49 protein-coding genes and 1 pseudogene are annotated in these 53282 nt (G+C 57.0%); 20 read left to right on the top strand and 30 right to left on the bottom strand.

The genetic code is table 11. From position 1 onward, the window contains the following. From PMI16_RS03600 to PMI16_RS03560, 9 genes are all read right to left on the bottom strand, one after another. Positions 1–502, bottom strand: a 502-nt coding sequence (locus tag PMI16_RS03600) for a biotin/lipoyl-containing protein (RefSeq protein ID WP_007876496.1), incomplete at its 3' end; no start/stop codon positions are given. A gap of 76 nt (positions 503–578) precedes the next feature. Next, positions 579–3443 (bottom strand): 2-oxoglutarate dehydrogenase E1 component, encoded by a 2865-nt coding sequence (locus PMI16_RS03595; protein ID WP_007876495.1) that lies wholly within the window; start codon positions 3441–3443, stop codon positions 579–581. Between the two features lie 334 nt (positions 3444–3777). After that, complete coding sequence (gltA, locus tag PMI16_RS03590) at positions 3778–5079, bottom strand: citrate synthase (RefSeq protein ID WP_007876494.1); 1302 nt, start codon at positions 5077–5079, stop codon at positions 3778–3780. Between the two features lie 196 nt (positions 5080–5275). Next, a complete protein-coding gene (locus tag PMI16_RS03585) occupies positions 5276–5545 on the bottom strand; it encodes an FAD assembly factor SdhE (protein WP_007876493.1) in 270 nt (89 codons plus the stop codon). Between the two features lie 132 nt (positions 5546–5677). Continuing rightward, on the bottom strand, positions 5678–6388 hold the full coding sequence (locus PMI16_RS03580; RefSeq protein ID WP_007876492.1) for a succinate dehydrogenase iron-sulfur subunit: 711 nt from the start codon (positions 6386–6388) through the stop codon (positions 5678–5680). An 11-nt stretch (positions 6389–6399) separates the two neighbouring features. Continuing rightward, the gene (gene sdhA, locus PMI16_RS03575) at positions 6400–8178 is read right to left on the bottom strand and encodes a succinate dehydrogenase flavoprotein subunit (RefSeq protein ID WP_034379073.1); all 1779 of its coding nucleotides are present in this window, start codon (positions 8176–8178) and stop codon (positions 6400–6402) included. Between the two features lie 2 nt (positions 8179–8180). Continuing rightward, positions 8181–8546, bottom strand: a complete 366-nt coding sequence (gene sdhD / locus PMI16_RS03570; protein ID WP_007876489.1) for a succinate dehydrogenase, hydrophobic membrane anchor protein — start codon at positions 8544–8546, stop codon at positions 8181–8183. Between the two features lie 2 nt (positions 8547–8548). After that, complete coding sequence (gene sdhC, locus PMI16_RS03565) at positions 8549–8959, bottom strand: succinate dehydrogenase, cytochrome b556 subunit (protein ID WP_007876488.1); 411 nt, start codon at positions 8957–8959, stop codon at positions 8549–8551. Positions 8960–9101: 142 nt separating this feature from the next. Then, complete coding sequence (locus PMI16_RS03560) at positions 9102–9887, bottom strand: GntR family transcriptional regulator (protein ID WP_034379071.1); 786 nt, start codon at positions 9885–9887, stop codon at positions 9102–9104. Positions 9888–10312: 425 nt separating this feature from the next. On the opposite strand from PMI16_RS03560, the gene PMI16_RS03555 reads away from it, so the two are divergent. The 5 genes from PMI16_RS03555 to PMI16_RS03535 all read left to right on the top strand — a co-directional run bounded on the left by PMI16_RS03555 (position 10313) and on the right by PMI16_RS03535 (position 17191). Beyond that, positions 10313–11302: a malate dehydrogenase gene (locus PMI16_RS03555; RefSeq protein ID WP_007876481.1), complete on the top strand. Its 990-nt coding sequence runs from the start codon at positions 10313–10315 to the stop codon at positions 11300–11302. A gap of 68 nt (positions 11303–11370) precedes the next feature. Continuing rightward, positions 11371–12396: an HpcH/HpaI aldolase/citrate lyase family protein gene (locus PMI16_RS03550; protein WP_007876480.1), complete on the top strand. Its 1026-nt coding sequence runs from the start codon at positions 11371–11373 to the stop codon at positions 12394–12396. A gap of 17 nt (positions 12397–12413) precedes the next feature. Beyond that, entirely contained in the window at positions 12414–12920 is a 507-nt protein-coding gene (locus PMI16_RS03545; RefSeq protein ID WP_007876473.1) for a hypothetical protein, read from the top strand. Positions 12921–13054: 134 nt separating this feature from the next. Beyond that, a complete protein-coding gene (gene acnA, locus PMI16_RS03540; protein ID WP_007876471.1) occupies positions 13055–15748 on the top strand; it encodes an aconitate hydratase AcnA in 2694 nt (897 codons plus the stop codon). 216 nt (positions 15749–15964) lie between these two features. Continuing rightward, complete coding sequence (locus tag PMI16_RS03535) at positions 15965–17191, top strand: DUF2863 family protein (protein ID WP_007876469.1); 1227 nt, start codon at positions 15965–15967, stop codon at positions 17189–17191. A 182-nt stretch (positions 17192–17373) separates the two neighbouring features. Here PMI16_RS03535 and PMI16_RS03530 read toward each other — a convergent pair whose 3' ends face one another. The 9 genes from PMI16_RS03530 to flhD all read right to left on the bottom strand — a co-directional run bounded on the left by PMI16_RS03530 (position 17374) and on the right by flhD (position 25072). Further along, positions 17374–17868, bottom strand: a complete 495-nt coding sequence (locus PMI16_RS03530) for a chemotaxis protein CheW (protein WP_443134883.1) — start codon at positions 17866–17868, stop codon at positions 17374–17376. A 34-nt stretch (positions 17869–17902) separates the two neighbouring features. Beyond that, positions 17903–20032 carry a chemotaxis protein CheA gene (cheA, locus tag PMI16_RS03525; protein WP_007876464.1) on the bottom strand — a complete coding sequence of 710 codons (2130 nt, stop codon included), beginning with the start codon at positions 20030–20032 and terminating at the stop codon, positions 17903–17905. Positions 20033–20087: 55 nt separating this feature from the next. Then, positions 20088–20453 (bottom strand): response regulator, encoded by a 366-nt coding sequence (locus tag PMI16_RS03520; RefSeq protein WP_007876463.1) that lies wholly within the window; start codon positions 20451–20453, stop codon positions 20088–20090. Positions 20454–20605: 152 nt separating this feature from the next. Further along, entirely contained in the window at positions 20606–21160 is a 555-nt protein-coding gene (locus tag PMI16_RS03515; protein ID WP_007876462.1) for a hypothetical protein, read from the bottom strand. A 45-nt stretch (positions 21161–21205) separates the two neighbouring features. Then, positions 21206–22135 carry a flagellar motor protein MotB gene (gene motB / locus PMI16_RS03510; RefSeq protein WP_007876458.1) on the bottom strand — a complete coding sequence of 310 codons (930 nt, stop codon included), beginning with the start codon at positions 22133–22135 and terminating at the stop codon, positions 21206–21208. A 33-nt stretch (positions 22136–22168) separates the two neighbouring features. Then, positions 22169–23029: a flagellar motor stator protein MotA gene (gene motA / locus PMI16_RS03505; RefSeq protein WP_034379069.1), complete on the bottom strand. Its 861-nt coding sequence runs from the start codon at positions 23027–23029 to the stop codon at positions 22169–22171. Between the two features lie 175 nt (positions 23030–23204). After that, on the bottom strand, positions 23205–23981 hold the full coding sequence (locus PMI16_RS03500) for a class I SAM-dependent methyltransferase (RefSeq protein WP_007876451.1): 777 nt from the start codon (positions 23979–23981) through the stop codon (positions 23205–23207). Between the two features lie 61 nt (positions 23982–24042). Then, positions 24043–24627, bottom strand: a complete 585-nt coding sequence (gene flhC, locus PMI16_RS03495) for a flagellar transcriptional regulator FlhC (protein WP_007876450.1) — start codon at positions 24625–24627, stop codon at positions 24043–24045. 127 nt (positions 24628–24754) lie between these two features. Continuing rightward, positions 24755–25072 carry a flagellar transcriptional regulator FlhD gene (gene flhD, locus PMI16_RS03490; protein ID WP_007876449.1) on the bottom strand — a complete coding sequence of 106 codons (318 nt, stop codon included), beginning with the start codon at positions 25070–25072 and terminating at the stop codon, positions 24755–24757. Here flhD and PMI16_RS25690 point away from each other — a divergent pair, their 5' ends adjacent. Continuing rightward, entirely contained in the window at positions 25073–25372 is a 300-nt protein-coding gene (locus PMI16_RS25690) for a hypothetical protein (protein WP_157212512.1), read from the top strand. A 204-nt stretch (positions 25373–25576) separates the two neighbouring features. Here the strand turns inward: PMI16_RS25690 and PMI16_RS03485 are convergent, their stop codons facing one another. From PMI16_RS03485 to phaC, 6 genes are all read right to left on the bottom strand, one after another. Continuing rightward, on the bottom strand, positions 25577–26749 hold the full coding sequence (locus PMI16_RS03485) for a cystathionine beta-lyase (RefSeq protein ID WP_007876447.1): 1173 nt from the start codon (positions 26747–26749) through the stop codon (positions 25577–25579). Positions 26750–26814: 65 nt separating this feature from the next. Then, complete coding sequence (locus tag PMI16_RS03480) at positions 26815–27231, bottom strand: hypothetical protein (RefSeq protein WP_157212511.1); 417 nt, start codon at positions 27229–27231, stop codon at positions 26815–26817. 8 nt (positions 27232–27239) lie between these two features. After that, complete coding sequence (rimO, locus tag PMI16_RS03475; protein ID WP_007876445.1) at positions 27240–28616, bottom strand: 30S ribosomal protein S12 methylthiotransferase RimO; 1377 nt, start codon at positions 28614–28616, stop codon at positions 27240–27242. A gap of 98 nt (positions 28617–28714) precedes the next feature. Next, positions 28715–29272 carry a polyhydroxyalkanoate synthesis repressor PhaR gene (phaR, locus tag PMI16_RS03470; RefSeq protein WP_007876444.1) on the bottom strand — a complete coding sequence of 186 codons (558 nt, stop codon included), beginning with the start codon at positions 29270–29272 and terminating at the stop codon, positions 28715–28717. A gap of 186 nt (positions 29273–29458) precedes the next feature. Next, positions 29459–30199, bottom strand: a complete 741-nt coding sequence (locus PMI16_RS03465) for a 3-ketoacyl-ACP reductase (protein ID WP_007876442.1) — start codon at positions 30197–30199, stop codon at positions 29459–29461. A gap of 153 nt (positions 30200–30352) precedes the next feature. Further along, positions 30353–32098, bottom strand: coding sequence for a class I poly(R)-hydroxyalkanoic acid synthase (phaC, locus tag PMI16_RS03460; protein WP_007876440.1), 1746 nt, complete (start codon positions 32096–32098; stop codon positions 30353–30355). A gap of 66 nt (positions 32099–32164) precedes the next feature. On the opposite strand from phaC, the gene PMI16_RS03455 reads away from it, so the two are divergent. Continuing rightward, a complete protein-coding gene (locus PMI16_RS03455) occupies positions 32165–32410 on the top strand; it encodes a hypothetical protein (protein WP_007876438.1) in 246 nt (81 codons plus the stop codon). 178 nt (positions 32411–32588) lie between these two features. Here the strand turns inward: PMI16_RS03455 and PMI16_RS03450 are convergent, their stop codons facing one another. Beyond that, on the bottom strand, positions 32589–33356 hold the full coding sequence (locus PMI16_RS03450) for a sulfite exporter TauE/SafE family protein (protein WP_007876436.1): 768 nt from the start codon (positions 33354–33356) through the stop codon (positions 32589–32591). 130 nt (positions 33357–33486) lie between these two features. Between PMI16_RS03450 and PMI16_RS03445 the strand changes: the two genes are divergently transcribed. Next, positions 33487–34380 (top strand): LysR substrate-binding domain-containing protein, encoded by an 894-nt coding sequence (locus tag PMI16_RS03445; RefSeq protein WP_007876434.1) that lies wholly within the window; start codon positions 33487–33489, stop codon positions 34378–34380. Between the two features lie 10 nt (positions 34381–34390). Here PMI16_RS03445 and pgeF read toward each other — a convergent pair whose 3' ends face one another. Both pgeF and PMI16_RS03435 read right to left on the bottom strand, forming a co-directional pair. Continuing rightward, entirely contained in the window at positions 34391–35140 is a 750-nt protein-coding gene (pgeF, locus tag PMI16_RS03440; protein WP_007876432.1) for a peptidoglycan editing factor PgeF, read from the bottom strand. 4 nt (positions 35141–35144) lie between these two features. Beyond that, positions 35145–36203: an RluA family pseudouridine synthase gene (locus PMI16_RS03435; protein ID WP_007876430.1), complete on the bottom strand. Its 1059-nt coding sequence runs from the start codon at positions 36201–36203 to the stop codon at positions 35145–35147. Positions 36204–36266: 63 nt separating this feature from the next. Between PMI16_RS03435 and PMI16_RS03430 the strand changes: the two genes are divergently transcribed. The 3 genes from PMI16_RS03430 to PMI16_RS03425 all read left to right on the top strand — a co-directional run bounded on the left by PMI16_RS03430 (position 36267) and on the right by PMI16_RS03425 (position 39089). Further along, entirely contained in the window at positions 36267–37070 is an 804-nt protein-coding gene (locus PMI16_RS03430; RefSeq protein WP_007876429.1) for an outer membrane protein assembly factor BamD, read from the top strand. A gap of 45 nt (positions 37071–37115) precedes the next feature. Beyond that, positions 37116–37274, top strand: a complete 159-nt coding sequence (locus PMI16_RS25685; RefSeq protein ID WP_157212510.1) for a hypothetical protein — start codon at positions 37116–37118, stop codon at positions 37272–37274. Positions 37275–37433: 159 nt separating this feature from the next. Beyond that, positions 37434–39089 carry a methyl-accepting chemotaxis protein gene (locus PMI16_RS03425; RefSeq protein WP_007876427.1) on the top strand — a complete coding sequence of 552 codons (1656 nt, stop codon included), beginning with the start codon at positions 37434–37436 and terminating at the stop codon, positions 39087–39089. Positions 39090–39142: 53 nt separating this feature from the next. Here PMI16_RS03425 and yaaA read toward each other — a convergent pair whose 3' ends face one another. Further along, positions 39143–39919, bottom strand: coding sequence for a peroxide stress protein YaaA (yaaA, locus tag PMI16_RS03420; protein WP_007876426.1), 777 nt, complete (start codon positions 39917–39919; stop codon positions 39143–39145). 354 nt (positions 39920–40273) lie between these two features. Here yaaA and PMI16_RS03415 point away from each other — a divergent pair, with 354 nt between their 5' ends. From PMI16_RS03415 to PMI16_RS03375, 9 genes are all read left to right on the top strand, one after another. Then, positions 40274–40564, top strand: a complete 291-nt coding sequence (locus PMI16_RS03415) for a hypothetical protein (RefSeq protein WP_007876425.1) — start codon at positions 40274–40276, stop codon at positions 40562–40564. Beyond that, complete coding sequence (locus PMI16_RS03410; protein ID WP_007876423.1) at positions 40554–41087, top strand: putative toxin-antitoxin system toxin component, PIN family; 534 nt, start codon at positions 40554–40556, stop codon at positions 41085–41087. Before PMI16_RS03415 ends, PMI16_RS03410 begins: the two co-directional genes overlap by 11 nt. Before the next feature lie 128 nt (positions 41088–41215). Beyond that, a complete protein-coding gene (locus PMI16_RS03405) occupies positions 41216–42376 on the top strand; it encodes a pyridoxal phosphate-dependent aminotransferase (RefSeq protein WP_007876422.1) in 1161 nt (386 codons plus the stop codon). A 47-nt stretch (positions 42377–42423) separates the two neighbouring features. Then, complete coding sequence (locus PMI16_RS03400) at positions 42424–43140, top strand: enoyl-CoA hydratase-related protein (RefSeq protein WP_007876416.1); 717 nt, start codon at positions 42424–42426, stop codon at positions 43138–43140. Between the two features lie 436 nt (positions 43141–43576). Continuing rightward, on the top strand, positions 43577–49117 hold the full coding sequence (locus tag PMI16_RS03395) for a dermonecrotic toxin domain-containing protein (RefSeq protein WP_007876415.1): 5541 nt from the start codon (positions 43577–43579) through the stop codon (positions 49115–49117). Between the two features lie 19 nt (positions 49118–49136). Further along, on the top strand, positions 49137–49568 hold the full coding sequence (locus PMI16_RS03390) for an enoyl-CoA hydratase-related protein (protein WP_007876413.1): 432 nt from the start codon (positions 49137–49139) through the stop codon (positions 49566–49568). 90 nt (positions 49569–49658) lie between these two features. Continuing rightward, positions 49659–50816: a GNAT family N-acetyltransferase gene (locus PMI16_RS03385; RefSeq protein WP_007876412.1), complete on the top strand. Its 1158-nt coding sequence runs from the start codon at positions 49659–49661 to the stop codon at positions 50814–50816. 131 nt (positions 50817–50947) lie between these two features. Then, complete coding sequence (locus tag PMI16_RS03380; protein WP_007876411.1) at positions 50948–51640, top strand: glutathione binding-like protein; 693 nt, start codon at positions 50948–50950, stop codon at positions 51638–51640. A gap of 179 nt (positions 51641–51819) precedes the next feature. After that, complete coding sequence (locus tag PMI16_RS03375; RefSeq protein ID WP_007876410.1) at positions 51820–52575, top strand: NAD-dependent epimerase/dehydratase family protein; 756 nt, start codon at positions 51820–51822, stop codon at positions 52573–52575. Positions 52576–52644: 69 nt separating this feature from the next. Here the strand turns inward: PMI16_RS03375 and PMI16_RS03370 are convergent, their stop codons facing one another. Both PMI16_RS03370 and PMI16_RS25680 read right to left on the bottom strand, forming a co-directional pair. Further along, the gene (locus PMI16_RS03370) at positions 52645–53097 is read right to left on the bottom strand and encodes a MaoC family dehydratase (protein WP_007876408.1); all 453 of its coding nucleotides are present in this window, start codon (positions 53095–53097) and stop codon (positions 52645–52647) included. A gap of 87 nt (positions 53098–53184) precedes the next feature. Then, a pseudogene (locus tag PMI16_RS25680) lies at positions 53185–53282 on the bottom strand (succinyl-CoA--3-ketoacid-CoA transferase); the annotation flags it as partial.

The raw sequence follows: 53282 nt of genomic DNA, 5'->3' as shown, positions 1-53282 counted from the left end.
GCTTGGCGGCGCCAGCCGCTGGAGCAACAGCCTTCGGTGTCGCGAGGGATGCCAGGACATCACCCTTGGTGACGCGACCGTCTTTGCCGGTGCCCGACACTTGCGATATCGACATGTTGTTGTCCGCCAGGATCTTGGCAGCGGCCGGCATGGCGACGTCGGACTTGTTGGCCAGCTCGGGAGCGGCAACCGGAGTCGGTTCGTTGGTCGATTGCGGTGCAGGAGCAGCCTTGACTTCCAGCGGGCTCACTTGCGCAGATGCGTCGGTGTCCAGGATCGCGATGATTTCGCCGGCGACCACGGTCGAACCGTCGGCCTTGATGATTTGGGTGATGACGCCTGCTTCAGGGGCCGGCAATTCCAGCACGACCTTGTCGGTTTCGACGTCGATCAGGTTTTCGTCGCGTGCGACGGCTTCGCCCACTTTTTTATGCCATTGCAGCAGCGTCGCTTCTGCAACGGATTCTGATAATTGCGGGACTTTTACTTCAATTTGTGCCATGTAACTTCTCCGATTCGGGTTATTCAATAAACATCAGCGCGCATCGCCCTCGCGATGCGCGCCGTGCAAGATCTGATTACTTAGTCAGGACAAAGCCTTTGAGCTTCGAAAACGCGGTGTCGATCAGCGCCTTTTGCTGCGCATAGTGCTTGTCGTAGTAGCCGACCGCCGGCGATGCGCTGGCTGGACGACCTGCGTAAGCAAGCTTTTGACCGTCAGTCAGATTTTCAAAGATGTTGTGCTGGATTTGCAGCCATGCACCCTGATTTTGCGGTTCATCCTGAGTCCAGACCAATTCCTGGAAGTTCGGGAATTGCTTGAGCGCAGCGGCAAATGCCTTGTGCGGGAACGGATACAGCTGTTCGACGCGGATGATCGCCGTGTCGGACTGGCCGCGTTCCTTGCGGGCATTGACCAGATCGTAGTAGACCTTGCCGGAGCAAGCGATGACGCGCTTGACCTTCTTGGCGTCGAGCTTGTCGTCCAGTTCAGGGATGACGGTCTGGAACGAACCCTTGGCCAGATCGGACAGCGGCGAACCGGCATCCTTGTTACGCAGCAGCGACTTCGGCGTCAAGATGATCAGCGGCTTGCGGAACAGACGGATCATCTGACGGCGCAGCAGGTGGAAAATCTGCGCGGCAGTGGTCGGCTGAACGACTTGCATGTTGTTGTCGGCGCACAGCTGGAGGTAACGTTCCAGACGTGCCGACGAGTGTTCCGGCCCCTGGCCTTCGTAACCGTGCGGCAGCATTTGCACCAGACCGGAAGCACGCCCCCACTTCACTTCGCCGGAGCTGATGAATTGGTCCATGACGACCTGAGCACCGTTGGCGAAATCGCCGAACTGAGCCTCCCAGATGGTCAGTGTGTTTGGCTCGGCAGTCGAATAACCGTATTCAAAGCCCAGCACCGCTTCTTCCGACAGAACCGAGTCGATCACGGTATACGGAGCCTGGTTCTCTGCGACGTTTTGCAGAGGAATGTAGGTGCCTGCATCCCAACGTTCACGGTTTTGATCGTGCAAGACGGCGTGACGGTGAACGAAAGTACCGCGACCGGCATCCTGACCGGTCAGGCGCACGGCGTAACCGGACGCAACCAGCGAAGCGTAGGCCAGATGTTCGCCCATGCCCCAGTCCAGGTTCAGATCGCCGCGACCCATTGCAGCGCGGTCGTTGATGACCTTCTCGACCAGCGCGTGCGGCTTGAAGCCTTCCGGGATGGTGGTGATGCGTGTTGCCAGGCGCTTCAGTTCCGCCAGCGGCACTGCGGTGTCGGCAGCGTCGGTCCACTTGCGGTTCAGGAACGGCAGCCAGTCGACGGCGTACTTGCTCTTGAAGTTGGTGATGACCGGATCGACTGTGTGCTTGCCGGCGTCCATCGCGTCGCGATAGGCCTTGACCATGACGTCGCCGCCATCCGCAGGGATCGTGCCTTGCGCGGCGAGGCGTTCCGCGTACAGCTTGCGTGTGCCCGGATGTTGCGCGATCTTCTTGTACATCAGCGGCTGCGTCAGCGCCGGCGTATCTTGTTCGTTGTGACCCAGCTTGCGGAAGCAGATGATGTCGACGACGATGTCCTTCTTGAACTGCATGCGATAGTCGACCGCGATCTGCGTTGCGAACACGACGGCTTCAGGATCGTCGCCGTTGACGTGCAGCACGGGCGCTTCGATCATCTTGACCACGTCCGAGCAGTACAGCGTCGAACGGGAGTCGCGCGGATCGGAAGTCGTGAAACCGATCTGGTTGTTGATCACGATATGCACGGTGCCGCCGGTGCCGTAACCGCGCGTCTGCGCCAGGTTCAGCGTTTCCATCACAACGCCCTGACCTGCGAACGCGGCATCGCCGTGCACCAGGATAGGCAGTACTTGCGAGCCGTCCTTGTCGCCGCGGCGATCCATGCGCGCCTTGACGGAACCTTCAACCACAGGGTTGACGATTTCCAGGTGGGACGGGTTGAACGCCAGCGACAGGTGGACCGGGCCGCCCGGAGTGCTGATGTCGGACGAAAAACCCTGGTGGTACTTGACGTCGCCGGCCGGCAGGTCGTCGGCGTGATGACCTTCGAACTCGGAGAACAGCTCTTGCGGGGTCTTGCCCAGTGTGTTGACCAGAACGTTCAGGCGGCCGCGGTGGGCCATGCCGATAACGATTTCCTGAACACCCTTTTCACCGGCGCGCTGGATGGTTTCATCCAACGAAGCGATGAAGCTTTCGCCGCCTTCCAGCGAGAAACGCTTTTGACCGACGTATTTGGTGTGGAGGTAGCGCTCCAGGCCTTCGGCCGCGGTCAGGCGGTCGAGGATATGCTTTTTCTTTTCAGCGGAGAACTGCGGCAGCGCGCGTGTCGGCTCCAGGCGTTCCTGAATCCAGCGTACTTCGGCCGGGTCGCTGATGTAGGTGAATTCAGCACCGATCGAACGGCAGTACGTGTCGCGCAGCGACTGCAGCAGGTCGCGCAGGGACGCGGTTTCGCCGCCGAAGTAGGTATTGCTGATATTGAACACGATGTCCATATCGGAATCGCTGAAGCCGTAGAAGCTTGGCTCCAGTTCCGGAATCGTTGGACGCTCCTGGCGTTGCAGCGGGTCGAGGTTGGCGTAACGCGAACCCATGTCGCGATAGCCGGCGATCAGCTGTGTTGCAGCGACGCGCTTGCGACCCATTTCGGTATCGGAGGAAGCGACGACGGTGCGAATCGGACCTTGCTTGGCGCGCTCGGCAAACGAGGCGATCACCGGTGCATGGGCGACGTCAGGACGATTGGAGCCGTCAACTGCAGGCACGTGTTGCACCGCATCGAAATAAGCACGCCAATTGTCTGGTACGGATCCGGGATTATTGAGATACGCCTCGTACAGTTCTTCCAGGTACGGCGCATTTCCACCAAAGAGGTAGGAATTGAGATTGTATTGCTCGTAGAGCTGTGTCATATCTTGCTCACCTTTCTTCGCGTTTCGCGAGATTAGCGGGTTAATCTAACCTTCCGCGACACGGCCTGACCGATTAGCGGATTGCACATCAAGTTGTGGGGAAGGACCATGTCTACCTGAACTTTTTTGAGTTATCCAGCCAGCATAGCCCGAATTATATATCCTTATTTCCAATAAAAAAGCGAATCCTGAAGATTCGCTTTTTTATTTCTGTCATTTGTTGCAAGCGGCGGCATGACGCAGCCATGGCCGCCGGGCAACTAACAAAGATTTGATGACAGCCCGGTGACGGCCTGATGACAAGCCGTTCCGGGCCGGCCATCAGCCGCATCGATTAACGCTTGTCGATGGCAGGAACGTCGCGTTTTGCGGAGCCGACGAACAACTGACGCGGACGACCGATCTTTTGTTCCGGATCGGAGATCATTTCGTTCCATTGAGCGATCCAGCCGACGGTACGCGCCATCGCAAAGATGCAGGTGAACATCGACGTCGGAATACCCAGCGCGCGTTGAACGATGCCAGAGTAGAAGTCGACGTTCGGGTACAGCTTGCGCGACACGAAGTAGTCGTCTTCCAGCGCGATCTTTTCCAGCTCCATGGCCAGCTTGAACAATGGGTCGTCATGCAGGCCCAGTTCATTCAGGACTTCGTAGCAGGTTTCACGCATCAGCTTGGCGCGTGGATCGTAGTTCTTGTAGACACGGTGACCGAAGCCCATCAGCTTGACGCCGGAGTTCTTGTCCTTGACTTGCTTGATGAACTCAGGAATCTTGTCGACCGAACCGATGCTTTCCAGCATGGTCAGTGCAGCCTCGTTGGCGCCGCCGTGAGCAGGACCCCACAGGCAGGCGATACCGGCAGCGATACAGGCAAACGGATTGGCGCCCGACGAGCCGGCCAGACGCACGGTCGAAGTCGATGCATTTTGTTCGTGGTCGGCGTGCAGGATCAGGATACGGTCCAGCGCGCGCACCAGCACTTCATTGACCTTGTACTCTTCGCATGGGTTCGCGAACATCATGCGCATGAAGTTGGCGCTGTACGACAAGTCGTTGCGCGGATACACGAACGGTTGGCCGATGTTGTACTTGTATGCCATGGCGACCAGCGTCGGCAACTTGGCGATCATGCGAATCGCGGACACGTCGCGATGCACAGGATTGCTGATGTCCAGCGAGTCATGGTAGAACGCCGACAAGGCGCCGACCGAACCGGTCAACACTGCCATCGGGTGTGCATCGCGACGGAAGCCGCGGAAGAAGAAGTTCATTTGCTCGTGAACCATGGTGTGCTTGGTCACGGTCTCGACGAACTCGGACTTCTGGTCTGCCGTCGGCAGCTCGCCGTGCAGCAGCAGGTAGCAGGTCTCCAGGAAGTCGCAATTGACGGCCAGTTGCTCGATCGGATAACCGCGGTACAGCAGCTCGCCCTTGTCGCCGTCGATGTAGGTGATCGACGAATTACATGCCGCTGTCGACATGAAGCCCGGGTCGTAAGTGAACTTGCCGGTGGCGCCGTACAGTTTGCGGATGTCGATGACATCCGGACCGATCGTGCCCTTGTAGACGGGGAAATCCAGGGATGGCGTACCGTCGGAAAACGACAGGGTCGCTTTGATATCTGAGGTGGGCATAGTTCTTCCTTCAGCTGTGATGATGAATCGTTAATCAAAAATCGCAAATCAACCGCTTTAGAGCCTGTTGCAAAATAAACTTCCCACTGCCGGCACCCTGCGCCTCCCGATGCCCGCCAAATCACTTTGCAACAGCCTCTAATACAACGCCGGCCGCTTTTGAACCAATCAATATTGCCAGAACTCTTCGGAACGTTCAGGCGCTACGCAATTTTTTGAGCAAGGCGTGGACTTGGGGCAAGTCCACCGCTGCTTCAGGCTCCTTGCGCACAAGGAGCAAGTCCATCAGGTCGTTGTCCCCGAGGTCCATCAGACGGGAAAACGCATCGACCTCGTCATCGGTCATGCTCTCTTCGTTCGCGTCGAGATAACGCGTCAGGATGAGATCGTTTTCCAGCAATCCGCGACGGGCGCGCCAGCGCAGGCGTGCACGTTTGACGGGATCGTCTTGATGGCTTTGGGACATGGATTCAATTCACTTCTAAGTAGTACAACTGGTGCAACTGACACAACACAATGCTTGCGGTCAAACAATCGGACCGACACGAAAGCATAAGCAAAGGCGGGAGTTGCCCCCCGCCCTCTTACAACACACTTCTTATACTGCGCGGCGAACCATCAGTTCCTTGATCTTGCCGATGGCCTTGTTGGGGTTGAGACCCTTGGGGCAGACATCGACGCAGTTCATGATGGAACGGCAGCGGAACAAGCGGTACGGATCTTCCAGATCATCCAGGCGCTGGCCGGTCGCTTCGTCACGGCTGTCCGCAATGAAGCGGTAAGCCTGCAACAAACCTGCCGGGCCGACGAACTTGTCCGGATTCCACCAGAACGACGGGCACGATGTCGAGCAGCATGCGCACAGGATGCATTCATACACGCCGTCGAGTTCTTCACGCTGTTCAGGCGATTGCAGACGCTCTTTTTCAGGAGGAATGCTGTCGTTGATCAGGTATGGCTTGATCGAATCGTATTGCTTGAAGAAGTTGGTCATGTCCACGATCAGATCGCGGATCACCGGCAAACCCGGCAACGGCTTCAGAACGATAGGCTCCGACAGTTCGTTCAGGTTGGTGGTGCAGGCCAGACCGTTCTTGCCGTTGATGTTCATCGCGTCGGAACCGCACACGCCTTCACGGCAGGAGCGGCGCAGCGCCAGCGAATCATCGACGTCGGATTTGATGCGTTGCAAGGCATCCAGCAGCATCTTGTCGGTTGGCTTCAGCTCGACGGTCAGGTCTTGCATGTACGGCTTTTCGTCCTTGTCCGGATCGTAGCGATAGATCTTGAATTTCAGAGTACGTGTCATGTTCTGACCTTTTAGAAAGTACGTGCTTTAGGTTTAAATGTTTCGACTGTCAACGGTTGCATGTTGACTGGCTTGTAGTCGAGACGATTCCCCTCGGAAAACCACAGCGTATGCTTCAGCCATTCGACGTCGTCGCGCTTTTCATAGTCGCGATGAGCGTGCGCGCCGCGCGATTCTTTGCGGGCTGCGGCGGAAGTGATGGTCGCCTTGGCTGTTTCAATCAGATTGTCCAGCTCAAGCGCTTCGACGCGTGCGGTGTTGAAGACCTTGGACTTGTCCTTGAACGAGACGTGCTTGCGGCGCTCGTCCAGCTCCATGATCTTCTTGTAGCCTTCTTGCAGCAGTTCGTCGGTACGGAACACGCCGCAGTAGTGCTGCATCGTGGCGCGGATCGTGTTGGCGACGTCCTGGACGCGCTCGGAACCGGTGCTGCTTTCCAGACGCGCCAGGCGCTCCAGCGCGCGGTCGGCTGCGTCTGCCGGCAGGTCCTGATGGCTGCGGTCTTGCAGCTTGCTGTCGACAATATGATTGCCCGCAGCGCGACCGAAGACAACCAGATCCAGCAGCGAGTTGGTGCCCAGGCGGTTAGCGCCGTGGACGGACACGCAAGCGCATTCGCCGATGGCGTACATGCCCTGCACGACTTCCTTGTACGAACCGTTCTTCGGCACAACAACCTGACCATACACGTTGGTCGGGATACCGCCCATCTGATAGTGGATGGTCGGCACGACCGGGATCGGCTCCTTGGTCGCGTCGACGTTGGCGAACTTGTGCGCGATTTCCAGAATCGACGGCAGACGCTTTTGAATCGTGTCCGCGCCGATGTGACGCAAGTCCAGCAGCACGTGATCCTTGTGCTGACCGACGCCGCGGCCTTCTTTGATTTCCTGGTCCATCGAACGCGAAACGAAGTCGCGCGGCGCCAGGTCCTTCAGCGTCGGCGCATAGCGCTCCATGAAACGTTCGCCGTTGCTGTTGATCAGGATGCCGCCTTCGCCGCGCACGCCTTCGGTAATCAACACGCCCGCGCCGGCCACGCCGGTCGGGTGGAACTGCCAGAATTCCATGTCTTGCAGCGGCAGGCCTGCACGCGCCGCCATGCCCATACCATCGCCGGTATTGATGAAGGCGTTGGTCGATGCGGCCCAGATACGGCCTGCGCCGCCGGTGGCGAACAGCGTCGTCTTGGCTTGCAGCATCATGACTTCGCCGGTTTCCATTTCCAGCGCGACGACGCCGAGGACGGTGCCTTCCTGATCGCGAATGATGTCGATCGCCATCCACTCGACGAAGAAGTGGGTCTTGGCGCGCACGTTACGCTGATACAGCGTATGCAGCAGCGCGTGACCGGTACGATCGGCTGCGGCACAGGCGCGTTGCACCGGCTTTTCGCCGAAGTTTGCAGTGTGGCCGCCGAACGGACGCTGATAAATCGTGCCGTCCGGATTGCGGTCGAAAGGCATGCCGAAGTGTTCCAGCTCGTAGACCGCCTTCGGTGCTTCGCGGCACATGAATTCGATGGCGTCCTGGTCGCCCAGGTAGTCCGAGCCCTTGACGGTGTCAAACATGTGCCAGTACCAGTTGTCTTCCGACATATTGCCCAGCGATGCGCCGATGCCGCCTTGCGCAGCGACCGTGTGCGAGCGGGTCGGAAAAACCTTGGACAACACCGCGACGTTCAGACCGGCTTCAGCCAGTTGCAACGAAGCGCGCATGCCGGAGCCGCCGGCGCCGACGATAACCGCATCAAAGCGGCGTGTAGGGATTGTGGATTTGATAGCAGCCACGATTACATTCTCCACAAAATCTGCGCCGCCCATCCGGCACATACGATCAGCCACAGGATCGTGGCAACTTGCAAGACCAGGCGCACGGCGACCGGCTTGACGTAATCCATCCAGATATCACGCACGCCGATCCAGGCGTGGTAGAACAAGGCCATGAAGGCGGCAAACGTCGCCATCTTGAACCACTGATGCGAGAACATTGCCGCCCAGCCCTCGTAAGAGAAGCCGCTGGAAGTCAGAAAGCACGCCAGCAGGATGACGGTATACACAGCCATGACGACCGCGGTGGCGCGTTGCGCCAGCCAGTCGCGCATGCCGTAGTGCGCCCCCACGACGAGGCGCTTCGATCCGATATTATTGTTTGCCATTTTTAGAATGCTCCGAACAGTTTCAATGCCACCAGGATCACCAGCGCGATGCTGACGACCAGAACGCCAGTCGACGACTTGCGCGCGCTGTCCTTGTCCAGACCGATGTGATTATCCATGATCAGGTGGCGGATGCCGGCGCAGAAGTGATGGAGATAAGCCCAGGACAGGGCAAGAATGACCAGTTTGACGAACCAGTTGGAGGCAAAGCCTTTGAGGTACTCGAAGGTGCCCTCGGAGAGCAGGCTGTTATCCAGCAAGTGCAGGATGAACGGCAACATCAGGAACAAAAACAACCCGCTGACACGGTGCATGATCGACACCAGGGCAGCCAGCGGCATACGGTAACCAGCAATTTGGGTAATATTAATGTTACGAAATTGTGGCCGTGGTGGTTTAGCGGCTTCAGACATAACAAGGTTCTCCTCAGATTTAAAACAATCCTGCAATTTTCGCCGATTTCATGAACGTTCACCAACACTTATTCTGCTTCGCAGCAAATTAGGTATCCCACAGACAGCGGACGGATGCGAGCAAGGCAAAGCCCCTGCACGCTTAATTCAGTTCGCTCTGGTAATGATGATTCAACGTCAAATACAAGCCGCGCCGCATTTCGACAGGCTTGTCGCCATACGTATAAGAGGCGCGATCGACACTCAACAAAGGCGTTTGGGGCGGAACTCCCAGAAATTTCGCAGACTCCGGATCCGCCCCCACGGCACGAATCTGCTCTGCAGCGCGAATCATGCGCGTCCCGAATTCGGTTTCAAACAGGCCGTACAGCGGCCCTTTATATTCCATCAGACGTTCCGCGGTCAGCCCTTTGAAAATCAGACCGGGCAACCAGATATCTTCAAGTATGGTCGGGACGCCGTTGAAGGATTTTACCCGTTTGATGAAGATGACGGAGTCGCCCGATTTAATATCAAGCTGGCGCGCCACCTCAGCGGGCGCGCGCATGCGCTTGACCTCGATAATCTTGTTTTCCGCGCGCTGCGGCTCGTCCACATCCGCCGTCAGGCGCAAAAAACGAAATTGCGCATGCGTCTCATGATGCGTGGCAACAAATGTGCCCTTCCCCTGCCGGCGCACGACCAGATTTTCGGCCGCCAGCTCGTCGATCGCCTTGCGCACGGTTCCCTGGCTCACCTTGAAACGGCTGCCGAGTTCAACTTCGCTGGGAATCAATTCGCCCGGTTTCCACTCGCCCGATTCCAGGCGCTGCGTGATCAAAGCCTTGATTTGCTGATAGAGGGGACTAAAGGTAGGAGCTGCTCCGGCAACACTGGTGCCCACGCTTTGCGCGTCGCTGTTGTTCAGATTGGGCAGGCTGGAGCTCATAACCTCAAATTGGACCACAAAAACCCTACTCTCGTCCAGCAAAAACTATTCAATAAGATGTCTTATATAAGACATAAGATAGTGATTGACACACCACTCGGGCAAGCCTACACTCGCGGGCATATTCGGCGACGAGTACACCCCGAACAAACACATGCATCAACAGATCGCCCCGCACTTGCATTGACGCGCGCAACACCGGCGCGATTTGCATTGCCCGGCCTCTGCTGAAAATCGGCAAAACAAGCTGACCACGTGCGCTTTTCGACGGTATGATTACAGTCTCTATAAGAATACGAAGTAATTGCCGGCGTCTTCCGGGATGCCGACAAGAAGTCCTGAGATGGCCGCATTAAGAAGTTCGGCTCCGTTCAAGGCTTCATAGCAGCATTAAACGCTTTCTATCACCACTTTGGAGATTCAACATGGCTAAAGCCCCCAAGCGTGTTGCCGTTACCGGCGCCGCCGGTCAAATCGGTTACTCCCTTCTCTTCCGCATTGCCAACGGCGACCTGCTCGGCAAAGACCAGCCGGTGATCCTGCAATTGCTGGAAATCCCGGATGAAAAGGCGCAAAAGGCCCTCAAGGGCGTCATCATGGAAATCGATGACTGTGCATTCCCGTTGCTGGCCGGCGTGACCGCGCACAGCGACCCGATGACAGCATTCAAGGATGCCGACATCGCCCTGCTGGTTGGCGCCCGCCCACGCGGTCCAGGCATGGAACGCAAGGACCTGCTGGAAGCCAACGCACAAATCTTCACCGTGCAAGGCAAGGCGCTGGATGCAGTTGCTTCGCGCGACGTCAAGGTTCTGGTGGTCGGCAATCCAGCCAACACCAATGCTTACATCGCCATGAAGTCGGCGCCGAATCTGCCGGCCAAGAACTTCACCGCCATGCTGCGCCTGGACCACAACCGCGCGCTGTCGCAAGTTGCAGCCAAGATCGGCCAACCGGTTTCGGCCATCGAAAAGCTGTGCGTCTGGGGCAACCACTCGCCGACCATGTACGCCGACTACCGTTTCGCGACTGCAGACGGCAAGCCGGTCAAGGATCTGATCAACGATCAGGTCTGGAACAAGGACACCTTCCTGCCGACAGTCGGCAAGCGCGGCGCGGCGATCATCGAAGCACGCGGCCTGTCCTCGGCAGCTTCGGCAGCCAATGCAGCGATCGATCACGTGCATGACTGGATCCTCGGCACCAACGGCAAGTGGACCACCATGGGCGTTCCATCGGACGGTTCCTACGGCATCCCTGAAGGCACCATGTTCGGCTTCCCGGTCACCACCGAGAACGGCGAATACAAGATCGTCCAAGGCCTCGAAATCGACGAATTCTCCCAAGAGCGCATCAACATCACGCTCAAGGAATTGTCGGAAGAGCGTGAAGGCGTCAAACACCTGGTCGGCTAATTGACCAGCACGCGGCGGGCTCATGCAGCCGCCGCGTAAATTTTGCATACATTCGGAATTCAGCAGCAATGCATCCCACCCAGGTCTTGTTCCCAGGCACCCGACAACCGGTCTCGATACCGGTCTGCGATCATTACGCCGGCTCTGAAAAGCTGATGCGCAAGTCGATTGCCCTGCAACAAGAGCTCGGCCCGATTTTTGATATCACCCTCGACTGCGAAGACGGCGCCAGCGCCGGCAACGAAGCCGGGCACGCGCAACTGGTGGGCGCCCTGATCGCCGGCGACGACAATCGCTTCGACCGCATCGGCGCCCGCGTGCATGACGTCACCAGCCCCTTTTTCGAACAAGATGTCGCGACGATCTGCGCTAGCGCTGCGTCGCGACTGGCTTACCTGATGCTGCCCAAGGCGGACGGTCTGGCCGACGTGCAACGTGCCATCGCCACCATTTCCCGCCACACCGGCGAAGCCGGCCGCCGTACGCCGCCGCTGCATGTGCTGATCGAGACCCACGGCGCCCTGGAAGACGTGCACCGGATCGCAGCGCTGCCGCAAGTCGAGTCGCTGTCCTTCGGCGTGATGGATTTCGTGTCGGCGCACTACGGTGCGATCCCGAGCGCGGCGATGCGCTCGCCCGGCCAGTTCACGCACCCGCTGGTGGCGCGCGCCAAACTGGAAATTTCCGCCGCCTGCCATGCACACGGCAAAGTGCCGTCGCATAACGTCACCACCGACATCAAGGATGCCGCCGTGGTCACGAACGACGCCGGCCGTGCGGCGCACGAATTCGGTTACACCCGGATGTGGAGCATCCATCCGAACCAGATCAAGGCGATCGTGCAAACCCTGTCCCCGGCCGACGATGAAATCGGCGAAGCGGCACAAATCCTGCTTAAAGCCAGGGACGTGCAATGGGGACCGATTCAACACGACGGCACACTGCACGACCGCGCAAGTTATCGTTATTACTGGAGCATCCTGCAGCGCGGTCATGCCGGCGGCGCTGCCTTACCCGCGGCAGTTGCGGACTGGTTTGCAGAGACCAGAACAGCGGCAACGACCACTCCGATTTCAACCACCCTGCAACATTGAACATTGATCGACGCACGATGAAAAAATACCTGACCGCCCTGACACTCGCAAGCGCCCTCTTCGCCGTCGGCATGCCGCAAGCATTCGCCGAAACAGCAACGACCACGACAAAAGAAAAAAAGACCGTCAAGAAGAAAACACCTGCCAAGGCTGCTGCCGCACCTGTTGAAAAAATGCCGTTGTCCTCCGATATGGACGACGATGAAAACGAACCGGAAATCGGCGGCACCAAGTCGGCTGATTTCAGCTGCGAAATGGGCAACAAGCTGACCATCTACAAGAACGACGATGACGACAAGCACATCGCCATTCGCTGGAACAAGCGCATCAACCGCCTGACCCGCGTCGTGACCACCACCGGCGCCAACCGTTTTGAAAACCGCAAGGTCGGCCTGGTCTGGATCGGCATCCCTGCCAAGGGCATCCTGCTGGACTCCAAAAAGGGTCAGCAACTGGCGAACGAATGCAAGAACGTAGAACTGCCGACGGCTCAGGCGCCGGCAGCAGCGGCACCGAAGAGCTAAGCAGCAAACAGGTATCAGGATTCAGCACGAATCCATTTAGTAAAGCAGTCCCGTATTAGCTGCGCAACCTGGTTTCGCTGGTTTCGCAGCACAAGCAAACACTTATACCATCCGTAATCTAAGGAGAAGAGGCCATGTCCCGCAACACATTGAACACCCTAAAGGAATTCAAGATTTCTGGTTCCAAGAAAGGCAAGTTCTACTCCCTGCCCGCCCTGGAAAAGAAACTCGGGATCAACATCTCCCGTCTGCCAGTGTCGATCCGTATCGTGCTGGAATCCGTCCTGCGCAACTGCGACGGTCAGAAGGTGACCGAAGAGCACGTCAAGCAATTGGCGAGCTGGGGCGCCAAGGCTGCCCGCGTCGATGAAATCCCGTTCGTGGTTGCACGCGTGGTGCTGCAAGACTTTACCGGCGTTCCATTGCTGGCCGACCTGGCCGCGATGCGTAACGTCGCCAGCAAGCTGGGCAAGAACCCGAAGAACATCGAACCGCTGGTTCCGGTAGACCTGGTTGTCGACCACTCGGTGCAGATCGACCACTTCCGCGAAAAGAAAGCGCTGGACCTGAACATGAAACTGGAATTCGAGCGCAACAACGAGCGCTACCAGTTCATGAAATGGGGCATGCAGGCATTCGACACCTTCGGCGTCGTGCCGCCGGGCTTCGGCATCGTCCACCAGGTCAACCTGGAATACCTGGCGCGCGGCGTACACAACAAGACCGGCGTCTACTACCCTGACACCCTGGTCGGCACTGACTCGCACACCACCATGATCAACGGCATCGGCGTGGTCGGCTGGGGTGTCGGCGGCATCGAAGCGGAAGCCGGCATGCTGGGCCAACCGGTCTACTTCCTGACACCGGACGTCGTCGGCGTGCACCTGACCGGCGCCCTGCGCGAAGGTTGTACGGCAACCGATCTGGTGTTGACCATCACCGAACTGCTGCGCAAGACCAAGGTCGTGGGCAAGTTTGTCGAATTCTTCGGCGAAGGCACCAAGTCGCTGTCGCTGACCGACCGCGCCACCATCGCCAACATGGCGCCGGAATACGGCGCGACCATGGGCTTCTTCCCGGTTGATGAAGCAACTATCGACTACTTCAAGGGCACCGGCCGCACCAAGGCGGAAATCGACGCGTTCGAATCCTACTTCAAGGCACAGAACCTGTTCGGCATTCCAAAGGCAGGCGACATCGACTACACCAGCGAAGTGTCGCTGGATCTGAGCACCGTTGCACCGTCGCTGGCTGGTCCCAAGCGTCCGCAAGACCGTATCGAAATCGGCAACGTCAAGTCGACCTTCGCCGACCTGTTCGTCAAGCCTGTTGCTGAAAACGGCTTCAACAAGAAGATCGAAGATCTGCCGAAGGCATACACCAACGCCGACGGCGTCGATGTCAAGAACGGCGACGTGCTGATCGCTGCGATCACGTCGTGCACCAACACATCGAATCCAAGCGTGCTGCTGGCCGCCGGCTTGCTGGCCAAGAAGGCTGTGGAAGCCGGCCTGAAGGTTGCTCCGCACATCAAGACGTCGCTGGCGCCAGGATCGCGCGTCGTGACCAAATACCTGGAAGCAGCCGGCCTGCTGGGCTACCTGGAAAAACTGGGCTTTGGCGTGACTGCTTACGGTTGCACCACTTGCATCGGCAACGCCGGCGACCTGACGCCGGCAATGAACGAAGCCATCGTCAAGAACGACATCGTGGCTTCCGCCGTGCTGTCGGGCAACCGCAACTTCGAAGCGCGTATTCACCCGAACATCCGCTCGAACTTCCTGGCCTCGCCTCCGCTGGTCGTGGCTTACGCCATCGCCGGCAACGTCAACGTCGACCTGATGACGCAACCGGTCGGCAAGGGCAAGGGCGGCAAGGAAATCTTCCTGGGCGACATCTGGCCGACTTCGCAAGAAATCGAAAAGCTGCTGAAGTTTGCGATGAACGCCAAGGTGTTCAAAGAGAACTACGCCGACGTCAAGGGCGCGCCAGGCAAGCTGTGGGAAGCCATCAAGGGCGTCGCCAAGGGCGAAGTCTACAACTGGCCGACATCGACTTACATCGCTGAACCACCATTCTTCGAATCCTTCACCGAAGTGCCGAAGGCTGCTGCGACCGGCATCACCGGCGCACGCGCCCTGGGCGTATTCGGCGACTCGATCACCACCGACCACATCTCCCCGGCCGGTTCGATCAAGGACTCCAGCCCAGCCGGCAAGTGGCTGCAAGCCAACGGCGTGTTGAAGGCGGACTTCAACTCCTACGGCTCGCGCCGCGGCAACCACGAAATCATGATGCGCGGCACCTTCGCCAACGTGCGCATCAAGAACCTGATGGTGCCAGGCGTTGAAGGCGGCGTGACTGTTCACCAGCCAAGCGGCGAACAAATGGCGATCTATGATGCAGCCATGAAGTACGTCAACGACGGCGTGCCGACCATGGTGTTCGGCGGCGAAGAGTACGGTACGGGCTCCTCGCGCGACTGGGCTGCCAAGGGCACGCAACTGCTGGGCGTGAAGGCTGTGATCACCCGCTCCTTCGAACGCATCCACCGCTCGAACCTGGTCGGCATGGGCGTGTTGCCGCTGCAGTTCATCGGCAACGACAGTGTCCAGACGCTGGGCATCACGGGAGAAGAAACTTTCGACCTGAAAGGCCTGGAAGGCGAGATCAAGCCACAGCAGGAAGCAACCCTGGTGATCCATCGCAAGAACGGTGAGACCAAGGAAGTCAAACTGCTGTTGCGCATCGATACGCCGATCGAAGTGGACTACTACAAGCACGGCGGCATTCTGCCATTCGTGTTGCGTCAACTGCTGGCTGCTTAAGAGGCCGCCAGCAAGCTACCAGCAAAATCGCCCCGCCTCGCGCGGGGTGTGCAGGAAACAAAAAACGCCGGTTTCGACCGGCGTTTTTCATTGTCCGAACACATTGAGCAGCCTCTTCCCGAGGTTGGAAAAAGTACATGCCGGACGGCAATCCCCGAGGCGATGTCGAATCAACTACAATAGGGATTCCTACCATTTGATTGTCGATATTTCATCATGCGCCGCCCCGCCAAACGTTCCTCCTCCAGGTTGTCCGCTGAAAGTCAGCGCCTGGTCAATTCATCACAAGCGGTCGCCGGCTCCACCAGTCGCCTGGAAGAAAGAGCTTGGGAGCGATCCCTCGATCTGCTGCTGCACAAACAACTGAAAAGCGCGCATCAAGGCATGATCGATGCCGCGCTGGACCATCTGTTCAAATCCGACCTGGAAGCCTACGACGTGCTGGTCGAGGCTGTTGAAGCCAACAGCGAAGCATGCGCGCTCGAATATGATGGCAAACTCTATAGCGTGCAATTGCTGGCGCTGCCGGCACTGGCCTGGACGCGCTTCAGTATCGCCTCCGGCAACCTGCCGGCCGATGTGCGCAACGGCCTGTTCGCACACCTGCATGCCCACGTTCTGGCGGACAACGTCCATCTGGCACTGGCGCCGACCTTGTATGCCATCGAGCAATTGCCGCGCCATCACGCCGACGTCTTCGCGCTGACCCAGCGCATGGGCCAGGCCGCCCTCAAGCAAAGCCAGCCCCAGCTCGCGCTGGAACAAACGCCGACCGCCCCCTTCCTGGCCGATACCCGCTACATGATTGCTGCAGTGGCCGTGCCGACCGGCGCCCCGCTGTTCCGCTGGCAGATGGACGAGCAAGCTTCGGTCATCCACGAGAAAGCCGCTGCGCTCAAAGCCTGGACGACTCAGGCAACGCCGCTGCTGACGCGCTTTCTGCCAGGCTGCAATGTGGAGTTGTTGCTGCCTCAACCTTATTATTTCGCCTGCCGCGAAGCCGACAAACGCATCCGCCCTGCCGCGATCCGCGCCGCCGATCACTACCTCACCCAGACACTGGGCGTCGCCTCGTCGGAGCTGCATGCCAACATCGGCAGCTTCTGCGAAAACATCAATGGCCAGATCGATGAGTATCGCATCGGATTCAACCTTGGCGACGACGACGGTATCGTCTACGGCATTGTATGGCCGCTGTACGAGCAGGAAGACGGCGACGAAGTGCGCGACTTATCCGCTCCGGATAGCGCCAAAACGCCGATAGAAGAGATTCTGGAGGTCTTGCGCGAGTGCGGCATCGTCCACATCAAGCTGCATGCGGAACGCTACACAATGGAGTTCTGCGATGATTGCGGCACGCCCTTGTTCCCGGCGCCCGATGGCGATCTGGTGCACGCGGAAATGCCGGAAGATGCGCCTGCGTCGACAGAACACTTCCATTAAATCCATCTGCTTCATTCGACCGATATGCGTCATCCATTGCGCATGTCGGCCGTTAGCCTGAAACCTCGCCCTTCGTCAGAGCTCCCGGAGCCCGCCATTCCCGCTCCACAAAAAAATACGGGCACACACCGCAGAGCCATGCGGCATGTGCCCGTATTTCTGAGCCGTACGTTGGCTGGTGCTTAGGCTGCCAGCTTCTCGATCAGGCCCATATCGGCGCTGGACATCAGCTTGTCGATATCGACCAGGATCAGCATGCGCTCATCCAGTGTGCCCAGACCGATCAGGTAGTCGGAGTCAAATGTGGTGCCCATCTCAGGCGCCGGCTTGATTTGCTCAGGCGACAGGGTGATCACGTCGGAAACGCTGTCCACCACCATGCCGACCACGCGGCCGGAGATGTTCAGGATGATCACGACGGTGAATTGGTCGTAAGTCGGTTCGCCCAACTGGAACTTGATGCGCATGTCGACGATAGGAACAATGATGCCGCGCAGATTGACGACACCCTTGATGAAATCCGGCGAGTTGGCAATGCGGGTCACGGCCTCGTAACCACGAATTTCCTGAACCTTCAGGATATCAATACCGTATTCTTCCTTGCCCAAGGTAAAGGCGAGGAATTCATTTCCTGCGCTGTCGGCTTTTTCGCCAAAGCCGGAAATTGTTTTCGACATGTTGTCTGACATGATAAATGGCCCTTATAAAAAATCAGGAAAATACGGATTCATCGCTCAGCTGCCGACTGGATCGTAGCAAAGCGGCAACATCTATGATTAAGGCTACACCGCCGTCACCCAGAATAGTAGCACCAGAAATCCCTGCTACCTTACGATAATTGGATTCCAGGTTCTTGACAACAATTTGCTGCTGGCCAATCAAATCATCGACGAATAATGCAGCTTTCTTGCCATCGGATTCCAGAATGACCACCAAACCCTGGGATGGGTCGGTAAAAGTCGATTCAATATTGAAAATCTGATACAGCGGCAGCAGTGGCAAATACTCGCCACGGACTTTGATGACTTTGCCCTGCCCGCTGATTTCCTTGACGTCTTGCGTTGCCGGCTGCAACGACTCGACCACATAGCCAAGCGGCAAGATATAAATTTCGTGACCGATGCGAATCGACATGCCGTCCAGAATCGCCAGGGTCAACGGCAGGGAAATCGAAATTGTCGTACCGAACCCCTTGCTGGAACGAATATCGACAGCGCCGCCCATGGCCAGAATATTGCGCTTGACCACATCCATGCCGACGCCGCGACCGGAAACATCCGTCACCTGCTCGGCAGTCGAAAAACCAGGCTCAAAAATCAATTGCCAGACGTCGCTGTCGCTGAGATTGTCCGACACAGCCATACCCTGCTGTTTGGCCTTGGCCAGAATCCGCTCGCGGTTCAAACCGCCGCCGTCATCGGTGACTTCGATGATGATGTTTCCCCCCTGATGCTCGGCCGACAACGATAGCGTTCCGTAATCCGACTTGCCGGCCGCAAGACGCGTCTCAGGAATTTCGATACCGTGATCGATGCTGTTGCGCACCAAGTGGGTCAAAGGATCAACAATCCGCTCAATCAGTCCCTTATCCAATTCGGTTGCCGCACCGTGAGTAACGAACTCGACGCGCTTGTTCAGCTTTGCTGCCAGATCGCGCACCATGCGCGGGAAGCGCGAGAACACATAATCCATCGGCATCATGCGAATCGACATGACGGATTCCTGCAGATCGCGGGTATTGCGCGTGAGCTGGCTGACGCTGTTGAGCAGATGTTCGTGCAGCATCGGATCGAGCGTTCCGGTGCGTTGCTCAATCATCGCCTGCGTAATCACCAGTTCGCCGACGAGATTGATGAGCTGATCGACCTTCTCAATACCGACACGAATGGACGACGATTCATGGACTGCGGGCTTCTCGCCCTTGGCCTTCTTTTCGCCGGCATGTTCCGTCACGGCCAATGCGGGCGGTTCGTCATGATCGGCTGCCGCAGCTTCAGCCGCCTGCTTGGCCTGCTCGATATCGCCCTGCGGTACGAATGGCTCGAAGAAACCGTAACCACGCTCCTTGTCGGTCGCGTTTACCGGCACGAACGGCGCGAAGAAACCATAACCGCGCTCTTCATCGGTTGCATCCTGCGGCACGAACGGCGCAAAGAATCCGTATCCCTGCTCTTCTTCCTTGGAGCGGGCGGCAACGGCCTGAGAAATCTTCAGGTCATCGGCGCTCACGAGGAAGGAGCAAATTTCATGGATGCTGTCAGCGCCTTTGGCGGTATCCAGGATGAAGACGCAACGCCCTTCTTCTGCATCTGCTTTCTCGATTTTCCCGAGCAAGCCCAGCTCTTGCTGCAACGCTTCGAGTTCGCGCTCGGCCAACTGCGGCAGTTCAATGCGATAACGGCTCACGCCACCCGGGCCGACCAGCGCCTGCGGTGCAGCAGCTTTTTTACCGGCGCCCTCGGACAAGGATTGCAACAGCATCCGGACATCGGCGACAGCGTCCAAATCAACGGTCGCACCATGGCGGTGACCGTCAAGCATGGATTTCAGAATATCTTTTGCCGCCAGAAAAGCGTCGACATGCTGGCTGGTCAACGCCATCTGCCCCTGGCGAATGCGATCCAGCAAGGATTCGAGTACGTGTGTAACTTCGGTAATGTCGGTCAGGCCAAACGTAGCCGATCCACCCTTGATCGAATGGGCCGCACGAAAGATCGCATTCAGATCTTCGTCGTCGGGATCCGACACATTAACGGCCAGCAAAAGCTTTTCCATTTCGGCAAGACCTTCCTCGGCCTCGTCGAAAAACACCTGGAAAAACTGGCTCATATCAATGGTCATGATTGGGCTCCGTCATAGATGCTTTAGGTGTATTTTTTATCGTTGATTATTGACACTAGCCGATGACTTTTTTAACCACTTCCGTCAAACGCTGCGGATCGAAAGGCTTCACCAGCCAACCATTGGCGCCGGCAGCCTTGCCCTTGGCTTTCATTTCGTCGCTGAACTCCGTGGTCAGCATGAGGATGGGCACGCGTTGATAACTGGTCAGCGCGCGCAAGGAACGAATCAGCGTCAGGCCATCCATGCGCGGCATATTCTGATCGGTCAACACCAGATCGAATGTCTGCAGCTTCGCTTTGTCCAGCGCATCTTGCCCGTCTACCGCTTCGGTAACCTGATAACCGGCTGCCTTCAGGCTGAACACCACCATCTGGCGCAATGATCCCGAGTCGTCTACCGCAAGAATTGTTTTAGACATTTTTACTCCCTGTTCTTTGTTTACGGGTCTGAGTTTGTCCAACTCATTATGCCGCATCCATTATCAAAAATTACTATCACACGTGTAAATTCAGCTTGCTTCCCAGATCACCAGTGGACCTTGCCGAATCTGCAGATTGAGGCGGCGTCGCATCAGAACAATTCGATATCGCCGCTCTCCATCCGTGTTTGCCGTACTGTTTTCCACAAGCCGTTTTCAAGGGCGGTGAGCCGCTCTTCCATGGACTCGACGGTATTCTTCAGCAGGCCCTCCAGGTCCTCGATCGATTGCGAACCATCCGGAGTGATTTCAAAGCTGTTGGCGCTCAATACGCCCAGGGCATCGCGCAAACCGATGACCCGACGCACGATCCGCTCCAGCAGTTGGCTGGTCATGTCCTGGAATTGCAGGCCGGTGACTGCCGCGTTGACATGCGCGGTAATCTCGTCCTGCATCACCTTGAGGCGGCCGACATCGTCAGCGGACAAGCTACCCTTGCCGGCCATGATGACTTCGAGTTCTTTTTGTTGCGCGAGTACGGCGGTGTGCAATTCCATGAAGCTGGATCCCAGCTTTTCGATGGCTTCGCCGAGCAAGATGTTGGTCTGTACCAGATCCGTCTCGACTTCCGTCAATTGCCTGCTTCCGCCGCTTGCCGTGTCGAGCAACAAGCGCTTGAGTTCTTGCCGCATTTTAGGTGTCGACATGCAAAGCCCTCCTTATTCATATTGGGCCTGGTGTTTAAAATCCAGTTAATTCTTAGCCGGATCGCTCAGACCGTCTTTCACGTCCGTATCAGACGATACATCCAGCGACGATGATCCGCCATTTTGCACCAGTTCTTCCGCTTTCTTGTTCATGACGATGATACTGATACGGCGGTTGATCGGATTGAAAGGATCTTCCTTGTCCAACAGCACCGCAGAAGACAATCCCACCACACGCAGCACCTTCGACTCATCCATGCCGCCCGAAATCAGTTCTCGGCGCGAGGCGTTGGCCCGATCGGCCGACAACTCCCAGTTGCTGTATCCCTTTTCGCCACTGGAATACGGGGTCGCATCAGTATGACCGGAGAGACTGATCTTGTTAGGGACATCATTCAGTGTTTTGCCGATTTCACGCAAAATCTCTCGCGTGTACGGTTGCAACTGCGCGCTGGCCAGCGCGAACATCGGACGGTTCTTCTCGTCCACGATCTGGATGCGCAAACCCTCCGAGGTGATATCGATCAGCAGCTGATTTTTGAATTGCTTCAGCGTCGGGCTGTTGTCGATCGCCGTTTCGATACGCTTCTTCAATTCTTCCAAACGCGAGCGCTCGGCCTTTTCCAATTCGGCTTGAGCTGCGCGCACGCTGCGTTTGCTGACAACGTCATTCTCCCCCTTGCGCAGCTGGCCTTCCTGCCGCGTCAGGTCCTTACCGCCGCCGGGCAACACGGTATTGGCGTCGCCGCTACCGGAGCCGCCGGCCATCGCCACTTTGAGAGGTGTTTTGAAATATTCAGCGATACCGTTAAGGTCCCCCTTCGCGGTCGAGCCGAGCAGCCACATCAGCAGGAAGAACGCCATCATCGCCGTCACAAAGTCGGCGTAGGCGATCTTCCAGGCGCCGCCGTGATGACCGCCGCCGCCCTTCTTGATGCGCTTAACAATAATGGGACGTAGCCCTTCGTCGGCCATGCCTTACTCCTGCTGATTACGAGTCATGTCGGATTACTTGCTTTTTGCCTGTTTGACGTGCTCTTCCAACTCGAGGAAGGAAGGACGCTCTGTCGAGAACAGGACCTTACGACCGAATTCGATCGACAAGGCGGGAGCATAACCGTTCAGGCTGGCGAGCAAAGTGACTTTGACGCATTGATAGATCTTGGTCGACTCATGAAGCTTTTGCTCCAGTACGCTCGACAGCGGCCCCACGAAGCCGTATGCAAGCAGAATACCGAGGAAGGTACCAACCAATGCATGCGCAATCAGCATACCCAGCTCGGATGGCGGGATACCCACCGATTCCATCGTGTGCACCACGCCCATCACCGCCGCCACGATACCGAACGCCGGCATGCCGTCGCCGAGCTTGGCAATACAATGGACCGGGATTTCGCCTTCGTGATGGTGCGTTTCGATTTCATTGTCCATCAGATTTTCGATCTGGAACGCATCCATGTTCCCCGACACCATCAGACGCAGATAGTCGGTCATGAATTCGATCAGGTGATGATCGGCCAGAACGCCGGGATACTTGCTGAAAATCGGACTGGCCTCCGGCTCCTCGATATCGCCTTCGATCGACATCAGCCCTTCTTTACGCGACTTGGTCAGAATTTCGAACAGCAATGACATCAGCTCCATGTATAGAGCTTTCGTGTAAGTCGACCCCTTGAAAACCGTGGGCAGCGCTTTGAGCGTCGCCCTGATGGCCTTGCTGTTGTTACCGACAAGAAAAGCACCGCCCGCCGCACCGCCGATCATCAGCAGTTCGATCGGTTGCAAGAGCGCCCCCAGATGCCCCCCGGCCATTGCAAATCCGCCGAAGACGGACGCCATGACGACCACATATCCAATTATGACTAACAAGTGCCTGCTCCCGTCCCAGTGGCGTTCAGTGTTTTTTACCTGCTATCAGGTTACATGCAATCTTCTCAAGCAAATGATGGAATACATGACCGAAAGAGGGCTTTCATTTTCAATTACGACACCAAAGATAAAAACTTGATAACGTGAGAAGAATGTAACACAGCTCTTTTTTGTTTCACATACGCCAGCCGTATAAAACAGGGCCGCCTTCTTTCGGCTGCACGGCGATGTCCGGCTGAACGCCTTCGATGATGAACTCGTAACTCAGCAACACCGTTCCGGAACGCATTTCCGCCCGCGCTTTGCTCCATAAGGCCGTCATGGCCGCTGGCGACAGGTACGCAAAAATTACGTCATAACCGGCAAAATCGAGCAAGGTATAGTCACCACGAATGAAACCGCCACGACTCCCTGTCAGCAACGCCCGCACATGACTCACCAACCAAGGCAATGGCGCCAGCTCGATACCGACGAACCTGCTGTCTTGCCTGACGCGCGACAAATAAAGAACGGCTCCGCCCAGGCCACTGCCGATGTCGATGACCTTGAGCGGCCTGTCGGCCGGCAGCAGCCCTGCCACAGCATCCCAGACAGGGCGCCCGGACGGATAGAACGGCACCTGGCTACGGAACGTCGACCAGAACAACAACAGCAAAAACAGGAAGATGATCAGAAAGAGCACCGGCGGCAATTGCAGCGAATTGACCAGAACGGCAGCGGGAGGAAAAAAGAAAAGGATCGGCATCCACCAGGATGCCATGCGGCGAAGGTACGCGATCCCTGCGGCCAATCCGCCATGCAGAACCGCAAAAGGAACGGGAGATACGTCAATCCCGAAGACATGCTCGCAAGCCTGTCGGACAAGCAGCGCCAGAAGCAAGGCTACGCATAAGACGATTAAAGCTTGTACAGCGGGTGCCTGCAGCAGGGATCTGCGCTGCCCCGACTCCATATCGGCCTCCAAACCCTCATTAAAGCCGACTATTTTACGACGATAAAACCGGAATTCGAACTCAGGCGAGCGCGGCGACCATCGGCAATGCTTCGACCATCATCGGTGCAGCAATCGCATCCTTGGCCTTTTTGGTCTTGCCGGCGCGCGATGGCATATGGCATAGCCCGCAGAGATAATCCTGATGCAAATCCAGACGATGCACGACGAAATGACCACCGCACTTGCTGCAAGGCGTAGTCGTCAACATCTTGCTTTCAAAGAACCTCACCAGCGTCCAGGCGCGCGTCAACGACAAGACGGATTCATCGCCCTCGGCAACCTGCCCGGCTTGCTCCAGATAGAGCTTGTAGGCCTTCATGACTGCTTCGATACCGGAAATTTTGGCGTACCCGACGAGGTACTTATGGATGTTGATGAACAGCGAGGAGTGGATATTCGGCTGCCACGTGATGAACCAGTCTGTTGAAAAAGGCAACATGCCCTTCGGCGGCGATACTCCCTTTAGCTCCTTGTAGAGCTTGAGAAGACGCTCACGCGACAAGGAGGTTTCAGACTCCAGCAATTGAAGACGCGCTCCGAGATTAATCAGCTCGATTGCCAATTGAATCTCTTGCGCCTCTGTTATCACGCTCTTCTTAGCCATGAATACCCCCGATATTTTTTCATTACAACCTGATCAACCTACCAATTCGACTTTGAACAATCAACGCCGAGTCATTCTCCCGGGTTGACCATGCAACCCCAACATACCACGAAGAATGGAAATAGCGTCAGGAAATTTGTTCGACTGGCTGACAAGCCATGAGAATGGCTGCGTGAGACTGAGCCAACCCCTTATCTTTGTTGTAATTGGTCAGCATACCGAGGATAGCGCCATCGTCGAAACGAAAACGCGTCAACATCATGTTGGTGCCGGCAAGCTTGAGGATTTGCGCATTGCTCAAACCTTGAATCATGTCGGCAATTTCGTCGCTGATACCAAGACGAAATATGGCTGTAGCTTTGTCAGAACGGATCATTTGCTGAGCCAACATCAAATAACTCAGATTTGCATCTCGAATTTCAGCCATCATGTCATTGGTATTCATTTGCACCCCCGCTCAAAATCAATTTACAACCGGTTACTTTTTCTTACCGGTAAGGCTGATTCTGAGGGGGCGAGGAAAGGCGGGAAATTAGTGATTGTCGGTATTTTTCGTCAGCAAGCGCCTGGGCAAAAAGTAAGATTTTGTCCTACAAAAACACCGCAAAAATTTTCAAAAAATCAAGAATTTTTTCCAAGGTTGGCACTGGCATTGCGTTTTGAGGCGATTCGTACTGTATTGACTCAAAAAATTTCCGCAAAGAAATTAGAACAAAAATTAAATTTATATCAATATTTTTCGTAATTATAAATCGGCGCGTTTTCCTACTTTGTTGTCCGTAAGCGACTACACGTCTCGTGAATATCACATCTTGTAACCGTTCCGTAACAATAAATCGCGAAACAACACTCGAAATTTTACAATTTATTACGCTTTCTTTGACCTTGAGCTGTTTGCGTAAAGCATTCTACCCGTCGGATTCCCCTCGCAAACAGGAAAACTGCCAAATCATTCAGCCATTTGCTTCAGACTTTGGGCAATATCGGCAATCAGGTCTTCTACTGCTTCCAGACCGATATTGAAGCGAACCAGGCCACCCTGCTCAGTCCACGTTTTTCGCATGGTCTGCATACGGTAGGGTACGCACAAACTGTGCGCACCGCCCCAGCTAAAACCGATCTTGAACAGGCCCAGACCGTCGACGAAGCGATCAATCTGCTCTTCGCTGAACCGTGGATCGAAAGTCACGGAAAACAAACCGCCGGCGCCCGAGAAATCGCGCAGCCAGATATCGTGCCCCGGGCAATCCGGCAAAGCCGGGTGCAGCACCTTGCTGATTTCCGGACGCTGCTTCAGCCACGAAGCAACCCGGCGTGCCGCCGCATCATGCGCATCGAAGCGCAGGCGCATCGACGGCAAACTGCGCAACACCATATATACATCGTCCATGCCGACGCCAAAACCAAGCCGCATGTGCGCCAGTTCGATCTTGTGGTTAATGTCGTCGTCACGCGTAATGACGGCCCCCATCAGCACATCCGAACCGCCCGACTGGTACTTGGTCAGTGCCTGCATGACGATATCTACGCCATGTTCGAAGGCCGGAAAAGCCAAACCGGCCGACCAGGTGTTATCCAGAGCGACCGGCACGCCCTTCTCATGTGCGGCCTTGCAGATCGCCGGTACGTCTGAAACTTCCATGGACACCGATCCCGGCGCTTCCGTCCAGATCAGCCGGGTATTCTCCTGGATCAGATCGGCAATTCCGGCGCCGATCAACGGATCGTAAAAACGCGCCGTTATGCCGAAGTCGCGCTCCAGCCACATGGCCTGATCCTTGTTGGGACCATAGACGTTGTCCGGCAACAGGACATCGTCGCCCGTTTTGAGCAGGGCGAAATTAACGAGCGAGATTGCAGCAAGACCACTGGGAGCAATCCGGCAGTGGCGGCCGCCTTCAATCTCGGCCAGACGCGCCTCCAGTATGAATGTCGTTGGCGTGCCGTGCAGGCCATAGGTATAGCCGCTCTTCTCTTTCCAGTTGCGTGCGCGCATTGCTGCGACATTCGGGAAGAGTACGGTCGAGGCATGATGGATGCCGACCGGCAGCGCGCCAAAATTGTCGGGAGGGACGTAAGCGCTATGCACCAGCGCTGTCTGCGGAGAGAGTTTTTCTGCCACGAATTACCTCAGTTGCCTCGGAGTGTTTTTTGTTTCTTTGGAATCGGACGACTATCGTACAAGACTTATTGCACGCCGGCTTTCAGGGAAAACGGCTTGGTGACGGAGCCATCCAGCGTCGACCAGGTTCCGCTCAGAACGCCATTCTTGAAGCTGCCTTCCCATTGGCCGGAAACGTCTTTGCCGTTATGGGATTCTTCCATCACCAAATCATTCTGGTCGACTTCGCCCGCCAGCAGGATCTGCGATCCTTGCCCGAAAACGAAGTACTGGCCCTCCAGGCCATCCTCGTCCACCTTGGGGCGCAGGCTCAGCTGAATCTTGTCGCCACCCAAAGTGCCGCGCAGCACGAGCGGCTTGCGGACGATGTCTTGCAAGCTTCCGGGAACTACCATCGTGGCAGCAGTTGCGTCGCCAGGCTGTTGGGCCTCGACCTGCGCGGTGAAGATCAGCAAAAACAGCGGCAGCAATAACTTCAGCACGCCACTCCTCATTGCGCAGCCGCCCACAAATCGTGCGCATCGGCGGCCGTCACCACGACATCGACAAACTCGCCGACGACCAGCTTCTTGTGTGGTTCGAAAGGCGGTTTGACGTAGACGACGCCGTCGATTTCCGGCGCATCGGCGAAGGACCGGCCAACACCGCCATTGCGATCGACTTCATCGAGCAGCACACGCAAGGTCTTGCCGACCTTGGCCTGCAGGCGCTTCTTGGAAATCTCTTCCTGTAGCTGCATGACGCGCGCGCGGCGCTCTTCACGCACTTCTTCCGGCACCGGATTGTCGAGCAGATTGGCCGTCGCGCCTTCCACCGGAGAATAGGCGAAGCAGCCCAGGCGATCGATTTCAGCCTCCTTCAGAAAGTCGAGCAGATACTCGAATTCGGCTTCGGTCTCGCCCGGGAAACCGGCGATGAAGGTGGAGCGTATCGTCAGATCCGGACACATCTTGCGCCATGCCTGGATGCGCTCGATATTCTTTTCGCCACTGGCCGGACGCTTCATGCGTTTGAGCACATCGGGATGCGCGTGCTGCAAAGGCACGTCCAGATACGGCAGCACGTGGCCTTGCGCCATGAACGGGATGATCTGGTCCACGTGCGGATACGGATAGACGTAGTGCAGACGGACCCAGGCGCCATACTGGCGAGCCAGTTCGCCGAGCGCCTCGACCAGTTGCGTCATGTGCGTCTTGACCGGCTTGCCGTTCCAGAAACCCATGCGGAACTTCACGTCCACGCCGTAAGCGCTGGTGTCCTGCGAAATGACCAGCAATTCCTTGACGCCGGCCTTGAACAGGTTTTCGGCTTCCAGCATGACGTCGGCAATCGGGCGCGACACCAGATCGCCGCGCATGGACGGGATGATGCAGAAGCTGCAGCGATGATTGCAGCCTTCGGAAATCTTCAAATACGCGAAATGCTTGGGCGTCAGCTTGACGCCCTGGGCCGGGACCAGATCGATGAACGGCGCATGCGGCTTGGGCAGATGCTTGTGCACCGCCTGCATGACTTCACCGACAGCGTGCGGACCGGTGACTTCCAGCACTTTGGGATGAATCTTCTGGATCAGATCGTCGCCATCGCCGTCTTTCTTGGCGCCCAGGCAACCGGTCACGATGACTCTCCCGTTTTCGCTCAATGCTTCGCCGATGGCGTCGAGCGACTCCTGCACCGCAGCATCGATAAAGCCGCAGGTATTGACGATGACCAGATCCGCGCCGTCATAGGACTTGGCGGTATCGTAGCCTTCGGCGCGCAATTGCGTCAGGATTTGTTCGGAGTCCACCAGGGCTTTGGGACAGCCGAGCGAAACGAAGCCGACCTTGGGGACAACCGGGGGTACGACAGGAGAAACATTGGACATGATAGACGGGCGTAAAAGCGAGATTCAGACGAAGCCGCTATTGTACCCTTGGATGGGCAGGCAGGCCGCAAAACGGCCCGTCCGCCTTGACAGGATGTCTACTTTTTACCCGGATCGGTGGGGACGAATGGGAATGTGCCGAACATATTCTTGGTCTGGCTTTGCATTTGCTCCTGCATCTGGATGAACAGACTCTTGCTCTGTTCGATGTAGTTGCTCATCATGCCTTGCATCATCGGGCCCTGGACGTTCATGAACTGGGTCCACATTTCAGGACTGAAAGGCTTGCCTTCATAGAAACCTTTGGAGTTTTCCGCCAGCTTGTTTTGAATATCGATAAAAGCCTGGATGTTTTTCTCCAGATACGATCCCATCATGCCCTGCATGGCGTGACCGTAGTAACGAATAATCTGCGACAACGCGGCGCTGGAGAACATGGGCGCGCCATGCGACTCCTCTTCCAGGATGATCTGCAGCAAAATGCTGCGAGTCAGATCATCGCCGTTCTTGGCGTCGACGACAGCAAATTCCTCGTTGTCGAGGACCAGTTGCTTCACGTCGGTCAAGGTAATGTAAGAACTTGTTTGAGTATCGTACAGGCGGCGATTAGGATATTTTTTAATTAAACGCTCTGCAGAGTTTTTTGCACTTGTCATCTGAAATTCCAGTCTGTTTTCAGCTATTAAGCAGGCTCGTATTATTGTGTTGATGTCGGCCCGCTGGCGTATCGCATTATAGGCGGGAAACTGCGAAAACATACAAGTACGCAGTTTCCCCCATCACTTGCCCAAACCAGGACGGCAAATCCGAGAATCCGCCGCCCGGACAAGTACGGACAACACTTAGCCCATGTGCAAACCACCGTTCAGCGAAAAATCGGAACCGGTGGCGTAACCACCTTCCTGCGATGCAATCCAGGCAACAATCGAAGCGATTTCTTCCGGCTCGGCCAGACGCTTGACCGGAATGCCCGCCACGATTTTCTCCAGGACTTCAGGACGGATGGCGCGCACCATGTCGGTACCGACATAGCCTGGCGACACGGTGTTGACCGTCACGCCCTTGGTCGCGACTTCCTGCGCCAGCGCCATGGTGAAACCATGGATGCCGGCCTTGGCCGTGGAATAATTGGTCTGACCGAACTGGCCTTTCTGGCCGTTGACGGAAGAGATGTTGATGATGCGACCCCAGCCGCGGTCGACCATGCCTTCGATGACCTGTTTGGTCACGTTGAAGAGCGAGTTCAGGTTGGTGTCGATGACGGCGTCCCAGTCGGACTTGGTCATCTTGCGGAACTGGCCGTCACGTGTAATGCCGGCATTGTTGACCAGAATGTCGATCTCACCGATCTCGGCGCGGACCTTCTCAAAAGCTGCTTTGGTCGATTCCCAATCGGCGACGTTGCCTTCGGATGCGTGAATGTCAAAACCTTGTTCGCGCATGGAGGCCAGCCATTTGTCCTTGCGGGTCGAGTTGGGACCGCAACCGGCGACCACTGTATAACCGTCTTTGCAAAGACGGGCACAAATCGGGGTACCGATACCTCCCATGCCGCCTGTCACATATGCGATTCGCTTAACCATGTCCTGCCTCCTAATTTGTGTCGGGTGGATAACTACAGAGAATGACGACGACTTGCTATTTCGCTTGCTTCGCTCATGCAACCGTCTTTATGAAACCGCATCCTCGCATTGCTCAACTGCTTGCTGAACTGCTTGCTGAACTTTCTGGGTCTTTTATTCGGATCTGACTTTGACGTACCTCCCCGGAGCCGGTTCAATCACTTTGTGCTTGGCATTGCCTGCAGTTTTCGGTGCAGCAATTTGTTTTCCGGCATGCTTGGCGAGGAAGGCGGACCATTCCGTCCACCAGCTTCCGGGGTGTTCTTTGGCGCCGGCAAACCAGGCGTCAGGGTCGGCGCCGATCTTGTCGTTGGTCCAGTAGCTGCGCTTGTTCTTCGACGGCGGGTTGATCACGCCGGCGATGTGACCGGATGCGCCCAGCACGAAACGGTTGTTGGCCGGCTTCTTTGCATTCAGAATCGCCGTCGAGGCGTAAGCCGAAGCCCACGGCACGATGTGATCTTCGCGCGAAGCGTAAATGAACGACGGCACGTTGAGCTTGTAAAGGTCGATCTTTTCGCCCGCAATGGTCAGCTTGCCCGGTTCCTTGAGCGCGTTCTCCAGATACATGTGGCGCAGGTAGTAACAGAACATCGGCCCCGGCAGATTGGTGCTGTCGGCGTTCCAGTACAGCAGGTCGAAAGCTTGCGGCGCCTCGCCCTTGAGATAATTCGACTCGACATAATTCCACAGCAGGTCGTTGGGACGCAGACTGGAAAAAGCGGTCGCAAAATCGCGTCCGGACATCAGGCCGCTCTTGCCGATCATCTGCTCGCGCATCTGAATCTGGACGTCGTCGATATACACGTCGATGGCGCCGGTATCGAGGAAATTGAGGAATGCCGTCAGCAAGGTCAGGCTCGCCACCGGCTCTTCGCCGCGCGCCGCGAGCACTGCCAGCGCACAAGAGAGGATGGTGCCGCCGACGCAAAAGCCGAGGGCGTTGATCTGTTCTTGTCCGGAGATTTCCTGGACCACATGAATCGCGCGCACCACGGCATCGTCGACGTATTGATCCCAGGTGGTCGTTTCCAGCGAAGCATCCGCATTGCGCCACGACACGAGGAAAACGGTATTGCCCTGCTCCACGGCATAACGCACCAGCGAATTCTGCGGTTGCAGATCGAGGATGTAAAACTTGTTGATGCAGGGCGGCACGATCAGCAGCGGGCGCGCATGCACCGTCTTGGTCAGCGGCTTGTACTGAATGAGCTGGAACAGCGCGTTCTCGAACACCACCGAACCCTCGGTCGTCGCCACATCCTTGCCGACTTCGAAAGCGGTTTCATCGGTTTGGGATACGCGCCCCTTTTGCAGATCGGCAAACAATTGCGCAATACCGCGCGTCAGGCTTTCTCCTTTGGTGTCGATGATCTTTTGCTGCGCCTCGGGATTGGTGGCGAGGAAGTTTGCCGGCGACAGCGCATCGATCATTTGCTGCACCGCAAAACGCAACTTCTGTTTGACCTTGTCCGTCGATTGCACGGCATCGACCAGCGACGTCAGGAAGCGCGCATTGAGCTGGTAAGCCGCGGCCTGGAATGCGTAGAACGGATTGGATTGCCAGGCCGGCGCCGACATGCGCCGGTCGGAAACCGAAGGTACTTTGGAGCTCATGACGGTCTGCCACAAACCCGCAAACTGATCGGCATAATCCTGCTGCAAGCGAAGCACATCGGCGGGGTCGAGCGTGGCGCCGAGATCATTCAGCTTCGCCTGTATCGATTGCACATCGAGCTGCCCGGCCGGCATTGCCGGCATCGGCCACGATTGCCACACCTTGGGATCAGACAACTGGTTTAACCATGCTGAAAAGACGGGAGGGACATTCTGCGCATTCTGCGCGTTATGCTTATTCATGCTCGCTTCTACAATTTTCGCGTATTGTTACGGTTTGTCGCTCAGCCTGAAAAGCCGGAAACCACAATGTACATCGTCGCAATCGCTTGGTTATATGTCGTCTTCATGATGTCGATTACCGAACAGTCCGCCATTGCTGGAATCGTGACGTTTTTCCTGTACGGCGTATTTCCTTTGACAATTGTTTTATACCTGATGGGTACACCGCAACGCAAGCGGAATCGTCAAATGAAGGAAAAATTGAAAGCCGCGCAAGACGCAGGACCGGGGCCGGTCGGCGACGCAAGCGCCGGGAATAAAAGCGAGTCCTGAATCGCAAACAAGGAGCGACCGGATCGCATCGCAACCGCGTTCGCCGCGTCAGATCCGGCGCCGTCAATGGATTGCGAGAATTACATGGCGGCGAGAAACCGCCAATAGAAGAGTTTCGAAATTTCTGCCTGATCAATCTCGAATTGCAGTTCGCCATGTTGCGGCAACTGCCTCACGCTCAACGCCAGAAATGAAAAGCCAGATGCAAACCCAGCATCAGCAAACCGATGAAAAAACAGCGGCGAAACAGCACGGCTGAAATTTTCGACCTCAGCCACTGACCGATAAACATGCCGCCCAATGCCGGCGCCAACGCCATCAGCGATACCGCCGCGCCCGTCATCTGCAACGCCCCGCCCTGCGCCAGACCGGCCGCCATGGCGATGGTCGATACGGTGAACGACAAGCCAAGCGCCTGGATCAGCTCATCCTTTTCCAGATTAAGCGCCTGCAGATAGGGCACCGCCGGGATGACGAAGACCGCCGTCGCCGCGGTCACCAGGCCGGTCGCCAGACCGATGACGGGAGACAGCCATTTTTCCGTCCCTGCCGATACCGAGAATTTGACTGCCGCCAACCCCAATACCGCGTACACGATCAGAGCTGCCCCCAAGGCCGCCGTCGCCTGCCCGCTGTCGTCGCCGCTAATCCAGCGCGCGCCCAACAAGGTCCCGACAACGATGCCGATCAGCATCAGCCACAGCCGGCGCAACAACCAGACGAAACGCCCTCCCGCCAGCAACTGCCAGACGTTCGTGACAAGCGACGGCACGATCAGCAATGCCGCCGCCTGCAACGGCGGCATGAACAATCCCAGCAAACCGACCGCGACCGTCGGCAAGCCGAGGCCGACCACGCCTTTGACAAAACCCGCCAGCAAGAAAATGGCCGTCACCGCCGACAACACAGCGACGTGCGCGGCATCAAAAGACAAAGTTGTGTGCATCGTTCCTCCACTCAACATGAAGCAAGTCTGCCAGCTATCGTCACGACGGAAAATCTGGAATACACTGAGCCAGCCTTCGGCCGAGCCTGAGGCTGCCGTCCATGCCCATTCACCCCCGATACCGAACACGATGAGCACCCGCCTCGACCTGAACGATCTGCGCCTCTTCCTGCACGTTGCCGAAACCGGCAGCATCACCGCCGGCGCCGAACGCTCTCATCTGGCGCTGGCGTCCGCAAGTGCACGCATCCGCAACATGGAAGACGCGCTCGGCGTTGCCGTCCTGACGCGGGAACGGCGCGGCGTGCAGTTGACCGACGCCGGCCGCGCCCTGCAGCATCACGCGCGCAGCGTGCTCCGGCAAATGGACATGATGCGCGACGAACTCAGCGAGTATGCGCACGGCCTCAAAGGCCACATCCGCCTGCTGGGCAACACCGCGGCCATCACCGAATTCCTGCCCGATGCGCTGGGCGCTTTCCTGGCGCAAAATCCTTGCATCGATATCGACCTGGAAGAACGGCTCAGCCATGAAATCGTGCAGGCGATCATCGACGGCGTCGCCGACATCGGCATCGTCGCCGATTCGGTGGATACCGGACATTTGCACACCATGCCGTTTCGCGAAGATCATCTGATGGTGGTGATGTCGCGCAGGCATGCGTTGGCGCGCCGCAAGCAACTGGCATTCGCGGAAGTCATTGAAGAGAATTTTGTCGGACTGAGCGGCGGCAGCGCTTTGCAGGAGCATCTTTCCGGGCACGCGACCCGCGCCGGAAAACGGCTGCAATACCGTGTTCGCTTGCGCAGCTTCGACGGCATCTGCCGCATGGTGGAACGCGAAGTCGGCATCGGCGTCATTCCTGCCACGGCAGCATTGCGCTGCCAGAAAACCATGGCGATCAAGTGCATCCCGCTCAGCGATGCATGGGCGAAGCGCCAACTATTGATTTGCGTCAGAAATGCGCTGGAACTGCCCGGCCACACCCGGCAATTGCTGGAGCAATTGCAGCGGCAGACGTGAACCCGGCTGGCTATCTGAGCCAAATCAGCGAAGCCATGCGTCCGGTGACTTTGTCGCGGCGATACGAATAGAAGCGCGTGTCGCCGACCGTGCAAAAGCCGCCGCCGGAAACGCGTGCCACGCCGGCCTGTCCCAGCCTCAACCGGGCAAGCTGATAGATATCGGCCAGGAATTTCCCTGCGCGGCCGGGGATCGCAACGAAGGCGCTGCGGCTGGCCACGTCGTGCGAGACAAAGGCGTCGACCACGTCCTGCCCCACTTCAAACTTTTCAGGCCCGATGGCCGGACCGAGCCAGGCAAGGATTTCGCCCGCCCCGCGTTGGCGCATGGCGTCCACGGTACGCTCCAGCACGCCTGCGGCAAGGCCGCGCCAGCCTGCGTGTGCAGCGCCGACCACCTTGCCGGCCGCATCGCAAAACAAGACCGGCAGACAATCGGCCGTCATCATGGCGCAGACGACGCCGGCTTGCGTTGACACGCAGGCGTCAGCCTCCACGGCATCCCGGACGTCGGCAGCGTCGACAACGTTGACGCCATGCACTTGCGTGAGCCAGGCCGGCTCCGCCGGCAGAATGCTGCGCAGCAAATGGCGGTTATGGGCAACGTGTTCAGGCGCATCCTGCACGTGCACGCCAAGATTCAGCCCGCCACCGCCCTGTCCGTCGCCATACGGCCCCAGACTCGCGCCACCCTGACGCAACGTGCTCAGGGCGCCGACATTGTCCGGGCGATCGTTCCAATCCGGAATCAGCAGTTCCATAAAATCACTCGTCCAGTGTCTTGAGGACGTCAATATCAATGCCCGCGCGACCGAGCAGCTCGGTGAAATCCTCCGGCAACTTGACTTCCCACTGGCAGGACTTGCCGCTGGTCGGATGCACCAAGCCGAGTCGCCACGCCTGCAGCGCCTGACGCGGGAAGAACGGCATCAGATGAGTCTTGCCGTACAGCGCATCGCCGACCAGCGCAAAACCCAGCGACTGCATGTGCACGCGGATCTGATGCGTACGCCCCGTTTCCAACTGGCAATGCATCAGACTGACCGCGCGACCGTCCAATGCGCCCACGGCAACACGCTGATAATGGGTGATGGCCGGTTTGGCGCTCATGCTCTCCGAAACGGCCATCTTGATGCGGTCGCGCGGATGGCGGGCCATGGCGCCGTCGATGGTGCCGGACAGTTGCGGCGTGCCCCAGACCAGCGCCAGATAGCGGCGTTTGACCGTGCGCGCCTGCAACTGACGCACCAGATCGGTCTGCGCCGCCAGCGTCTTGGCAACCACCATCAAGCCACTGGTGTCCTTGTCCAGCCGGTGTACGATGCCGGCTCTGGGCACCCCGCCCAATGCCGGGAAATGATGTAATAAACCGTTAAGAAGCGTGCCCGACCAATTGCCTGCGGCGGGATGCACTACCAGTCCGGCGGGCTTGTTGACCACCAGAATCGCCTTGTCTTCATGCACGATGTCCAGCGCCATCGGCTCCGGCTGGAAGGCGGTATCTTCCGGCGCAGCCTGGGGTGTAATGATCACCACTTCATCGCCCAGCACCGTCATTTTGGTGCGGGCGGGATTGCCGTCAACGGTCACAAAACCGGCTTCAATCCATTGCTGGATGCGGCTGCGCGAGTATTGCGGCACCAGCGTGGACACGACTTTGTCGAGTCTGCTGCCGCAGTCGTCGTCGGTCAGCCTGAGGGTAATCGGTTCGTTGCCTTCTGCAACCTCGTCGACGATTTCGTCGAGCGCGTCATCTCCCGCGTCTGTTTCGATAGGTTCGGCTGCAAAAGCTTTTGCAACCTTAGGGGGAGTGGTACGTGACATCAGCTATAATCAGTGGATTGAAATTTCTTGTTTCTTTGCACCCGCTCAAACTGCTCATACGTCATGCAAAAAATCTTATTGAAGTTGCTTACCGTCGCATTCATCCTGTCTTTGTCCGCATGTGGCCTGCTGCCTGAACAAAAAGACGAGACGATCGGTTGGTCCGCGTCCAAATTATACTCGGAAGCCAAGGATGAACTGACCGCCGGCGGTTACGAGAAGGCAATCAAGTACTTCGAGAAACTCGAATCGCGCTATCCCTTCGGCACGTATGCGCAGCAGGCACAGATGGATATCGCCTACGCCTACTACCGCCTGAACGACCAGCCGCAGGGCCTGGCAGCAGTTGACCGCTTCATCAAGCTGCACCCGAACCACCCCAACGTCGACTACATGTATTACCTGCGCGGCTTGATCAACTTCAACGACCGCACCAGCATTTTCGACACCTTCACCGATCAGGACAACACCGAACGCGACCCCAAGGCCGTGCGCGATGCGTTTGACTCGTTCAAGCTGCTGGCGGAACGTTTCCCTGACAGCACCTATACCCCTGACGCCATGGCCCGCATGAAGTATCTGGTCAATGCGATGGCGCAATACGACGTCCACGTCGCCAAGTACTACTATCGCCGCGGCGCCTATGTGTCGGCCGTCAATCGTTCCCAGGCCGCGATCAAGGATTACCCTGACGCACCGGCAATCGAAGAAGCGCTGTTCATCATGATGCGTTCCTACGAAGCACTGGGGCAGAAGCAATTGCGCGACGACACCGAGCGCGTGATCCAGGCCACCTACCCTAACAGCCCGTACTACACCGGCGGTCCGAAAGATGTCAAAGCCAAACCATGGTGGAAGATCTGGTAAATCACCACCGGCCACAAGCACACTCAAAAACCTTGGATGCCGATCATGTCGATCAGTTATCCTTTTGAAGCCCTGCACTGCAGGGCTTTTTTCATGCCCCTCGCGCGGCGCGGCATTGCCGGCACGGATCGCAACGCATTGTGTCGGCTTGCCGTAATCATCATTATTTCAGTAAACAATGTTGTTATTTTGAAAATTGGCTAGTTGAAGGCCAGACATCGCCATAGAATAAACAATCAATACCGAATGCTTGGCTACACGCACCAAGACCAGGCGTCACCCGATTCTCTCTCACTGATCTCCTGAAAAATTGCATCACGCTGCGCGCGTGGTGCGCATGGCTACGCCCAACAGGAGAGTGAGATGAGATGGTTTTACGATTTACAGATTTCCCAAAAATTGCTGGCGTCCTTCGTGCTGGTCCTCGGGCTCACTACCGCGCTGGGCGCCTTTTCCGTCCATCAGTTGGCGAAGCTCAATAGCGCTTCCGCAGAAATCGCGACCAATTGGCTTCCCAGCATCAAGGTCGCACAGGAACTCCAGACCGCACTGTCGCGCATACGCGCCATCCAGCTCCAGCACATCCTTGCGACCAGCGAAAGCGGCGCTCTCCAGAATGAGCAGGAACTCAACGTACAGAACAAATCCTTCCAGCAAAAACTGCTTGATTTTGCTCCTCTGGCGGGCACCAGCGAAGAAAAGGAGGCTGCGGCAAAACTGACGCAAGAGTTCGATGCGCTCCTTCCGATACAAAAGAAGATGCTTGCCATTTCCCGCACCGGCAAAATCGCGGATGCCTACGCGGTCCAGATGAATGAATTCAATCCCTTGTATTTCCGCATGCTGGCCGACGCGGATCGGCTGGTTGCCATCAATCAGCATGGCAGCATTGTCGCCGATGCACGCGCACGCGATATCTTCAGTTCTTCCCGCACCATGATCGTCGGCTTGCTGGCCAGTTGCATCGTGCTCGGACTCCTGCTGGCGATCTGGGTGTCGCGCCTGGTGGTGCGGCCATTGCGACAAGCCGTCCTCGTTGCGCAACACGTCGCCGGAGGCGACCTGACAGTGGATATGCATTCCGTCAGCAAAGACGAAACCGGCCAGTTGATGGTTTCGCTCAAGACCATGAACGACAGCCTGCTCAAGATCGTCAGCCAGGTGCGCCACGGCACCGACACCATCGCCACGGCATCGCGCCAGATCGCCACCGGCAATGTCGATCTCTCGACGCGCACGGACGAGCAAGTGTCATCGCTGCAAGCCACGGCCGCCTCCATCAAAGACCTGACCGACACCGTCAGGCAAAATGCCGACAATGCCCACCAGGCGAATCAACTGGCAGCCTCCGCCTCCAATGTCGCAGCCAAGGGCGGCAGCGTGGTCGAGCAAGTCGTCGACACCATGGAATCCATCAACGCCTCGTCCAAGAAGATCGCCGACATCATCAGCGTCATCGACGGAATTGCCTTTCAAACCAATATCCTGGCGCTCAATGCGGCGGTGGAAGCCGCACGGGCCGGTGAGCAAGGCCGCGGCTTTGCGGTGGTCGCGACGGAAGTGCGCAACCTGGCGCAGCGTTCGGCCAGCGCCGCCAAAGACATCAAATCGCTGATCAATGACTCGGTGACCAAAGTCGACGCAGGCAGCAGGTTGGTGGCGCAAGCCGGATCGACCATGCAAGATATCGTCCACAGCGTCAAACGCGTGACCGACATCGTCAGCGACATCGCCAATGCCAGCAAAGCGCAAAGCGATCGCATTGCGCAAGTCAATCAAAGCATAGGACAGATGGATGAAGCCACGCAGCAAAATGCCGCGCTGGTGGAAGAGGCTGCCGCCGCGGCACAATCGCTGCAAGACCAGGCAGCGACACTGGCGCAAGTAGTGGGCGTATTCAAGCTCGACAATCTGTCGGTCGAGGTTAAAACCACCGCAGCGAGAGAACTTGCCGCGGACCATCCGTCGCGGCGACTGCAGATTCCGGCCGGCGATCCGAATCATTGGGATCAATTCTGATCATGGCAAAAAAAACGCGCCGGCAGGCGCGTTTTTCATTGATGAAGCCCGATTCAGTTCCCAATGCGCCGGCGGAACACCCATGATGTCTCGCTCGACGCCGCTTCATAGAAAGCATAACCATCCAGGTCGAAGTTCTTCAGCTTCTCGGCCTGATTGACGCCCTTGAGCGCCGCGTATCGCGCCATCAGGCCGCGTGCGCGCTTGGCGTAGAAAGAGATGATCTTGTACTTGCCGTCCTTCCAGTCTTCGAAGACCGGGGAAATCACCCTGGCGTCCAGCACCTTGGTCTTGATCACCTTGAAATACTCTTCCGACGCCAGATTCACCAGCACCTTGGATTTATGCTGCGCCAGTTCGGCATTGAGCGCTTTGGTGACGTCCTCGCCCCAGAACGCATACAAATCCTTGCCACGCGGATTCTGCAGCCGGGTGCCCATTTCCAGGCGATACGGCTGCATCAGGTCCAGGGGACGCAAGGCGCCGTACAGACCCGACAGGATGCGCACATGCGTTTGCACGTAATCGAGTTGCCTCACGGAAAGCGAAGCGGCGTTGAGACCTTCATATACATCGCCGTTGAAAGCCAGCACCGCCTGCTTGCTGTTTTTGGTCGTGAATTTGCGCGACCAGGAAGCATAGCGCTCGACATTCAGGGCAGCCAACTGATCCGAAATCCCCATCAGCGTGGAAATCTGCGCAGGCGATTTTTCTTTCAGCACTTCGATCAACTCGGCGGAACGGGCGATGAAATCGGGCTTGGTATGCAGGTCGGTGGTGGGCGGGGTGTCGTAGTCGAGGGATTTGGCGGGCGATAAGACGATGAGCATGGGGAGGATCCGTTTGAATTTTTCGTAATGATACCGAAACCGGTGCAAGCCGTCTTACCGGACGCAATCCAGGAAAATCGTCGACATCATCAGCGTCATTGGCGGCATAGCCTTCCAGACCGGCAGCAAGCTCGCGGCGCAAGCCGGTTCGGCCATGCACGAGGCCGATGGACAAGAACACAAGATGACAGAAAGAATAATGCTTTTAAATGCGTTCCGATTAAACATGGATTAGTATTTGCTTATGGAGCAAGGCAGGAAAAAAGCAAGAACCATCGCCCTCGACATCGCATGCAGGCGACGAAGCGGATTGACGAAAGATCCCTGCACGATTCGACCACATCAGGAGGCTATATGAAACGCGACAAATCATTGATGGCGGATATCTTGAAAACGCTGTCCTCATTCGGCACCTCCTACGGCGACGTCGAGAAAATCCAGACCAATCTCGCCACGCAGAACACCCCGCCGGAGCTGATCCTGCACCATCTACGCCTGCTGCACGACCGCGGCCTGGTGGCGGTCGACATTCATCAATTCTGGCGCGTGAGCGATCAGGGCTATGACGTCCTTGAAGCAGGCAACGATCTGAGCGCCCCCGTCGCTCCGGCAGATACTACGAAAGCACGCGGTTTTGACAATTAGCACAGAAACAAGCACTGCCATTTCCGGCGGCGCGTCCGCATCCGACATCCATGTCGACGCCCGCAAGACGCGCCGCATCGTCCTCGATACCAACGTCTGCCTGGATCTGTTCGTTTTTCGCGACCCGCGCTGGGCGCGCTTGCTGCAGGCCATGGAAAACCGCGAAGTCCATGCCGTCACTCGCGCAGACTGCCGCATGGAATGGCTGGTCGTGCTCAACTACCCTCACCTGCCGCTCAAGGAAGACGACAAGCCCGCCATCCGCGCCGAGTTCGACCGCTTGATTGCCTGCCTGCCGGATGCGGTCGTCAACACCTTCGGCCTGCCGGCATGCACCGACCCCGACGATCAGAAATTTCTGGAGCTGTCGCTGCAGGCCGAAGCCGACGTGCTCATCACCAAGGACAAAGCCCTGCTCAAGCTGGCGAAGAAAACCGCCCGCAAGAACATGTTCGCCATCATGACGCCGCAAACCTGGCATGCCGCGCTGGATACCGGGGATGCCCAACCGGCGTCCGCATAACCGGCGCCATCGCAACACAGACGCCGGCATGCCGCGCACCAAGTCGGAACGACGCCCCAAATCCGGCTAAAATGCCATCTCTGTACGTTTGCCATCCTGTCCGCCTACCCATTTCTCAGATTTCAGCAATGAGCCAGCCCGTCAACATCGTTTCCAAACTGCCCAAGGTCGGCACCACCATCTTCACCGTCATGTCGGCGCTCGCCAGTGAAAAAGGCGCGGTCAATCTCGGCCAGGGTTTTCCCGATTTCGATTGCGATCCGGCGCTGGTCGATGCCGTCACCCAGGCGATGAAAACTGGCCTGAACCAGTATCCGCCGATGGCGGGCGTACCGGTCCTGCGCGAAGCGATTGCGAACAAGATCCGGGCGCTGCATGGCCATGCCTACGATCCGACCAGCGAAATCACCGTCACCGCCGGCGCCACCCAAGGCATCCTGACCTCGATCCTGTGCGCGGTCCATGCAGGCGACGAAGTGATCGTGATCGAACCGGCCTATGATTGCTACGTACCGGCGATCGAGCTGGCCGGCGGCATTCCCGTCTTCGTCCAGATGACGGTGACCAGCGAAGGCTACAGCGTGCCGTGGGACAAGGTTGCCGCCGCGGTGACGAGCAAGACGCGCCTGATCATGGTCAATACGCCGCACAATCCGACCGGTTCCATCCTGAAGAAAGCCGACATCGACGCGCTGGCCGACATCGTGCGCAACACCGGCATCCTGATCCTGTCCGACGAAGTGTACGAACACATGGTCTACGACGGCCAGAGCCACGAGTCGCTGTGCCGCCATCCCGAACTGTCGCCGCGCACCTTCATCAACTCCAGTTTCGGCAAGACCTATCACGTCACCGGCTGGAAAGTCGGCTTTGTTGCAGCGCCCGCCGCCCTGACCGCAGAATTCCGCAAGGTGCACCAGTTCAACGTCTTCACCGTCAACACACCGGTGCAATACGGCCTGACCGAATACATGACGAACCCGGCGCCGTACGTCGACCTGCCGGCCTTCTACCAGCACAAGCGCGATCTGTTCCGCGAAGGCCTGAAAAACACGCGCTTCAAACTGCTGCCGTCGGAAGGCACCTACTTCCAGTGCGTGGAATACGGCGCGATTTCGGACTTGCCCGAAGCCGAATTTTCCAAATGGCTGACCACGGAAATCGGCGTTGCCGCCATTCCCGTTTCGGCGTTCTACAACACGCCGAAAGAATCCGGCATCGTGCGCTTCTGCTTCGCCAAGAAAGACGAAACCCTGCGCCTGGCGCTGGACCGGCTGGCGAAACTGTAAGGCGTCATCTCCCTGACAAAAATCACAACAACGAAAAACGCGACTCCATGACCGCCGAACTCAAAGCAAGCCGACACGACGCCACATTGGTTCTCATCTTCGCCAATCCGGGCCGACAAAATGCGCTGGACGGCAGCGTTGTCGCTGCCGCCATCGAAACGCTGTCGAAAGCCGAACGCGACGACTCCGTCAGCGCCATCGTGCTGACCGGCGCCGATCAATGTTTTTGCAGCGGCGTGGAAGCCGGCAAGGACCTGGAAACCCAAGTCTTGGTTCTGGAAAACCTGCAAAACCTGATCGAAACCATGCGCAGCTTTCCCAAACCGATCATCGCCGCGGTCGAAGGCGTTGCCGTCGATGCCGGTTTTTCGCTGGCGCTGGCCAGCGACCTGATCGTGGCCGGCCAGAACGCCGGCTTCGGCATCTCTCCCGCACAGATCGGCACCTGGGCCGTCGGCGGCGCCGGCTGGTTCCTGCCGCAACGCCTGCCGCAGCAATGGACCGCAGAAATCCTGCTCGACGCCAAGCCGCTTACCGCAACGCGCCTGCAGGCCGCCGGACTGGTCAACAAACTGAGCGCAGACGGCGCCGCGCTGGACAAGGCGCTGGCATGGGCCGAGCAGTTGTCGGCGGCGCTGGCGTCCGCCCCGGCTGCGTTTGAACAGTTCAAGACCTTACTTGGCAATGCCTCCTCTACTACACTGAACGAATCCTTCTCTTCGGAAAAGCATCGTTTGCTCACCAAGCGTCCCGGAACAACCTGAGTTCCGGATCCGGCCGGCATCACAGATTGATTTTCAGATTGCCCGCCACCTCCTTTCAAGATGGCGGCATTGTCCACGATGAGTCAGAAGAATGCGCAGGACAACAACAGCAAAGGCAAAACCGAAACAGCGGATGCGCCGCCGGGTGCTCCCCTGCAGGCTTGGCCGCGCTGGCGCCGGAATGGGATGCGCTGAGCGACACGCTGCCCTTTCAGGTACCGTTCGCGACGGCGTTCTGGACTTCCTTCTATTGACCCTTGCCGCGATGATTCGGTAATCTGCATAACGACAGCATCCTTCTGTCAGACCGCGAGTCTTGCACAACCATCTCATCAGAACGCATGTCGTCAACCCGCGTGAGCGCGAGTTTTCCCTCTTCGGAAAATTAACATCGCATGCCGGTTGATGAGCTGCCTTCTAGCAAGGACAATTGACCATGCCTACCACATATGATGAAGAGCGGCCCGAGAACAAGGCTGAGCCAGGCAAGAGAACCGCGCAGGCCGGTCCGTTTTCCGGGATCGAGAGACGCGCGATTGTGCAGGACGATGATGAGGAGGAAGTTCCTGAGTGCCGGCCTGACGACGCCTGGATATCCTGCTGCCGTCAAAAGGAAGACAGCGAAGCTGCAGAACCTTACTGGCATCAATATCCGGATGATCCCGGACTGACGGTGATGGAAGGTTTCCGGGAGTTATTGCTGGCGCTGGCGTGGATACAGATCGGGTGCCGGGTGCTGGCGCAAGAGGAGCCCGTCGGGCCCGATTTCATCGACAGCCTGCCGGGTGAGAGCGGCACGACGGAAGCGGACGCCGAAGATATCGGGCGTCTGCTGATCTTCACGGGCGCGGTCACGATCGCGCGACTGTTGTCGCACTGGAGCGCGCCGCTGGCGCGTCCTTTATGGCTGGCGCTGACAATAGCGCTTCGGGACATGTGGAACCTGTTCACGCGCGGCAGGCTGCCGCAGGGGAATTCGATATTCAATGACGCCTGGTGGATATGGGCAGCGGACCAGCCGCCGTCGGAACAGGATTATCCCCCGCCGGAGCCGGGACGCAGCCTCCTTGCCGATATGCTGATGCTATGGTCGCACACAAGCAGCGAGGTGCAGAATTACTGGAATAATTACAACACGGTTCCGCGTCGGGAGACCAGACCGCAGACGACTGCGCTCATGAGGCTGGGCGAGCCGCAGGACGAACATGCCGGTGAGGACAATGTCGTCAGATTGCTGCAGGAGAAAGCGGGCAATCTGGAAGAAGAAATCAGAATGTTCACGGAAACCTCGGGCAGCGCGAACGCGAATGCAAGCGTGAACGCGAACGTGACGGCAGATGCCGCGCAGCTTCCCGACTCTGTCCGCACGGTACAAATCTCGATCGGGCAAAAGAACGGGAGCAGCACTGTCTTTGAAAAAAACGTAGCGTCATTTAAGAATGCGGCCGACAGCAAGGAGCCGGTTGAAGTGACCTATGAGCTGGATTTCATCGGTCCGGATGGCGGCCTGCAATCGGCCGTCGGCAATCCTCCGCAGACACACAACGCGACAGCCGGCGCGGTCAGGGCGGCAGAAGCGGAGCAGGCCGGTCAAGCCCATGCGCTCGCCAGAGCAGAATGGCGAGTGGTTTCCTCTACGCGAAAGCCTAATCCTCTGCTGACGCACGGCAAGCCCGCGGGTCACGCCAGCTACGCTGAAGCTTCCGAGCGGCGGTGGGCAAACAAGACCGGGGAACTGCACCTCATTCATGTGGAATTTGTTGATTCGTCGCCTTATCTGGCACGGTTCCAGGCGCACAAGGTCAACCGGAACGGCGCCTCGGCGAGGACCTCATGGCAGATGCCGGTCAGCGCGGCGCACAAGGAAAAACTGTTGGCTGCAGCACGACCGCCCGCGCCGGAACAGCCGGCGCAGATGAATCTTTCCGAGGACGTGCGACCATTGTTTCTGCCCGGCCTGCGTTTTTTTGAGGGGCAGGAACCACCGGTTGGAAGCGTGGACAGAGGAGCACATTCAGGCCAGGCGGTGGCAAATGTGACGTCGGATCTTAATGAATTTTTTGCGCAAAGCGCCACGATATCGGACCCGGAACTGCCGGCATCGGTGTTTTCAGCGCGTCAGGCCGACTCTTCGGAGTCCTCAGTGCGATCCGTCGGCCCCCGGACGACGGGCGCTGCAAACAACGGTGAAACGATACCGATGATTACCTTCACGACGACGGGAGTAACTATGGCGTTGTGGGGACAGGCGGATGTGGAAGCCCCGGTCGATGAAGGAGCAGATGACGACGTACAGGTAGCCGCGCGGAAACTGGTCGAGGCTGCGGGAGGAGGCGGTGCAATTGGCTGGATCAAAAGAAATCCCTTAAGGGCGCTTGCGGGAGCTGCTGTCGCGGCCATACTTGCTGTCGGCGCGGCAGCAGGAACCGCAATCGCCTATCTGTCCGGGACCGGGCGAAACGATGCAGACGACGGCGAAGCGGCGCCGACGGAAAGTCCCGAGGCGTCGACGACAGAAGGGCCGTCGCCATTCGACAATATCCTGCCTGACGATACCTTCGTTCGTGACGTGATGATGGCCGATTATTCGATGCCGGCGGCATCGAACGATGATCTGAAAGTCTTTTCTCTCGATGACTATGAAAGACTGCATCCGGACAATGTCGAGTATGACAGCATCGCTCATTTGAAAATCTTTACCGTAAATGATGACGTCACGCGGCTTTTCATTGAAGAAGTATGGAGCGACGATTTCAAATTCGATTTTTCAACATGCACGAATGAGGGAAGCGCAGGAATTGACGTTCTTGAAGCTAACCTGGACCTGAAACTGACGGCATCCTTTGTCAATCCGGAAGGAAAAACAAAAACCTTGACATACGGAGATGAAGAAAGCCAGGTCAGCATCACGCTCATCGTTCCTGTATCAAACACAAGCATAAAAAACGATCTTGACAGGCAGATTAAAGCCTTGCGTGCGGATGTCAGAAAAGTGAAGAAATTTGTCAGCTTCGGTCGCCACACCGATAGCGACGATCAATTCAAATATGGCAGCTTCATCCTGTATCCAGGGCAAAAAGGGACTATCGTAGCGATGGACGACCATGTGCCGATGCGCATATGGGTACCGGTGTCGCTGGACGGCGACGACGGCAGAACGCTTGAAAATAATAGCGTCAACAGGTTTTATTTTAAAACCCAGTCTTTTCTTGACAGCCGTCACATGCGCGTCACTTTCATGGATGAAGACTACAAGCCAAAGCTCATATTGACAGGGGACGCGCCGGCGGTGAAGAAGCTCGCGGACACGTTGCGTGTTCTCGTGCCCAGAACCATGCTCAATGAGCAGCACCGGTTCATGGATGTGCACGAGGAAAAGGAAAAAAATGTGGATCCGTTCACGTTTTCTCTGGCAAACAATCGCAGCGTGCTTCACGCAATGATAAAAACACTGAAACTATACGATCTGAAAATATTGCAGGCAGATCCGAAAATCAAAGTTCCGGCCAACCGGGAGACCGTTCCATTTGAAAAAAGGTATTACACGAATCTGCAGAAGAACGCCGCCGGTCTTGGGGCGAAGTACGAAACCTACTGGAGCAGAAAAACAGACGGGCAGTCGGGACTGAATAATTTTGGACTGCTGACGGAGAATATCAGGCGTCACTTCATGGTGTCGTTAAGCCAGTATGAATATGAATTAACGCAACAGGCCACTGAACTGCTGCGGCTGGCTTTTTTGAAATCATTGAAATCGGGTTATCAGGCGGACTTGCAGCGGCCGGGCATAACTGCCGAAGAGGCCACGACGATCAAGAACAATATCGCCCGCTTTCCCGATGTCATCGTTGAGAATTTCAATGTGCTGGGAAGTGCGTTTCACGACATCATCAAATTTACCGACAAAAAAAATAAACTCATCGTTCTCTATTTCATCGGAGCAGACAATCCGTTTTTCGAATTTAAAGATGAAGCTCAATTGAACGAGTGGTTCCGCGGTGTCGTCTCGGACGGAGACACGCATGACGTCATCAAGCGGCACATCGAGCTCAGAAGCAGAAGCGAGCGCAAATCGAAAAACGGAGAAACAGAACACGGCTTCGATTATCTGCTTGAGCACGCCGATGATAAAACCGACTTCTTCCAGACGAAACCGATGAAGATAGAGAGCGGTGAAAATTTCTTCATGTATTTTGCGCAAGCGGCCAGAGTGCGCCTGTTGAATGACGCTCACTTCATACAGTCGCGCTCGGAAGCCATGCTGGGGAATTTTTATGTGGACACAGCCAGTTCAGGCGAAATGCATGAGCTGAACATGAAAATGGTCAACATGGTCAATAAAAACTATGTGGAGCTCGGACCGCAGCATCTGAAACAGGAGCATGCCCTCAATCGCGAGGGAAGAGCCTTGTACTGGCTGATGCAGGTGGATCAATCGGAACATTCGGGATATGCGCATGTCTCCGAAGAATCCGTCAGAACCGTGTTGAGCGAAATGGATCTGGAGAAAGAAGAGCCGGATATCATTTCCATCGTCACCCGCGCGGAAAGAATCGATCTGAAGCAATTGCTGGTGGACATGTCCAGCCGGATCATCAATGGAAACGATTGTTCCATCAACAAAGGCTGCCTGGATTTCTTACACTATAAAAGAGCAGTGGATGTGGTGCATGAAACGCTGGGGCATGGGGCGTCTTCCAGCTATACCGAAAGGTCCATGTATATCGAGCAGATCAATCGGCTGAAAGATATTCAGACGCTGACGACATCGGATAACAGTAACAAGGATTTCAGGAAAATCGACAGAGCGGCGTGGGAAATGTCCGCGTTGGCCTATCGAGACAGGATCACGGCGGATTATGTCTATAGTGAAAAGCATATTCTCGACATCGCCGCCAACGCCATGGAGATCAACCCGCTGGTGATGAAAATGAACGCTCTGGATGAGGGACATGAACATGACGGTGAACGAAAATCGATCGTGATCTCCATCGCGCAGATGCTCGAAGTTTATGACGACTGGAAGCATATTATCGACAACAACTTCCCCCTGTTGCATCCTCACCGTCCCTCCGACGTCGCGAAGGAGGACGAAGAACCAACGCCCGACGTGTTGCAGGCGCAGGTGTTTCAATCGATACGAACCATCGCCGGCGCCGACATACGCTATGTCAGGCTCGCGGAAAATTACCTCAGAAGATTTCGTCCTGAGATGGCCGCATCAGCCAGCGATTTCACCTGGCAACTGGAACTGGCCAGGCAGTTGAACGACATGCAAACGTTGCCCGACAAAGACGAATACGGCGTGATCAATATGGCCGGGATGGACAAGGCGGCATCGATGTTGTTGCGCGACAAGGGCATGAAATGGTATGCGCCGCCGACGCTGAAGGATTTTCTTGAAAAATCGCTTGAGAAAACCATGGAAGATTTGCTTGAAAAAGTCTATGAGCGGGGACAGCCATATTGGATAAAGCAGGATGACGGTTCCGAAATCGATCCTTCGGGAGGCGTCAGGCGAGTGCCTGTCGATGTCACCCCCAGCATATTGACGGATTATTCGGGCTATACGCTGAAGCTGTTTCTGCATAACCTCGACAAGGCGCTGGAAAATCCGATTGGTGATCTGTCCGTTCAACTCATGAATGTTCACGGCGACTGGACGGAGCAGGATAAGCAGATCGCGAAGGACATAGGCGCAGCAGTGCATAAGCTGCTCGAGTTGGGGGGCTATGTTCCCCTGACCGGAAATGTGGTTGCCACCGGACTGGCGCTGCGTCCGATCGCATCGAGCGTAACCAAGTTCATCAAGCGCCGGGTGGATGAGGGAGGTAGTTTCGGTCGTCAGGACGTCAAGGATGTGGCGACGATTATCTGGACGTTTATAGGATTGAAAATCCCGAACGATGATTATATGCCCATCAACATATTCGGACACATCGTGTTTAATGAAGGGATAGGATTGATTCCGGATTGATGTCGTCCGCGCAAACGACATGCTGTTCATTGGAACTGAAGCATCCTCAGAATCAGCGCATGCCCTGCTCTGCCACCAGCACAACCGCCGTCCTGACGCAAATCAGAATCAGGCGTTGTCCCGGTTTTCCATCAGCGCCACGCATGGCAACGTCGGCGCGGCCGGTGGTGCCGGCTGGTTCCTACAAAAGGCGCTGCCACCACAACTGGTATCCGAAATCTTCTTCGATGCCCAGCCAATCCATGTACCGCGCTTGCAGGCCGCCGGCGTCGTCAACAAGGTGGCGGCGGATGGCGCTGCACTGGATCAGGCATTGGCATGGGCAGAACATCTGGCGCTAACGCCTGCGGCACAATTCGTGCAAATCAAAACTGCGTTAAGCCAGGGCGCTACCGATACGCTATCTGAAATCTTCACTGCAGAAAAACACAACCTACTCACAAGGATTTGATTTACATAGATATTTTTCTTAACACTTGTTAATTTTGTCCCACATATCTGCGAGAATCCCTATGGTGTCGACAATAAAAACAAGGGAAGCATGCGACGTGAGTTCACGCAAAACTTAGAGAAGCTCGATGAATTGCAACTTGAGATCATCACAAATATAGAGAGCCTGATCGCGTTGACCAGCGAATGGGAAGCGCTCGAAAAAAGACAATCTCTCCACGTGCCCTTCACCACTGCGCGCTGGAATATCTTGTGGTGGCAACATCTTCGCGCCAGGAAGATGCTGATTCACGACGAACTGCACGCCTTTGCGTTTCGTAATCGGGAAAATGAACTGGTCGCCATTGCACCGATGATGATCAGCACGCGTCCCGGCATCGGCGCCTTTGGCATCCGGGTGCTGCAATTCTTCGGCGCCGATCCCAACATCACGGAAATCCGTGGTTTCATATGCGATCCGCACTACGCCAGCAATGCAATGGCAGCCATCCAAGACTATTTGCGGCACAACCAGAGATTATGGGATTGGGTTGAATGGCCGGGATTGAGCGAAACACAAGCCGCCGAACTGGCCTCCCCGGGAACGCCGCCGTGCAAGGCTCGACCGTTTTACTATGTGCCGCTGCCACCGTCCTGGGATGAATTGAAAGCTGGTTTGTCGCGCAACATGAAAGAAGCCATCCGCAAATGCTTCAACTCTCTCAAACGCGCCAACGTGCGACATGAGCTGCGCATCATTAGCGCGCCGCACGACGTCGCCGACGCGATGGAACATTTTTTCCGCTTGCACGCCATGCGCGCCGACGTCGTCAACAGCGTGAAGCACGCCAACGTATTTGCCGATCAAAAGAGCCGCGACTTCTTGTCCGCCTACGCGCTTGACATGGCGCAACGCGATTGTCTGCGCATCTTTCAGGTCGTCGTCGACAAGCAGGTCGTCGCCATTCGCCTGGGTTTTATCTGCGATCGTCAGCTATATCTTTACTACTCCGGTTACGATATCGAATGGCGCCAATACAGCATCATGACCACAGTCGTTGTGCATGCCATGCGATGGGCAATCGAGAATGCGTTCGAATGCGTCAATTTATCGACCGGCCAGGACTACTCCAAGCTACGCTGGCAACCCAGGGAGCAGTCGCATTACAGCGCCGTCCAGCTGTCGCCGCGCCGCCGTGCCGCGCATCTGTTCCATGCTTACACGCGCTTGCGCAGCTATGCCATCACGCGCCGTTTTTCGCGCAGCTGACACCATCTGAAACGCACCTCCGTCAGCGCATTTCAACACCTTCGGCTACACTAAGCCGGCTTATCTGCCACTCATTCTTCGCGAGCAAGACTTGCGAAGAATGCCTTGTTATTAGTTGAATAAGGAAGACCATGATTGACGTTTACAGCTGGGCCACGCCGAACGGCCACAAGGTCCACATCATGCTGGAGGAATGCGGCCTGGACTATCGCGCCCACGCCATCGACATCGGCGCCGGCGACCAGTTCACCGATGATTTCCTGAAGATTTCCCCGAACAATAAAATCCCCGCCATCGTGGACTCCGACGGTCCCGACGGCAAGCCGATTTCGATGTTCGAATCGGGCGCGATCCTGATTTACCTGGCCGGCAAAACCGGCAAGTTTCTCGGCGACACCGACCGTGAAAAATTCAACGTCCTGCAGTGGGTGATGTTCCAGATGGGCGGCCTCGGCCCGATGCTCGGCCAGGCCCACCATTTTCGCATCTATGCGCCGGAAAAAATCGACTACGCCGTCAACCGCTACAGCAACGAAGCCAAACGTTTGTACGGCGTACTCGACAAGCAATTGTCGAAGACCGCCTACCTCGCCGGCGACGAATACACCATCGCCGACATCGCCTGCTTCCCGTGGACGCGTTCGTGGAAAAACCAGGGCATAGAACTGAGCGACTTCCCCAATGTGCAACGCTGGTTCGACGCCATCAACGCGCGTCCCGCCGTGCAACGCGGCGTCACCGTGCTGGCCGACAAGCGCAAGGCGCTGACCGACGACAAGGCGAGAGACATCCTGTTCGGCAATACGCAATACCAGAAGCGCTGATGCCTGCGCATTGACCGCTTGGGCGGACAGCGTTGCTGCGTCGTCCGCTTTTCACCCCTGCTTCGCTTCGTTCTCCTCCCGCGTTCCGGAATCATGGCCTAGTCATTGAATCCATTTTTGGCCCTTCTTTACAGCCACCTGCGACCTTAGACTAAGTGTTCCAATGAAAAGGGAACATGATGGGCGAAAAAATATTTCTGGCCGGCGCAGCAGGCGCCATCGGTACGGCACTGGTCCCGCTGCTGGTTGACGCGGGTTATGAGGTGTACGGCAGCACGCGCCGACAGGCGCGCGCGGATAAACTTGAATCGCTGGGCGCGGTGCCGGTCGTGGTCGACGTCTTCGATGCGCAAGCCCTCGCCGCGGAATTGATGCGGATTGCCCCGGCCGTGGTGATCCATCAGCTCACCGATCTTCCGCAGCAGCTCGATCCGCAAGCCATGGCCGAGGCCGGCCAGCGCAATGCACGCGTGCGCAACGAAGGCACGCGCAATCTGATTGCCGCCGCCCTCGCTGCAGGCGCCAGGCACATGATCGCCCAGAGCATCGCCTGGGCCTACGCCAACGGCAAGCAACCCTACATGGAAGAAAGCGCGCTGGACGTCAACGCCGAAGGCGCTCGTCGCGTCAGCATCGACGGCGTCGTGGCGTTGGAAACACAAGTGTTGCAAGCGCCCGGCCTGGCGGGTACGGTGCTGCGTTACGGCCAGCTTTACGGCCCCGGAACCTGGACCATGGAAGCAAAAGGCGCCGGCCCGGTGCACGTGGAGGCGGCAGCGCACGCGGCCTTGCTGGCGCTGCAAAAGGAAGCCGTCGGCGTATTCAACATTACGGAAGACAACGCGGAAGTCAGCAACGCCAAGGCGCGCAGGCAGCTCGCCTGGAATCCGGCATTTCGCTCACCGCGCGCCGCAAAAAACGGTGCCCGATCGTGAATCTGTCCGTGCAAACTTTGCCAACGCGCCGCCATGGTGATCGCCGGTTCTTACTGAACCGGCATCCGGTCAGTAGCGGCGAACGATGAACTCCGCCACGCACACCGGCTTGTCGCTGTCTTCGCGCTCCATGGTGATTTCCCATACCACCTGCGCGCCGCCGGGGATCTCTTCGACCGATTGCAGGACGATGCGTCCGCGCACCGAGCTACCAACCGGCAACGGCGCCGGAAAACGCACGCGATTGAGGCCGTAGTTGAGCAGCATCTTGACATTGCCCATGGAGATGCTCTGTCCCATGATTTTCGGCAGCAGCCCCAGCGTCAGGAAACCGTGCGCCACGGTCCCGCCGAACGGCAATTCGCGCTTGCTGCGCTCGACATCGACGTGGATCCATTGATGATCGCCGGTGGCGTCGGCGAACAGGTTGACCTGCTCCTGCGTGACTTCGATCCAGTCGCTGACGGCGACTTCCTGTCCGACCAGTTCGTTGAGTGCTTCGATGCTTGCGATTTCGCGCATAGGTTTCCTTGTGTCTTTCTGAAAGGCTCATAAAAAAAGCGCCGGCTGATTATTCAGCCGACGCCGTTGTCGTTACTCACCAAGCATCTATACCGCGCTCACATCCAGTGCGGCTTCGGTATTGGCGATGACTTCTTCCTTGGTCACACCCGTCGCGAGTTCAATCAGCTTCAGGCCTTGCGGCG

The organism is Herbaspirillum sp. CF444, from assembly GCF_000282135.1.
Taxonomy (GTDB): domain Bacteria; phylum Pseudomonadota; class Gammaproteobacteria; order Burkholderiales; family Burkholderiaceae_D; genus Herbaspirillum.
Note: the sequence above shows the minus strand (reverse complement) of the source record. Positions and strands in the feature narration are given on the sequence as shown.

Bases quoted from the DNA above. Each gene is read 5' to 3' on its own strand.
- PMI16_RS03595 (WP_007876495.1), bottom strand. From the start codon at position 3,443: ATGACACAGCTCTACGAGCAATACAATCTCAATTCCTACCTCTTTGGT.
- gltA (WP_007876494.1), bottom strand. From the start codon at position 5,079: ATGCCCACCTCAGATATCAAAGCGACCCTGTCGTTTTCCGACGGTACG.
- PMI16_RS03585 (WP_007876493.1), bottom strand. From the start codon at position 5,545: ATGTCCCAAAGCCATCAAGACGATCCCGTCAAACGTGCACGCCTGCGC.
- PMI16_RS03580 (WP_007876492.1), bottom strand. From the start codon at position 6,388: ATGACACGTACTCTGAAATTCAAGATCTATCGCTACGATCCGGACAAG.
- sdhD (WP_007876489.1), bottom strand. From the start codon at position 8,546: ATGGCAAACAATAATATCGGATCGAAGCGCCTCGTCGTGGGGGCGCAC.
- sdhC (WP_007876488.1), bottom strand. From the start codon at position 8,959: ATGTCTGAAGCCGCTAAACCACCACGGCCACAATTTCGTAACATTAAT.
- PMI16_RS03560 (WP_034379071.1), bottom strand. From the start codon at position 9,887: ATGAGCTCCAGCCTGCCCAATCTGAACAACAGCGACGCGCAAAGCGTG.
- PMI16_RS03555 (WP_007876481.1), top strand. From the start codon at position 10,313: ATGGCTAAAGCCCCCAAGCGTGTTGCCGTTACCGGCGCCGCCGGTCAA.
- PMI16_RS03550 (WP_007876480.1), top strand. From the start codon at position 11,371: ATGCATCCCACCCAGGTCTTGTTCCCAGGCACCCGACAACCGGTCTCG.
- PMI16_RS03545 (WP_007876473.1), top strand. From the start codon at position 12,414: ATGAAAAAATACCTGACCGCCCTGACACTCGCAAGCGCCCTCTTCGCC.
- acnA (WP_007876471.1), top strand. From the start codon at position 13,055: ATGTCCCGCAACACATTGAACACCCTAAAGGAATTCAAGATTTCTGGT.
- PMI16_RS03535 (WP_007876469.1), top strand. From the start codon at position 15,965: ATGCGCCGCCCCGCCAAACGTTCCTCCTCCAGGTTGTCCGCTGAAAGT.
- PMI16_RS03530 (WP_443134883.1), bottom strand. From the start codon at position 17,868: ATGTCGAAAACAATTTCCGGCTTTGGCGAAAAAGCCGACAGCGCAGGA.
- cheA (WP_007876464.1), bottom strand. From the start codon at position 20,032: ATGACCATTGATATGAGCCAGTTTTTCCAGGTGTTTTTCGACGAGGCC.
- PMI16_RS03520 (WP_007876463.1), bottom strand. From the start codon at position 20,453: ATGTCTAAAACAATTCTTGCGGTAGACGACTCGGGATCATTGCGCCAG.
- PMI16_RS03515 (WP_007876462.1), bottom strand. From the start codon at position 21,160: ATGTCGACACCTAAAATGCGGCAAGAACTCAAGCGCTTGTTGCTCGAC.
- motB (WP_007876458.1), bottom strand. From the start codon at position 22,135: ATGGCCGACGAAGGGCTACGTCCCATTATTGTTAAGCGCATCAAGAAG.
- PMI16_RS03500 (WP_007876451.1), bottom strand. From the start codon at position 23,981: ATGGAGTCGGGGCAGCGCAGATCCCTGCTGCAGGCACCCGCTGTACAA.
- flhC (WP_007876450.1), bottom strand. From the start codon at position 24,627: ATGGCTAAGAAGAGCGTGATAACAGAGGCGCAAGAGATTCAATTGGCA.
- flhD (WP_007876449.1), bottom strand. From the start codon at position 25,072: ATGAATACCAATGACATGATGGCTGAAATTCGAGATGCAAATCTGAGT.
- rimO (WP_007876445.1), bottom strand. From the start codon at position 28,616: ATGTCCAATGTTTCTCCTGTCGTACCCCCGGTTGTCCCCAAGGTCGGC.
- phaR (WP_007876444.1), bottom strand. From the start codon at position 29,272: ATGACAAGTGCAAAAAACTCTGCAGAGCGTTTAATTAAAAAATATCCT.
- PMI16_RS03465 (WP_007876442.1), bottom strand. From the start codon at position 30,199: ATGGTTAAGCGAATCGCATATGTGACAGGCGGCATGGGAGGTATCGGT.
- phaC (WP_007876440.1), bottom strand. From the start codon at position 32,098: ATGAATAAGCATAACGCGCAGAATGCGCAGAATGTCCCTCCCGTCTTT.
- PMI16_RS03455 (WP_007876438.1), top strand. From the start codon at position 32,165: ATGTACATCGTCGCAATCGCTTGGTTATATGTCGTCTTCATGATGTCG.
- PMI16_RS03450 (WP_007876436.1), bottom strand. From the start codon at position 33,356: ATGCACACAACTTTGTCTTTTGATGCCGCGCACGTCGCTGTGTTGTCG.
- PMI16_RS03445 (WP_007876434.1), top strand. From the start codon at position 33,487: ATGAGCACCCGCCTCGACCTGAACGATCTGCGCCTCTTCCTGCACGTT.
- pgeF (WP_007876432.1), bottom strand. From the start codon at position 35,140: ATGGAACTGCTGATTCCGGATTGGAACGATCGCCCGGACAATGTCGGC.
- PMI16_RS03435 (WP_007876430.1), bottom strand. From the start codon at position 36,203: ATGTCACGTACCACTCCCCCTAAGGTTGCAAAAGCTTTTGCAGCCGAA.
- PMI16_RS03430 (WP_007876429.1), top strand. From the start codon at position 36,267: ATGCAAAAAATCTTATTGAAGTTGCTTACCGTCGCATTCATCCTGTCT.
- PMI16_RS25685 (WP_157212510.1), top strand. From the start codon at position 37,116: ATGTCGATCAGTTATCCTTTTGAAGCCCTGCACTGCAGGGCTTTTTTC.
- PMI16_RS03425 (WP_007876427.1), top strand. From the start codon at position 37,434: ATGAGATGGTTTTACGATTTACAGATTTCCCAAAAATTGCTGGCGTCC.
- yaaA (WP_007876426.1), bottom strand. From the start codon at position 39,919: ATGCTCATCGTCTTATCGCCCGCCAAATCCCTCGACTACGACACCCCG.
- PMI16_RS03415 (WP_007876425.1), top strand. From the start codon at position 40,274: ATGAAACGCGACAAATCATTGATGGCGGATATCTTGAAAACGCTGTCC.
- PMI16_RS03405 (WP_007876422.1), top strand. From the start codon at position 41,216: ATGAGCCAGCCCGTCAACATCGTTTCCAAACTGCCCAAGGTCGGCACC.
- PMI16_RS03400 (WP_007876416.1), top strand. From the start codon at position 42,424: ATGACCGCCGAACTCAAAGCAAGCCGACACGACGCCACATTGGTTCTC.
- PMI16_RS03395 (WP_007876415.1), top strand. From the start codon at position 43,577: ATGCCTACCACATATGATGAAGAGCGGCCCGAGAACAAGGCTGAGCCA.
- PMI16_RS03390 (WP_007876413.1), top strand. From the start codon at position 49,137: ATGCTGTTCATTGGAACTGAAGCATCCTCAGAATCAGCGCATGCCCTG.
- PMI16_RS03385 (WP_007876412.1), top strand. From the start codon at position 49,659: ATGCGACGTGAGTTCACGCAAAACTTAGAGAAGCTCGATGAATTGCAA.
- PMI16_RS03380 (WP_007876411.1), top strand. From the start codon at position 50,948: ATGATTGACGTTTACAGCTGGGCCACGCCGAACGGCCACAAGGTCCAC.
- PMI16_RS03375 (WP_007876410.1), top strand. From the start codon at position 51,820: ATGGGCGAAAAAATATTTCTGGCCGGCGCAGCAGGCGCCATCGGTACG.
- PMI16_RS03370 (WP_007876408.1), bottom strand. From the start codon at position 53,097: ATGCGCGAAATCGCAAGCATCGAAGCACTCAACGAACTGGTCGGACAG.